54 protein-coding genes (1 of these 54 only partly in view) are annotated in these 55,941 nt (G+C 66.8%); 26 read left to right on the plus strand and 28 right to left on the minus strand.

Annotated elements, in window-relative coordinates; genetic code table 11:
- A partial coding sequence (locus ASF34_RS22940; RefSeq protein WP_244479066.1) for an IS630 transposase-related protein occupies positions 1-116 on the minus strand: 116 nt, incomplete at its 3' end.
- A 657-nt stretch (positions 117-773) separates the two neighbouring features.
- Here ASF34_RS22940 and ASF34_RS20260 point away from each other — a divergent pair.
- Entirely contained in the window at positions 774-1,694 is a 921-nt protein-coding gene (locus ASF34_RS20260) for a hypothetical protein (protein ID WP_156465793.1), read from the plus strand.
- 596 nt (positions 1,695-2,290) lie between these two features.
- Here the strand turns inward: ASF34_RS20260 and ASF34_RS20265 are convergent.
- Positions 2,291-3,490, minus strand: a complete 1,200-nt coding sequence (locus ASF34_RS20265; RefSeq protein ID WP_056164032.1) for a serine hydrolase domain-containing protein — start codon at positions 3,488-3,490, stop codon at positions 2,291-2,293.
- 6 nt (positions 3,491-3,496) lie between these two features.
- A complete protein-coding gene (locus tag ASF34_RS20270; RefSeq protein ID WP_056164035.1) occupies positions 3,497-3,826 on the minus strand; it encodes a DMT family transporter in 330 nt (109 codons plus the stop codon).
- Between the two features lie 460 nt (positions 3,827-4,286).
- On the opposite strand from ASF34_RS20270, the gene ASF34_RS20275 reads away from it, so the two are divergent.
- Complete coding sequence (locus tag ASF34_RS20275) at positions 4,287-4,538, plus strand: hypothetical protein (RefSeq protein ID WP_018045615.1); 252 nt, start codon at positions 4,287-4,289, stop codon at positions 4,536-4,538.
- Between the two features lie 21 nt (positions 4,539-4,559).
- Here the strand turns inward: ASF34_RS20275 and ASF34_RS20280 are convergent, their stop codons facing one another.
- On the minus strand, positions 4,560-5,918 hold the full coding sequence (locus tag ASF34_RS20280; protein WP_018045614.1) for a sigma-54-dependent transcriptional regulator: 1,359 nt from the start codon (positions 5,916-5,918) through the stop codon (positions 4,560-4,562).
- Positions 5,915-7,792 (minus strand): sensor histidine kinase, encoded by a 1,878-nt coding sequence (locus tag ASF34_RS20285; RefSeq protein WP_056164038.1) that lies wholly within the window; start codon positions 7,790-7,792, stop codon positions 5,915-5,917. Before ASF34_RS20285 ends, ASF34_RS20280 begins: the two co-directional genes overlap by 4 nt.
- Before the next feature lie 309 nt (positions 7,793-8,101).
- Here ASF34_RS20285 and ASF34_RS20290 point away from each other — a divergent pair, with 309 nt between their 5' ends.
- Positions 8,102-9,445: a dicarboxylate/amino acid:cation symporter gene (locus tag ASF34_RS20290; protein ID WP_018045612.1), complete on the plus strand. Its 1,344-nt coding sequence runs from the start codon at positions 8,102-8,104 to the stop codon at positions 9,443-9,445.
- A 129-nt stretch (positions 9,446-9,574) separates the two neighbouring features.
- On the opposite strand, the gene ASF34_RS20295 is transcribed toward ASF34_RS20290, so the two are convergent.
- The gene (locus ASF34_RS20295; RefSeq protein ID WP_018045611.1) at positions 9,575-10,297 is read right to left on the minus strand and encodes a sulfite exporter TauE/SafE family protein; all 723 of its coding nucleotides are present in this window, start codon (positions 10,295-10,297) and stop codon (positions 9,575-9,577) included.
- A gap of 132 nt (positions 10,298-10,429) precedes the next feature.
- On the opposite strand from ASF34_RS20295, the gene ASF34_RS20300 reads away from it, so the two are divergent.
- The 3 genes from ASF34_RS20300 (at position 10,430) to ASF34_RS20310 (ending at position 12,672) form a co-directional block, all read left to right on the plus strand.
- Positions 10,430-11,344, plus strand: coding sequence for a LysR family transcriptional regulator (locus ASF34_RS20300; RefSeq protein WP_018045610.1), 915 nt, complete (start codon positions 10,430-10,432; stop codon positions 11,342-11,344).
- 140 nt (positions 11,345-11,484) lie between these two features.
- Positions 11,485-12,240 carry a glucose 1-dehydrogenase gene (locus tag ASF34_RS20305; RefSeq protein WP_018045609.1) on the plus strand — a complete coding sequence of 252 codons (756 nt, stop codon included), beginning with the start codon at positions 11,485-11,487 and terminating at the stop codon, positions 12,238-12,240.
- Between the two features lie 33 nt (positions 12,241-12,273).
- Positions 12,274-12,672, plus strand: coding sequence for a (R)-mandelonitrile lyase (locus ASF34_RS20310; protein ID WP_056164042.1), 399 nt, complete (start codon positions 12,274-12,276; stop codon positions 12,670-12,672).
- A 60-nt stretch (positions 12,673-12,732) separates the two neighbouring features.
- Here the strand turns inward: ASF34_RS20310 and ASF34_RS20315 are convergent, their stop codons facing one another.
- The 4 genes from ASF34_RS20315 to ASF34_RS20330 form a co-directional block, all read right to left on the minus strand.
- The gene (locus tag ASF34_RS20315; RefSeq protein ID WP_056164045.1) at positions 12,733-14,844 is read right to left on the minus strand and encodes a peptidase domain-containing ABC transporter; all 2,112 of its coding nucleotides are present in this window, start codon (positions 14,842-14,844) and stop codon (positions 12,733-12,735) included.
- A gap of 4 nt (positions 14,845-14,848) precedes the next feature.
- On the minus strand, positions 14,849-16,126 hold the full coding sequence (locus tag ASF34_RS20320) for an HlyD family secretion protein (protein ID WP_056164048.1): 1,278 nt from the start codon (positions 16,124-16,126) through the stop codon (positions 14,849-14,851).
- A gap of 129 nt (positions 16,127-16,255) precedes the next feature.
- Positions 16,256-16,459, minus strand: coding sequence for a hypothetical protein (locus ASF34_RS20325; protein ID WP_018045605.1), 204 nt, complete (start codon positions 16,457-16,459; stop codon positions 16,256-16,258).
- 69 nt (positions 16,460-16,528) lie between these two features.
- On the minus strand, positions 16,529-16,732 hold the full coding sequence (locus tag ASF34_RS20330; RefSeq protein WP_018045604.1) for a hypothetical protein: 204 nt from the start codon (positions 16,730-16,732) through the stop codon (positions 16,529-16,531).
- A gap of 799 nt (positions 16,733-17,531) precedes the next feature.
- On the opposite strand from ASF34_RS20330, the gene ASF34_RS20335 reads away from it, so the two are divergent.
- Both ASF34_RS20335 and ASF34_RS20340 read left to right on the plus strand, forming a co-directional pair.
- A complete protein-coding gene (locus tag ASF34_RS20335) occupies positions 17,532-18,428 on the plus strand; it encodes a helix-turn-helix domain-containing protein (RefSeq protein WP_056164051.1) in 897 nt (298 codons plus the stop codon).
- A 103-nt stretch (positions 18,429-18,531) separates the two neighbouring features.
- Positions 18,532-18,768 carry a hypothetical protein gene (locus ASF34_RS20340; RefSeq protein ID WP_056164055.1) on the plus strand — a complete coding sequence of 79 codons (237 nt, stop codon included), beginning with the start codon at positions 18,532-18,534 and terminating at the stop codon, positions 18,766-18,768.
- Between the two features lie 122 nt (positions 18,769-18,890).
- Here the strand turns inward: ASF34_RS20340 and mepA are convergent, their stop codons facing one another.
- The 6 genes from mepA to ASF34_RS20370 all read right to left on the minus strand — a co-directional run bounded on the left by mepA (position 18,891) and on the right by ASF34_RS20370 (position 22,503).
- Positions 18,891-19,820, minus strand: a complete 930-nt coding sequence (mepA, locus tag ASF34_RS20345; RefSeq protein WP_018045601.1) for a penicillin-insensitive murein endopeptidase — start codon at positions 19,818-19,820, stop codon at positions 18,891-18,893.
- 46 nt (positions 19,821-19,866) lie between these two features.
- The gene (locus ASF34_RS20350) at positions 19,867-20,400 is read right to left on the minus strand and encodes a hypothetical protein (RefSeq protein ID WP_244479062.1); all 534 of its coding nucleotides are present in this window, start codon (positions 20,398-20,400) and stop codon (positions 19,867-19,869) included.
- A gap of 109 nt (positions 20,401-20,509) precedes the next feature.
- Entirely contained in the window at positions 20,510-20,824 is a 315-nt protein-coding gene (locus tag ASF34_RS20355; protein WP_018045599.1) for a DUF2293 domain-containing protein, read from the minus strand.
- Positions 20,825-20,834: 10 nt separating this feature from the next.
- Positions 20,835-21,338: a TIGR00645 family protein gene (locus tag ASF34_RS20360; protein WP_018045598.1), complete on the minus strand. Its 504-nt coding sequence runs from the start codon at positions 21,336-21,338 to the stop codon at positions 20,835-20,837.
- Between the two features lie 85 nt (positions 21,339-21,423).
- Positions 21,424-22,083 (minus strand): peptide-methionine (S)-S-oxide reductase MsrA, encoded by a 660-nt coding sequence (gene msrA / locus ASF34_RS20365; RefSeq protein ID WP_056164061.1) that lies wholly within the window; start codon positions 22,081-22,083, stop codon positions 21,424-21,426.
- A gap of 99 nt (positions 22,084-22,182) precedes the next feature.
- Positions 22,183-22,503: a hypothetical protein gene (locus ASF34_RS20370; protein ID WP_056164064.1), complete on the minus strand. Its 321-nt coding sequence runs from the start codon at positions 22,501-22,503 to the stop codon at positions 22,183-22,185.
- Positions 22,504-22,682: 179 nt separating this feature from the next.
- Between ASF34_RS20370 and ASF34_RS20375 the strand changes: the two genes are divergently transcribed.
- Together ASF34_RS20375 and ASF34_RS22510 are read left to right on the plus strand one after the other, a co-directional pair.
- Positions 22,683-23,375, plus strand: coding sequence for an HAD family hydrolase (locus tag ASF34_RS20375; protein WP_056164067.1), 693 nt, complete (start codon positions 22,683-22,685; stop codon positions 23,373-23,375).
- A 380-nt stretch (positions 23,376-23,755) separates the two neighbouring features.
- Positions 23,756-24,130 carry a hypothetical protein gene (locus ASF34_RS22510; protein ID WP_443136552.1) on the plus strand — a complete coding sequence of 125 codons (375 nt, stop codon included), beginning with the start codon at positions 23,756-23,758 and terminating at the stop codon, positions 24,128-24,130.
- Positions 24,131-24,192: 62 nt separating this feature from the next.
- Here the strand turns inward: ASF34_RS22510 and ASF34_RS20380 are convergent, their stop codons facing one another.
- Entirely contained in the window at positions 24,193-25,212 is a 1,020-nt protein-coding gene (locus tag ASF34_RS20380; RefSeq protein ID WP_056164070.1) for a GlxA family transcriptional regulator, read from the minus strand.
- Between the two features lie 108 nt (positions 25,213-25,320).
- Here ASF34_RS20380 and ASF34_RS20385 point away from each other — a divergent pair, with 108 nt between their 5' ends.
- From ASF34_RS20385 to ASF34_RS20400, 4 genes are read left to right on the plus strand one after another with little or no spacing between them, the layout of a single operon-like run.
- The gene (locus ASF34_RS20385) at positions 25,321-26,571 is read left to right on the plus strand and encodes a sarcosine oxidase subunit beta family protein (protein ID WP_018045591.1); all 1,251 of its coding nucleotides are present in this window, start codon (positions 25,321-25,323) and stop codon (positions 26,569-26,571) included.
- A 30-nt stretch (positions 26,572-26,601) separates the two neighbouring features.
- Entirely contained in the window at positions 26,602-26,889 is a 288-nt protein-coding gene (locus ASF34_RS20390) for a sarcosine oxidase subunit delta (RefSeq protein ID WP_056164073.1), read from the plus strand.
- Positions 26,886-29,924, plus strand: a complete 3,039-nt coding sequence (locus tag ASF34_RS20395; RefSeq protein ID WP_056164076.1) for a sarcosine oxidase subunit alpha family protein — start codon at positions 26,886-26,888, stop codon at positions 29,922-29,924. Before ASF34_RS20390 ends, ASF34_RS20395 begins: the two co-directional genes overlap by 4 nt.
- Entirely contained in the window at positions 29,917-30,534 is a 618-nt protein-coding gene (locus ASF34_RS20400) for a sarcosine oxidase subunit gamma (RefSeq protein ID WP_056164079.1), read from the plus strand. The genes ASF34_RS20395 and ASF34_RS20400 overlap by 8 nt, the downstream gene beginning before the upstream one ends.
- Before the next feature lie 14 nt (positions 30,535-30,548).
- Here the strand turns inward: ASF34_RS20400 and ASF34_RS20405 are convergent, their stop codons facing one another.
- A complete protein-coding gene (locus ASF34_RS20405) occupies positions 30,549-31,154 on the minus strand; it encodes a helix-turn-helix domain-containing protein (protein WP_056141207.1) in 606 nt (201 codons plus the stop codon).
- Positions 31,155-31,589: 435 nt separating this feature from the next.
- On the opposite strand from ASF34_RS20405, the gene ASF34_RS20410 reads away from it, so the two are divergent.
- The 5 genes from ASF34_RS20410 to ASF34_RS20430 all read left to right on the plus strand — a co-directional run bounded on the left by ASF34_RS20410 (position 31,590) and on the right by ASF34_RS20430 (position 38,897).
- Positions 31,590-32,483 carry a class II glutamine amidotransferase gene (locus ASF34_RS20410; protein WP_056164082.1) on the plus strand — a complete coding sequence of 298 codons (894 nt, stop codon included), beginning with the start codon at positions 31,590-31,592 and terminating at the stop codon, positions 32,481-32,483.
- Positions 32,483-33,172, plus strand: coding sequence for a protein glxC (locus tag ASF34_RS20415; protein WP_018045584.1), 690 nt, complete (start codon positions 32,483-32,485; stop codon positions 33,170-33,172). The genes ASF34_RS20410 and ASF34_RS20415 overlap by 1 nt, the downstream gene beginning before the upstream one ends.
- Positions 33,172-34,533 (plus strand): FMN-binding glutamate synthase family protein, encoded by a 1,362-nt coding sequence (locus tag ASF34_RS20420; RefSeq protein WP_018045583.1) that lies wholly within the window; start codon positions 33,172-33,174, stop codon positions 34,531-34,533. The genes ASF34_RS20415 and ASF34_RS20420 overlap by 1 nt, the downstream gene beginning before the upstream one ends.
- A gap of 87 nt (positions 34,534-34,620) precedes the next feature.
- A complete protein-coding gene (gene glnT, locus ASF34_RS20425; protein WP_056164085.1) occupies positions 34,621-35,919 on the plus strand; it encodes a type III glutamate--ammonia ligase in 1,299 nt (432 codons plus the stop codon).
- Between the two features lie 224 nt (positions 35,920-36,143).
- Positions 36,144-38,897 carry a PAS domain-containing protein gene (locus ASF34_RS20430; protein WP_056164088.1) on the plus strand — a complete coding sequence of 918 codons (2,754 nt, stop codon included), beginning with the start codon at positions 36,144-36,146 and terminating at the stop codon, positions 38,895-38,897.
- Between the two features lie 60 nt (positions 38,898-38,957).
- On the opposite strand, the gene ASF34_RS20435 is transcribed toward ASF34_RS20430, so the two are convergent.
- Both ASF34_RS20435 and ASF34_RS20440 read right to left on the minus strand, forming a co-directional pair.
- Positions 38,958-39,416 (minus strand): response regulator, encoded by a 459-nt coding sequence (locus ASF34_RS20435; protein ID WP_056164091.1) that lies wholly within the window; start codon positions 39,414-39,416, stop codon positions 38,958-38,960.
- Positions 39,413-40,480 (minus strand): sensor histidine kinase, encoded by a 1,068-nt coding sequence (locus tag ASF34_RS20440; protein WP_018045579.1) that lies wholly within the window; start codon positions 40,478-40,480, stop codon positions 39,413-39,415. The genes ASF34_RS20435 and ASF34_RS20440 overlap by 4 nt, the downstream gene beginning before the upstream one ends.
- 449 nt (positions 40,481-40,929) lie before the next feature.
- On the opposite strand from ASF34_RS20440, the gene ASF34_RS20445 reads away from it, so the two are divergent.
- The 3 genes from ASF34_RS20445 (at position 40,930) to ASF34_RS20455 (ending at position 44,303) form a co-directional block, all read left to right on the plus strand.
- The gene (locus ASF34_RS20445) at positions 40,930-42,378 is read left to right on the plus strand and encodes an alpha/beta hydrolase (protein WP_056164094.1); all 1,449 of its coding nucleotides are present in this window, start codon (positions 40,930-40,932) and stop codon (positions 42,376-42,378) included.
- Complete coding sequence (locus tag ASF34_RS20450; RefSeq protein WP_082494247.1) at positions 42,375-43,925, plus strand: GMC family oxidoreductase; 1,551 nt, start codon at positions 42,375-42,377, stop codon at positions 43,923-43,925. The genes ASF34_RS20445 and ASF34_RS20450 overlap by 4 nt, the downstream gene beginning before the upstream one ends.
- A gap of 69 nt (positions 43,926-43,994) precedes the next feature.
- Positions 43,995-44,303 carry a cupin domain-containing protein gene (locus ASF34_RS20455; RefSeq protein ID WP_018045576.1) on the plus strand — a complete coding sequence of 103 codons (309 nt, stop codon included), beginning with the start codon at positions 43,995-43,997 and terminating at the stop codon, positions 44,301-44,303.
- A 110-nt stretch (positions 44,304-44,413) separates the two neighbouring features.
- Here the strand turns inward: ASF34_RS20455 and ASF34_RS20460 are convergent, their stop codons facing one another.
- The 5 genes from ASF34_RS20460 to ASF34_RS20480 all read right to left on the minus strand — a co-directional run bounded on the left by ASF34_RS20460 (position 44,414) and on the right by ASF34_RS20480 (position 49,609).
- On the minus strand, positions 44,414-45,184 hold the full coding sequence (locus tag ASF34_RS20460) for an SDR family NAD(P)-dependent oxidoreductase (protein ID WP_056164097.1): 771 nt from the start codon (positions 45,182-45,184) through the stop codon (positions 44,414-44,416).
- 137 nt (positions 45,185-45,321) lie between these two features.
- The gene (locus tag ASF34_RS20465) at positions 45,322-46,953 is read right to left on the minus strand and encodes an alpha-D-glucose phosphate-specific phosphoglucomutase (protein ID WP_056164100.1); all 1,632 of its coding nucleotides are present in this window, start codon (positions 46,951-46,953) and stop codon (positions 45,322-45,324) included.
- 276 nt (positions 46,954-47,229) lie between these two features.
- A complete protein-coding gene (locus ASF34_RS20470; protein ID WP_018045573.1) occupies positions 47,230-47,484 on the minus strand; it encodes a DUF6894 family protein in 255 nt (84 codons plus the stop codon).
- Between the two features lie 34 nt (positions 47,485-47,518).
- On the minus strand, positions 47,519-48,250 hold the full coding sequence (locus ASF34_RS20475) for a Crp/Fnr family transcriptional regulator (protein WP_018045572.1): 732 nt from the start codon (positions 48,248-48,250) through the stop codon (positions 47,519-47,521).
- A 633-nt stretch (positions 48,251-48,883) separates the two neighbouring features.
- On the minus strand, positions 48,884-49,609 hold the full coding sequence (locus ASF34_RS20480) for a Crp/Fnr family transcriptional regulator (RefSeq protein WP_018045571.1): 726 nt from the start codon (positions 49,607-49,609) through the stop codon (positions 48,884-48,886).
- Positions 49,610-50,286: 677 nt separating this feature from the next.
- On the opposite strand from ASF34_RS20480, the gene ASF34_RS20485 reads away from it, so the two are divergent.
- The 3 genes from ASF34_RS20485 (at position 50,287) to ASF34_RS20495 (ending at position 51,916) form a co-directional block, all read left to right on the plus strand.
- Positions 50,287-50,550 (plus strand): hypothetical protein, encoded by a 264-nt coding sequence (locus ASF34_RS20485; RefSeq protein WP_056164102.1) that lies wholly within the window; start codon positions 50,287-50,289, stop codon positions 50,548-50,550.
- Between the two features lie 94 nt (positions 50,551-50,644).
- A complete protein-coding gene (locus ASF34_RS20490; RefSeq protein ID WP_056141172.1) occupies positions 50,645-51,325 on the plus strand; it encodes a response regulator in 681 nt (226 codons plus the stop codon).
- Positions 51,326-51,541: 216 nt separating this feature from the next.
- Complete coding sequence (locus ASF34_RS20495; protein WP_056141169.1) at positions 51,542-51,916, plus strand: PsiF family protein; 375 nt, start codon at positions 51,542-51,544, stop codon at positions 51,914-51,916.
- On the opposite strand, the gene ASF34_RS20500 is transcribed toward ASF34_RS20495, so the two are convergent.
- Positions 51,906-52,574: a class I SAM-dependent methyltransferase gene (locus ASF34_RS20500; RefSeq protein ID WP_056141167.1), complete on the minus strand. Its 669-nt coding sequence runs from the start codon at positions 52,572-52,574 to the stop codon at positions 51,906-51,908. The genes ASF34_RS20495 and ASF34_RS20500 overlap by 11 nt on opposite strands.
- Positions 52,571-53,728: a glycosyltransferase family 4 protein gene (locus ASF34_RS20505; RefSeq protein ID WP_056164105.1), complete on the minus strand. Its 1,158-nt coding sequence runs from the start codon at positions 53,726-53,728 to the stop codon at positions 52,571-52,573. Before ASF34_RS20505 ends, ASF34_RS20500 begins: the two co-directional genes overlap by 4 nt.
- Before the next feature lie 138 nt (positions 53,729-53,866).
- Here ASF34_RS20505 and ASF34_RS20510 point away from each other — a divergent pair, with 138 nt between their 5' ends.
- The gene (locus ASF34_RS20510) at positions 53,867-55,051 is read left to right on the plus strand and encodes a DNA topoisomerase IB (protein ID WP_056164108.1); all 1,185 of its coding nucleotides are present in this window, start codon (positions 53,867-53,869) and stop codon (positions 55,049-55,051) included.
- Positions 55,052-55,361: 310 nt separating this feature from the next.
- Here the strand turns inward: ASF34_RS20510 and ASF34_RS20515 are convergent, their stop codons facing one another.
- On the minus strand, positions 55,362-55,941 hold the 3' portion of the coding sequence (locus ASF34_RS20515) for a response regulator transcription factor (protein ID WP_056164111.1). Its footprint extends 104 nt past the window's final position; only the last 580 of its 684 coding nucleotides appear in the window; its start codon lies off the right edge, out of view; it ends in the stop codon at positions 55,362-55,364.

The following is a 55,941-nucleotide window of genomic DNA, read 5'->3' on the forward strand; positions in this document are numbered from 1 at the left end:
CGGATCGCGCTGGCCGCTCCGACACCGAAGCGTTTGGCTGCCTGACGCCGCGATGTGCCCGCTTCAATCGCGGCGACCACACGCTCGCGCAGATCGACAGAGAGAGCTGAAGGCATGGTGATCCTCCCTCATAAGCCCGTCCAGTGAATCACAACCGGTCCAAATCGCCTACCCCCAACGATTCAAACCGCCAGGGCACGGCTCTAGACGGCGCTCCTGCGTGTTTTTGGGATGTCGTTGATCGCGTGGTCGCCATCTGACGGATGGTCCCCGCGCCTTGAGCGTCCGAAATGGGTGCAGGCTGTGTAAAAACGTCGGCGCTTCGCCATGCCGAAGTGCAGTCTTCCATGATAGACTGAGAAACATCAGCTCAGATGGCTGCGAAGGCGACCTTCGAGTGTTTTCGCAGGAAATTCTTCTGCCTGCGTCAGCCCGAGACGCGTTTCCACACAACCTCGGTGGGGAGCGGGTTCTCGCCTTTAGCACCGATGCGGACGTCCCGCCTCCCGCCCAACCTGGACGCTCGTCTGAATGCGATAAAATTTCGCAAGCAGGCAATTTTTTGCTGCGAACGACCATTCGCGTAAGTTTATCTCATAGAGTGCAAAAAGGATGTTGGGGTTGCCGGTGCCAGGACTGTGCGCAAGCGGAAATAGATGATCGCCATATCGTTATGGGCATCCCATTGCGGAAAAATCAGCATAACGAGACCTTAGAAGGCCTAGTTGTGACTGTTTCCGGGTTTACGTCAGGCTCGCTTGGCGGGAGATACGATGAGCGGAAACGAGGTGGATGGACAGCGCGTTCCAGGAGTCAGTGACCGCGGCGTCCGGCGCCACCGCATCTTCAATTTCGACTTCGACTCACGGCCGAGTCATCTCGTGGCAACGCCGGGCGAAAACTGGAGCGAGGAAGCGCGGGCGCAATGGGATGCTCAGTACAATCAAATCATCGCAAGTCTTAATGCGGAGTTTGGCAGCCTAAACATTGATCGTAAAGTTGATGATTTTGCTGCTTTCGGCGTCAAGCCTTTTTCGATTGTTGCCCACCACAATTCAATGTTCAACCATGTCCGTACTGCGTTTGTCAGCGGCGCCTACTATGCGGCGTTAACTGGGGCCTGCGCATTGGGTGAGCGCATTCTCAATCACCTCATCCTTGACCTGCGAGAGAAATTTAAATCAACACCGCAATACAAGATCGTATACCGAAAGAAATCTTTTGATTGCTGGTCGATTGCCATTGATACGCTTAAAGCGTGGCAGGTGCTGCTCCCCGAGGTAATCGTTTCGTTTCGCGATCTGGAGAAGCTTCGAAACCGGTCGATCCACTTCAATCTGGAAACTGCTTCTCAACTTCGAGAAGATGCCCTGACGGCAGCAAAATTGCTGAGTCGGATTATCGAGCAGCAATTCTGTGCCTTTGGGCAACAGCCCTGGTTTATTGAGGGCACGTTGGGAGCCGGCTTCATCAAGCGCGAATGGGAGAGCAATCCTTTCGTGGCTCACTACTACTGCGCCAAGAACTTCTGCTTAGGGCCGTTTCACTCCGTTGACTTTAGTGACGCTCTAGGTTGGCGCCTCGTCGATCATCCCGATTATGGCGAGTTCGGCATCGACAGCCTAAGTGACGAGCAGTTTAAGGATCTATTTAACAACCATGATCCAGCGCTTTCTGCGCGGGCCAACGATTAGATTGACGACATATAATATAAAATGCTCTGCTTTGCAGCATTTTATATATACTAGCTAACTTTATGCGATTTAGGCGTCATTATTGAGGTCTCTGCCATATAGCCACAAAAATCCTACATCCGTTTTTCGATGGCCCAATCGAGAGCAGATGGTCCGAAATACACCCATTCCAGTTTAATTTTCTGTTCAAACCAGCCGCTTGAAAGCGGCCCTTCCCAGAGCCTGCTGAGGGTCTAAAGCAGCCCCGGCAGCGGGTACCAAACGTCAGATTTTCACTACTATATAGACGGAGGCCTGTTTACGTTGTTTTCCAAGGCTTTACCTCATCCTGAGGCGCCCGCGTCAGCGGGCCTCGAAGGAGCCCTCCAGACACCAAAGCGATCCCTGGATGCCTCCTTCGAGGCCGCTACGCGGCACCTCAGGATGAGGTAAGACCTTGGACTAGCAAATGAAAATAGGCCCTCGGCACATGCATCGAGGCTGAAGATGCCTATGTGCAACTTCAGACGGAACGGCTGAGATTGCGCATCATCGGCCTATACTCTTGGCTCCGATGACGGAGAGAGCCGTGTGGTCCCGCCGCCCGGTCCTTCGCCTCAACGCGCCGGGCGCGCCGCTGCCAGTGCCCGAGAGATCGCCAGCATCACCGCCAACGTGTCCTCCTCGTCCTGCTCGGCGCCGTGATCGCTGAGCTTGACGATGACCGTGCCGGTGTCGCGGTTGATGTAGATGTACTGGCCGTAGACGCCGATGGCGGAGATGTCGTCGTCCCCTTCCGGCACGTGCCACCATTGCGCCGAGTAGGGCCAGCCGTCGACATCCCGGCGCGCCGGGGTCTCGATCCGCTCGATCCAGCGTGCCGGGACGATGTGCGTGCCGCCGACGCGGCCATGGTCGGCCACCATCAGCCCCAGGCGGGCGAAATCCCGCGCCACGGCGTTGATGCAGCAGAAGGCCTTCTCCGTCCCCCCCGGCCGGTCGAGATTCCAGGTCGCCTTCGCCTCGGCGCCCATGGGCTTCCAGATCGCCTCCGAGAGGAGGTCGGCCAGGGGCTTCTTCTGGACCTCCGCGAGGATCAGGCCGAGGATCTCGGTGTCGATGCTGCGGTATTGCCCCGTGCTGCCGGGCTTCGACGACAGGGTGGCGTGGTCGCGCACGAAGTCGCGGATGTCGCGGGTGAGGTACATGCCGGCGGTGCCCGTGAGCGGGTCCCACGGGTCGTAATTCTCCGGCACCGCGAGTCCGCTCGTCATGTCGAGGAGGTCGCGGACGGTGATGCGGCCGAAGGCCGGCTCGTCCCGCAGATACGGCAGCAGAGCCGCCACGTGGTCGGTCTCGGCGAGCTTGCCCTCGGCGATCGTCTGTCCGACCAGCAGCGAAACCACCGATTTCGCCACCGACCAGGACGGGAACAGCGTCGCCGGCCCCGAACCGGGGCGATACCATTCGTGGACGAGGACGCCGTCCTGGGTCACCAGCAGGGCGTTGGTATGGGTCGCCCGCAGCATCTCCGCCAGGGGAACGCTCCGTCCCTTCCAGGGAACCCGGTCGGGAATCGCGTGGAGCCGGACGGGCAGGGGGCGGGACGAGGGCGCCGCCGCCACCACCCGGCTCGCGAACCAAGTGCCCACGGAGGAGGGCTCGACGATGGCGAGGGCGGCGAGCGTGATCGGGTTCGGCACGCCGAGCAGCGGCCCGATGGCGGCCGCCAGCCCGCCCAGCGCCAGGGCGCAGATCAGCGCCCCGGCGAGCCGGGGGCGGCGAAAGCGGGGCCGGAGGCGGGCAAATCGCGACATCACCCCTCAGTGATGCGCGGTCTGGCCCGAGGCGAGGATCGTCACGCCGACGGCGATCACCGCGATCCCGATCATCATCGGCAGGGTGATCGGCTCCTGAAACAACAGCGCGCCGCCGACCGCCGCGCCGACCATGCCGACCCCGGCCCAGATCGCGTAGACGATCCCGATCGGCAGCATGTTCATGCTGTTCGACATCAGCCAGAACGCCGTGCCGTAGCCCAGCACCACGACGATCGTCGGCACCGGCTTGGTGAGACCGTCGGCCGCTTTGAGGGCGAGGGTCGCCGTCACTTCGGCGCCGATGGCCAGGGCGAGGAGGAGATAGGGGTTCATCCGTGGGTCGTCCGTGCGGTCGGCGGGCTGAAGGCGGGTCGGGCGGCCATCCGCATGGCGATGGCCGCGTCATGGCCGATACCGGGGGGAAATCCACCGGTACGGCTCCGGATTTCCAAGAGCACGCCGGCCGTTAATGTCCCGTGTGGATGGCGCATGAAAGGCCGCCCGATGGCGGTCGAAACCGGGTGCGCGTGGCGGTGGCGGTGGCGGTGGCGGTGGCGGTGGGGGTGGCGATGCGGCTCGGGCGGCGCGCACCGGATTCGAAGTCCGCCCGTCGATGGCGTCTTGCCCCGGTCGGGGTCTCACGGCACAGATCGGGGATGGACCGCGCGAGATTCTCTTTCGTCTTGCCAGAGCCGGCGAGTCCGCAGGGGGAGGGGGCTCCCGGCACGATCCTCGTCACCACCGAGACCCTTCCCCTCCCTATGTCCCTCTCCCCGCGACGGAATTCGACACCATGCGCACGACTCTGACCGCCTTTCTCCTCATCGCTCTCACGGGGGCCGCCCTCGCGCAGCAGGTGAACGAGCCGCCGATCCAGAGCCCGCAGGACGCCGCCTGTCGCGAACAGGCCAGGGCGCAGGTGTTCAGCGCCGCCAACCCGAACAACCTCAGCCTCTACGACCTCGGCTCGCAGATCTATCATGCCTGCATGGCCAGCTATCACACCACCGGCCCGAACCCGGACCGCAAGGATCGCCGCTTCTGAGGAGAGCCAAGCCCTTCCGTCTCAACGATAATCGGTGGGCGTCAGGCCGTGCCGGGCGATCTTGTCGTAGAGGGTCTTGCGCGGTGTGCCGAGGGATTCGGCGGCGATGCGGACGTCCCCGCCGGCCATGATCAACTCCTCGCGGATCAGGCCGCGCTCGAACCGGTCGACCTGTTCGGCCAGGGTTCCGGCGGTGGCGGCCTCGGGCGGCGACACCTCGTTCTGCCCGAGGCCCAGGGCGTGACGCTCGGCGAAATGGCCGAGTTCGCGCACGTTGCCGGGCCAGTCGTGCCGGCGCAGGTGCTCCCGCACGGCCGGCGTGATCGGCGCGGGCTCGCGGCCGAAGCGCGTCGCCGCCCGGGTCAGGAACTCCTGGAACAGCAGCATCACGTCCTCGCGCCGGTCGCGCAGGGGCGGGATCGCGATCGTGATGACGTTGAGCCGGTGGTAGAGGTCGTCGCGGAAGGTGCCCTGCGCCGCCGCCTGGCCGAGATCGACCTTGGTCGCCGCCACCACGCGCATGTCGATGGGGCGGATCTCGTTGGTGCCCAGCGGCTCCACCGCCCGTTCCTGCAGCACGCGCAAGAGCTTGACCTGGAGACCGAGCGGCATGCTCTCGATCTCGTCGAGGAACAGCGTGCCCCCCTGCGCGTGCTCGATCCGGCCGACGCGGCGCTTGAGGGCGCCGGTGAAGGCGCCCGCTTCGTGGCCGAAGAGCTCGCTCTCGACGACGCTGTCGGGCAGCGCCCCGCAATTCATGGCGACGAAGTTCCGGCCGGCCCGCCGGCTCCAGCGATGCAGGGCGCTCGCCACCACCTCCTTGCCCGATCCGGTCTCTCCGAAGACGAGCACGTCCACATCGGCCTGGGCGACCTCGCGCACGAGGCGGCGCAGGCGCACCATCTCGGGTGAGATGCCGAGGAAGGCCGGGTCCTCCTCCACCGCCGCGTCCAGCCGGGCGCGCAGGGTGCGGTTCTCGAGGACGAGCCGGCGCCGCTCCAGCGCGCGGCGCGCCGAGGCGACGAGGGATTCGGCCGGATAAGGCTTGGCCAGGAAATCGTAGGCCCCGTCGCGCATGGCGCCCACCGCCATGCGGATGTCGCCATGCCCGGTGATCAGGATGACCGGCAACTCCGGATCGATCGCCTTGATCCGCCCGAACAGGGCGATGCCGTCGAGATCGGGCAGGCGCACGTCGGTGACCACGAGGCCGGGCGGATCGGCGAGGATGGCGGCCAGCGCCGGCCCGGCGGCCCCGAAGGTCTCCACCGTGAACCCGTCGAGCTCCAGGCTCTGGCGGTTGGCGCGGCAGACATCCGCCTCGTCGTCGATGAAGACGACCCGTTCGGCCGACCCGCCCGCACCCTCTTCAACGCTCACGGTGTCGTCTCCACGGGGGCTTTGGCCAGTTCCATCCGAAACACCGCGCCGCCCGCCGGATCGTCCATGGCGTTCAGGCTGCCGCCGCAATCCTCGACGATTCCGCGCGCGATGGCGAGCCCGAGACCGAGCCCATCGGATTTGGTGGTGAAGAAGGCATCGAAGACCTGCGCCCGGATGGTCTCGGGGAGGCCCGGCCCGGTATCGCGGACCTCGATGGCCACGCGATTATCGGGCACGTCCCGCACCAGGAGGGAGACCCGTGGATCGGTGCTCCCCGCCGCCGCGTCGAGGGCGTTCTGGAGCAGGTTGACCACGACCTGTTCGAGGCGCGGCCCGTCGCCGAGGACGGAGAGGCCGGGAGCCGGCTTCTCCGCCGAGACCGCAATCCGGGCCGCCTGCGCCCGTGCTTCCACCAGTTCCAGGCTGTTGGCGAGGATATCGGCGAGCGCCACGGGCTCGCGACGGGGCGACGAGCGCCGGGCGAACCCCTTGAGCTGCCGCGTCAGCCCGCCGATGCGGTCGGTGAGGCGGCCGATGGCGAAGGCGTTCTCCGCCGCCTCCTCGCCCCGGCCCCGCCGCACCAGGATCGCCGCATTGTCGGCGTAGGAGCGGATGGCGGCCAGCGGCTGGTTGATCTCATGCGCCATGCTGGCGGCGAACTGCCCCAACGCTGCGAGCCGTCCGGCCTGGGCGAGTTCGCGGCCCAGGCGCTCCCGCTCGGCTTCCGCCTGCCGTCGTTCCTCCTCCGCCCTCCGCCGCTCCTCGATCTCCAGCCGGAGCATCCTGTTGGCGTCGGTGAGCTCCAGCGTCCGCTCGCGGACGCTCCTCTCCAATTCTTCTCGGCGCGCCGCGGCCTGAGCGAGGTGCTGGCGGGTCCGCCGCCGACGGCCCGCCAGGGTCGCGATCCCGATACAGGCCAGGCCGGTGCCGAGAGCGGCGATGATCCAGGCCTGCACCCGCTCGCGGTCCACGGCAGGGCCCACGGGCGTCAGGGTATGGAGCCGCCAGTCGGTGCCCGGAATGGGGGCGTCCAGGGCGAGGGCCGTCCGCGCCGGCCGTGAGCCCCGGCCGACGCGGACGAGATCCTGCATCCCCCCGACCGGATGGAGCGGGAGCGCCGAGAGCGGCGCTTCGCCGAATTCCAGCGCCGCGCGGATGCGCTTCCGCTCGTCGTCGCCGACCTCGCGCAGGGTGGCGAAGCTCCAGGCGGGATCGCTCGCCACGAGGACGATGCCCCGCGCATCGGCCACGAACACCCCGTCTCCCGATTGCCGCCACGCGGCCTCGACCCCATCGAACTCGATCTTCACCACGACGACGCCGCCAGCCTCGCCGATCCGCCGCGACAGGTAGAGCCCCGCCCGGCCGCTCACCGTGCCCAAGGCGAATTGCGACCCGGCGCCATCGGCCATGGCCTGCCGGAAGTAGGGTCTGAACGCGTAGTCCCGGCCGACGAAGCTGCGCTCGGCCTCCGCGTTGCTCGCGGCCACGGTGATGCCGTCGGGGCGAATGACGTAGATCACCGCCGAGCCCGTGGCGGCCGCCACCTGGGCAAGGCGCTTGCTCACCTGCTCGACCATGGCCGGCGTCGGATCCGGCCCCGCCACGGCGGCGATTTCCGGGTCCGCCGCGAGGGCGAGGGGGAGCGAGGCCTGCTTCTGCATCTCGGCCCGCAAGGCGCCGACCTGCAGCGCCAGGGTCGACTGTGCCGTGCGGCGCAGGTCGGACAGCGCCCAGCGTTCGGCGGCCTGCCCGGCCAGCCACGCCGCGACCCATACGAGGACGAGGCTGGCGGCGAGGGCGAGGCTCCGGCGTGATCGTTTCAGAAGTCCGCGATCGGTTCCCTCGCGAGGCGGGACATTCGAATTCAACGGGCTCGCTCCAGTGCGAAATCCCGGACGGAATTTCGGGACGGGGTGCGGATAACCGCATTCGACGTGAGGAGGAGATTGGCGACCATCTGAAAAATATGTCTCAAATCAATGTTTTAACGAATTATTTCAGGAGTTCCCGACTTGGCACGGCGGTTGCCATTCTCAGACCGAAACGCAGCCCTGCGTTCATCGCAGGGCTGCGCGCCGAAGGGGGCCAGCCCCGGACGCCAAGACCAAAAGACGACGAGCCCCGGACACCCCGGCGCTTCGATCCGAACCGATCTATTCCCAAGGGAGAAGCCCGCCATGGCCACCATACCGTCACCGCTCACCGCGCCGCACGCGGCGGCAAAGCCCAAGCCCCTCTATCGCACGCTGTATTTCCAAGTGCTCCTCGCCGTGGCGATCGGCATCACCCTCGGCCACTTCTACCCGCAGGTCGGCGCGGACATGAAGCCGCTCGGCGACGCCTTCATCAAGCTCGTCAAGATGATCATCGCGCCGGTGATCTTCCTCACGGTCGTTTCCGGCATCGCCGGCATGACCAATCTCGAGAAGGTCGGGCGCGTCGGCGGCAAGGCGCTCATCTACTTCATCACCTTCTCGACGCTGGCCCTCATCGTCGGCCTGATCGTGGCGAACCTCGTCCAGCCGGGCGCGGGCATGCACATCGATCCGAAGTCCCTCGATCCGAAGTCGATCGCGATGTACGCCGACAAGGCGAAGACGCAGTCGATCACCGACTTCCTCATGAACATCATCCCGACCACGGCGGTGGGTGCGTTCTCGGGCGGCGAGATCCTTCAGGTCCTGTTCTTCTCCGTGCTGTTCGGCTTCGGCCTCGCCTTCCTGGGCGATCGCGGCAAGCCGGTTCTCGACATCATCAAGGTGCTGTCGGAAGCCATCTTCGGCGTCGTCAACATCATCATGAAGGTCGCCCCCATCGGCGCCTTCGGCGCCATGGCCTTCACCATCGGCAAGTACGGCATCGCCTCGCTCGCCAACCTCGCCTACCTCGTCGGCGCCTTCTACCTGACCTCGGCGATCTTCGTGCTCGGCGTGCTCGGCCTCGTCGCCCGCTACAACGGCTTCTCGATCATCAAGCTCATCCGCTACATCAAGGAGGAGCTCATGCTCGTCCTCGGTACCTCGTCCTCCGAGTCGGCCCTGCCTTCGCTGCTCGAGAAGATGGAGCGCGCCGGCTGCTCGAAGCCCGTCGTCGGCCTCGTGGTCCCCACCGGCTACTCGTTCAACCTCGACGGCACCAACATCTACATGACCATGGCGGCGCTCTTCATCGCGCAGGCCACGGACACGCCGCTCACCTACGGCGAGCAGGGCCTCCTGCTCCTCGTGGCCATGCTCTCCTCCAAGGGCGCGGCCGGCGTCACCGGTTCGGGCTTCATCACTCTGGCGGCGACCCTCGCGGTGGTCCCCTCCGTGCCCGTCGTCGGCATGGCGCTGATCCTCGGCGTGGATCGCTTCATGTCCGAGTGCCGCGCGCTCACCAACTTCATTGGCAACGCCGTGGCCTGCATCGTGGTCGCCCGCTGGGAAGGTGAAGTGGACGAGGTCAGACTCGCGGCGGCACTGGGCGGCAACCCGATGCCTCTGGCAGCCGAGATGCCGGTTCTCCAGGCTGCGGAGTAACGCCCGTCCCACTTCTAGCCGGGTGGCGATCCAGCTGGCTCGAAGACGATCCGAAAGGGGCTGCCGGACCGCAATGGCCCGGTAGCCCCTTTCGCGTTCAGCACGGCCTCGGCTCCTCGACGCGATGGGTCACCCGAGGCCATTCCAGACGAGACACGTGCCCGAGATCGCCAGAAGCCCGTCCATCATGAACCGGAACGTCTCCGGGGCGAGGCGAAGCACGAAGGGCTTTGCCACGAACGCCCCCACCATGAGCGCCGCGCCCACGGCGAGGCCTCTGACCAAATCCTCGGCCGGCAATGCGCCGGTTCCCTGAAAGGTCAGGGTCTTGGTCAGGTAGATTGCCAGCGACGCAGCCGCCTCCGTGCCGATGAACGCACCCTTGGTGAGGCCGTAGCCGATGAAGACCGGAACCGAGGCCGGGCCGGTCGAGGCGACGATGCCCGTCAGGAAGCCGATTGCCGCTCCGGCAACCGCCAGATGGGGGACCCGCACTCTGACGAGGCTGTTGGCCAGCCAGCGGCGTCCAGGGATCATCGCCAGAAGGAACGCGCCGATCGCCAGATCGACAGCACGCGGCGGCAGGACCAGCATCGTGCGAGCGCTGAGCATTGCTGCCGGAATTCCGGTCGCCGCATAGGCGGCGACGGCCCGCCAGTCGACCTCTCGCCACCATGCCAGGATGCGCGAGAGGTTCGCCATCACGGCCGCGACCGCCATGATCGGGATGGCCTCCTTGGGCCCGTAGACATAAGCGAGAACCGGCACCAGCATGATCGAGGAGCCGGTGCCGATGATGCCGCTGACGACGCCCGCCACGAGGCCGATGGAGAGGATGAGAAGCAGGCCCATCGGCCGATTGTGCCCGGTCGAACCGGAAGTCCCTAGGGACAATGCCTGACGTTGGATAACCTCGGCCTGCGAGCCTGTGCTGACGGAGGCCGGCTCGGATCACTTTCCCGCCAGCGGACGTTCCCCTGCCTCATGCTGACCAGTCGGACCGATCTTGCCGATCTCGGCACCTTCCTCGCCATCGCTCGCCACCTGAGTTTCCGGCGTGCGGGGCTGGAACTCGGTGTCAGTGCCTCCGCGCTGAGCCATGCCCTCAAGGCGATGGAGGCTCGCCTCGGCGTGCGGCTGATCAATCGCACCAGCCGGAGCGTCACCCTGACCGCAACGGGCGAAGAGCTTCTGGCGTCGCTCGATGCGCCCTTCGCGGCGATCGGTTCGGCGCTCGATGGGCTCAACCGCCACCGGGAGCCAGGGAACGCCGCGGGGCGCATTCGTCTCAATGTGCTCGAACATGCCAGCACGCTGCTGCTCGCGCCAGTGCTGCCCGCCTTCAGCGAGCGCCATCCGCAGATTGAGATCGACGTCCGGGTCTCCAACGAGTTGCTCGACATCGTGGATGCCGGGGCCGATGCGGGCATCCGATATGGCGGCACCGTCGCTCAGGACATGATCGCCCAGCGCCTGTCGGCCGACCTTCGCTGGGTGGTTGTCGGCGCACCCTGTTATCTCGATCGGCATGGAACGCCGGCGCATCCACACGACCTGTTGGCGCATCGGTGCCTGCGCATCCGCCTCGGCGACGAACGGCTCTACGGTTGGGAGTTCGAACGGGCCGGTGAGTCGCTCGCGCTCGACGTGCCCGGCGCCGTGACGATCGACAACACGCACTTCGCACTGTCCCTCGCGATGGCAGGCGGGGGGCTGGCCTACCTCCCCGAACCATGCGTCAGGTCGCCGGTCGGTCGCGGTGAACTGCGCGTCGTTCTGACGGATTGGGCACCCGAGGGAGCCGGCTTTCACATCTACTATCCGGGACGCCGCCAGTTGCCCACAGGCCTGCGGCTCCTCATCGATCTGGTTCGCGAGCTTCGCCCGCTCGGTCTGTAGGCGCGATGTCGCCAAGCGATGAGCCATGCTCATCGGTCCGTTGAAGCAATGGCGGGTCATCGGAGTGACGCCGTGAGCCTACTTGTCGCTGATCGGTGAGCGGTAAGGCTCGCCATCACGGCCAGCCGGAGGCTTCCGACATGCTCACCACGCACCGTTTCACCGAAAAGGTCGTTTTCGTCACAGGTGCCGCCAGCGGCATCGGACGTGCCGCCGCCCTCGCTTTCGCGGCCGAGGGGGCTCGCGTGGCGATTGCCGATCGGACTGAGGCGACCCTGGAACACTTGCGGGCCGAGATCGAAGCGGCCGGCGGAGAAGTCCTGGCGATCCGTTGCGACGTGTCTCTGCCGGAAGAGGTGGAAGCGGCGATTGCCGGAACCGTCGAACGCTTCGGACGCCTCGACTGTGCCTTCAACAATGCCGGAGTCGAGAACAGGGCCACGCCGGTCCACGAGATCGAACTCGACGAATGGGACCGCATCCTCGACATCAACCTGAGGGGGACCTTCCTCTGCATGAAGTATGAGTTGGCGCAGATGGTGCGCCAGGGTGGCGGCGTGGTGGTCAACACCTCCTCCGGTGCCGGCATCCGCGGTGTTGCGGGTGGCGCGGCTTATGCCGCGTCCAAACATGCCATCATCGGTCTGACCCGCTCGGCGGCGCTGGACTATGCCAGGAAGAACATTCGGGTGAACGCCATCCTGCCCGGCAATATCGAAACACCGATGATGGACCGTTTCACGGGAGGCGACGTTCAAAAGGCGATCGACCTCGAACCGGTAGGGCGCCTCGGCAAGCCGGAGGAGATCGCAGAAGCGGTGCTCTGGATGTGCTCGGACGTCGGTGGGTTCGTGACCGGAGCCGCCACGGTGATCGATGGTGGCTGGTCGCTTTGACGGTCGATCCGGCGAAAACGGAGGAGCAGGCGAATGGACATCACACGCAGCGGGTCGCGACCGTCCGGCAGGGGACCGTCCGAATGGTTCACCGGGACCGTGCGGATCGACCCTCTTTTCTCCGCGCCCGAGCCGGCGCGGGTCGCCGGAGCGAGCGTGACGTTCGAGCCGGGTGCCCGCACCGCGTGGCATACGCATCCGCTCGGCCAGACGCTCATCGTCACCTTCGGGGCCGGCTGGGTTCAGCGGGAGGGCGGCCCGATGGAGGCTATCGCGCCGGGCGACGTCGTTTGGTTCGAGCCGGGTGAAAAACACTGGCACGGGGCAACGGCAACGACGGCCCTGACGCATATCGCGATCCAGGAGCAGCTCGAAGGCCGGGCGGTGACGTGGTTGGAACAGGTCACCGACGAACACTATCGCGGCGTCTGACGCTCGCGCAAAGGTGGCCCCTCGACGGGCGGGCGCGAAGACCCCCGTCCCGACGGGGCCTCATGTGGAGGGCGTCAGGGTGAAGACGTGGTCCGCTCCGGCAATGGTGGCCGGGCGGTGGGCGACGATGATCCGGGTCATGCGCAGATCGCGCAAAGCCTCGGCGATGACCGCTTCCGTCGCTTCGTCGAGATGGCTCGTCGCCTCGTCGAGGAACAGGATCTCCGGTTTGCGGTAGAGGGCGCGGGCAAGGATGACCCGCTGCTTCTGGCCGCCCGAGAGCGTCGAACCCATATCGCCCACGAGGGTCTCGAACCCCATCGGGGTGCGCTTGATGTCGGCGAGAATCGCGGCGCGCGCGGCGCATTCCTCGATCCAGCCGGCATCCGGCCGTTCGTCGAAACTGGCGATGTTCTCGGCGATGGAGCCGGCGAAGAGGCCGTCATTCTGCATCACGCCCGCGATCCGGCGGCGATAGCTGGCCGCCCCGAGGGTGCGGATCTCCTGCCCGTCGACGAGGACGCGCCCCTCGCTCGCCGGCAGCAGGCCCATCATGATCTTCATCAGTGAGGTCTTGCCCGAGCCCGAGGGGCCGGTGATGGCGAAGCTCGTCCCCGCCGGCACGTCGAGGCTGAGGTCGCGGAAGATCCAGGGCTCGTCCGCGCCGTAGCGCAGGGCGAGCTCCTTCACGGCGACACTCCCCGTCCCCTCCGTCGCCCGGATCACCGCCGGGGCGGCCGGTTCCAGGGTGGAGCCGGAACCCTCCTCGGGCTCGCTCATGACGATGTCCGACAGCCGGTCGGTCTGGACGTTGAGCATGCGCAGTTGGAAGCCCGACTGGATCAGGTTGCCGATCCGCTGCGAGAACTGGTCGCGATAGGCGAGGAAGGCCACCAGCATGCCGAGCGTCATCGACTGGTCGATGACCGCCCGCGCGCCGAGCACGAGCAGGAGCAGCCTGTCGACGCCGAACAGCAGCTCATTGGCCCGGCCGAAGACGAGGTCGAGGCGCTGGAGCCGCAGCCGGGCGTTCAGCGAGGTGACGAAGTGGTTCATCCAGGTGCCGCGCCGGCGCTCGCGCAGGTCGAGGAGCTTCACGCTCGCCATGCCGCGCACGGTCTCGATGAAATGGCTCTGCTGGCGCGCCTCGGCGACGATCGCCTCCTCGGTGCCCTCGCGGTAGGAGGCGTAGGCGGCGATCCGCAGCGCCGCGGCGAGCGCCGTCGAGGCGACGACGACGAGGGATAGCCAGCCGCCATAGACCACCAGCATGGCGAGCATGCCGATGGACATGATCCCGTCAAGCACGGCTTGGACGAGATCGGTGGTGAGCCCCTTCTGGATCGTCGCCAGGGAGCCGAAGCGCGAGATCACGTCGCCGACGTGCCGCTTCTCGAAATAGTCCAGTGGCAGGCGCGAGAGGTGGTCGAACAAGCTCCCCGACCATTGGTAGTTCAGCTTGGTCCCGGTGAGCATGATCGCCCAGGTCCGCGCCACCGAGAGGACGAGCTGGACGACGAGCAGAAGGGCGAGCCCCACCGCCACCACCAGCAACAGGTCGAGATCGGCGTTGACGATGACCTCGTCGATGACGATCTGCGATGCGATCGGCATCAGGATCGCGACGAGCTCGATGCCGAGGGACAGGGCCAGGATCTGGGCGAGCGCCGGGCGGATGCCGCCGATCGTCCGGAACAGGTCGCCCAGCGCCAGTCCGCGCTGCCGCTTCTCGCGCACGAAGCTGGTGGTCGGGCTCGCTTCCAGGGCGACGCCCGTGAACTCGCGCGACGCCTCCGCGAAGGTGAGCTTGCGCCGCCCCCGGGCGGGATCGTGGATGACGATCCCCCTGCCGTTCACGGCGGTGAGCACGACGAAGTGGTTGAGCCCCCAATGCAGGATGCAGGGCGTCTTGAGCTTGGGCAAGTCCTTCAGTTCCGCCCGCAAGGCCCGGGTTGCGAGGCCCATCGAGCCCGCGAGATCGACGAGATTGCGCAGGGTCATGCCCTTGAGCGACAGAGCGTGCCGGCGGCGCAGGGCGCCGAGATCGACATGGCGGCCGTGATAGCCGAGCACCATGCCGAGGCAGGCCATGCCGCATTCGGCGGCCTCCGCCTGAAGCAGGACGGGCACGCGCCGGCCGAAGCCGAACTGAAGGGTGCTGAGCAGGCTCACGCTTTCATCCGCCGCGGGTCACGAGATCGACGCTGCGCTTGACCCGATAGAGCGGGTCGAGAAGCCAGCGGTAGAGGGGGCGCTTCTCCAGTGCGATGTCGGCCTCGACCCGCATCCCGGCTTCCAGACGGCGGCTCTCGCCATAGGCGACCACACTGCTCTCGTCCGGCCGCACGATGATGCGGTAGATGCCGTCGCCATTCTTCGCCTTGGCGCCGGCGGCTTCCGGCAGGTCGGCGGCCTCCAGGGGCGCGCGGGTGACCTCCGTGACGGTGCCGCGGTAGAGGCCGAAGCGCTGGAAGGGAAAGGCCGCGTAGCGCAGCATCACGGCCTCCCCCGTATCGATGAAGCCGATGGCGGAGGATTCCACGAACAGGTTCGCTTGGAGCCGGCCCTCGCTCGGTAGCAGGGTGAGCAGCGTGGCGCCCGCCGCCACGCCTTGGCCGGCCTGGACCCGGATGGAGGTGAGGATGCCCTTCTCCGGCGCCCGCACCTCGATGGCCCTGCGGGCCTCGCTCTCGGCCCGCTGCTGCTCCAACTGGGCGGCGGTGCGGTCCATCTCGGCGAGGTCGCGGGCGAGCTTGTCGTCGAAGGTGGCGAGCGTCGCCTGCAACTCGCCGACCTTGCCCATGAGCTGCAGGCGCGAATTGCGGAACTGGGCAAGCTGGGAACTCGCCTGCAGGTAGAGGTAATTCTGGTTCTGGAGGTCGGCCGAGCGGGCAAAGCCGTCGCTCACCGCCTTGGCGAGGACATCGACCCGCTCTTTCAGCGGGGGCACCAGCTTCTCCTGCAGCTGGACCTGCTCCTCCAATTGCAGCGACTGGGATTGGAGGTTGTCGATCTGCTCGGCGAGCGAGCGCTTCTCGGTGGCCGCCATGGCCGACCGCAACCGAGATTGAGCCTCGATCGTCTCCTTCTGCCGGGCCAGCTGATCGATGATGCGCTGCTGGGTCGGGCCGTTGGCTGAGACGGCGTCGAGGTCGAGCGTGTAGAGAAGCTGGCCCTGCACGACCCGGTCCCCCTCCTTCACCCCCGAGGCGCTGACGCGTCCGGCCACCGGGCTCGCCACAGTGATGAGACCCACATCCGGTGTGAGCATGCCGAAGGCGTGGATACGGCGGGTGTAGGTGCCGAAGACCACGTACAGGATTGCCGCGATGGTGATCAGGATCGTGATCGCGGTCATCAGCCGGATTGAGAGCGGCTGCACGATCTGGGCTTCGCCCAACCAGGAATCCTGGCGCGCTCGGGCGACCTCTGCGCGAAAAAGCGGCGACGTCATCGGGTTCGGCGGTCCTCCTAGCCCAAGGGCGGCGTAGTTCGATGTTGAGGCGTGTTATGCACGAGAAGCGCGGCGGGCCTACCGGCCCGCCGCGCTTATTCACCGATCAGGATTGATGCGGATCAGTGCTCAGTGGCCGCCGAGGAGGCCACCGACCGCGCCGAGAAGACCGCCGACGAGGCCACTCACCAAGCCACCCACCTGACCGACCACCCCGGAAACGGCGCCGAGTTCGCTGGACAGGTCGAGGTCCAGACCGAGGGACAGGCCGCCGCCGACGGCGTCGAGTTCGGTGGCATCGAGTTCGCGGATGGTGTCGAGGTTCTGGGTCATGTCACATCTCCGGAATTAGGCGGCGCGTTCGCTTCGCGCCACGCCGAGAAATCGGGTTGGCGGGCCGGGCTACTTGCCGCCCAGGAGGCCACCAACGGCGCCGAGCAGGCCACCGACGAGACCCCCGACCAAACCGCCGACTTGGTCGATCGTGCCCGAAACGGCACCGAGTTCACTCGAAAGGTCGAGGTCGAGACCCAGGGAGAGGCCGCCGCCGACCGCATCGAGCTCGGATGCATCGAGGGTGCGGATGGTGTCATTCGTCTTAGACATTCATTCTCTCCAGAGTGTATTCGGTATGTCGATCTTTTTCTCTAGTCTATGTTTGAAAGCATTCGGTCTTGCTTTCTGTTATCCAGACTACACGCTCAGAATCGTCCATCAACCCTCAATTTCGACCTTCATGCCTGAGGTCGCCCCTCGGTGAGCTTTGTTGTCGATTGATGACGGCGTGGCTGTTCCTTCGGCTACGGTCGGCGAAGGTCTGATTTTCCTCACCAAGTTTGCTGGAATTTGGCGATTCTTGCTGAGGATGAGGCAAGGATTGGAATTCTGTATTTTCCTAATCAAAGCACTGATAAACATCATGTTTTTTGAATTATTTGACAATTTGTCGCAGGTAAGTCAATCGACAAAGTGAGGCTTGACTGTGTGGAATTTGCTTCCCCTCCTATCGGCTTAGGCGACAACAATGATTTGCGCCCCCCGCAGTGAGGCGGTCCGAGGGCGGCAAGTTTTATTATAGATTTGACAAAGGGCAGTCGCATTGCCCGAGGAGGCCGTGGCAGTCACCGTCAGCGGGCTAGGCTGAGCGACAAAGGCAAGACATCTCACAATAGGCCTTGTCGCGTCGGATGCAGGTTCATTGGATCTCACCCTTGCGTGCTGCATCGCTTTGCAAGAAAGTGCAGAACGAACGGATTGCGGTGGCGGTTGTTCGTCAAGGCGGCTCATTGCCGATCGAATGCCCAAACTGGGCGCTCGAGGACGGGGCCTTTCGAGACGAGTTTCTTGCGACCGTCCGGGAGACGGGCCGCCAATGGGAGTTTTCGCATGCATCATGATCGCGTGAATGCGGATTGATCAGAGCGAATGCGGTTGCACGATCGAACTCCACGGTGAGATCGAGGCTGTGCTCCAGACCAGCGCGGGCCTCGGGTGGTCCGGCATCGGCTTCAGCGACATCATGCTCGGCAGCCAGGGGACGGTGTCCATCGTCCAGCAAGGCATCCACTTCGCCCTGTCGCTGGCGCCGCCGAGTCAGCGCTTTCTCTGGTCGGGCCAGACTTACGATTTCTCGGAGGACAACATCATCGTCCTCGAGCCGGGGGCTGCCGTGGTCGAGAGTTGGACCGGGCCGTTCCGTACGCTGACACTGAGACTGGCCCCGGAGGCCGTCGAGCGCATCACCGACGCCTCCCTCACCAAGACACAGATCCGGACCCAGTTCGTTCCGTCGCGCTCGCAGATCGCGGTGAGCCATCTGCTGCAAGCCGTGTCGGCCGACCTGGAGACGGGATGCTCCACCGGGCCATTGTTGGTGGAAAGCGTATCGGCGACGCTGCTGCAGTTGTTCTCAGGCGGTAAAACGATGCCCCGCCGCACCGGCCCCACGCTGACGTCGCCACAGGCCGCGACCCTTCGCGAACTGATCCTCTCCCGCCTCGCTGAACCGCTGAGCCTGCAACACTTGGCGGACGCCGTCGGCACCAGCGTCGGCCATCTCGTTCGCGCCTTCAAGACATCCTTCGGCGTGACACCCTATCAGTTCATCCTGCGGGAGCGGGTGAACCGGGCGCAGGACCTGATTGCCAGCGGGACGTTGAGCCTGAGCGAGATCGTGCCCCTGGCGGGGTTCAACGATGCGAGCCAGATGTCGAAGACCTTCCGCCGTCTCACGGGACAGCCGCCACGCGCCTTCCTGCGCCGGGCGCGCGAGACTCGGCCCCTCGGCCCATCGAACGGTTAAGTCCCCCCGCGAGGAGTTCCGGCTGTGCCCCCGATTCTTCAGCGGTCGGGGCGATCAGCATCGCTCTTGAATGCCTCCGACCCCCAGGCCGTCATTACCGGGTGTGATCGTTATCGACGAGGCGACGAGTTCCCGCGACGGCGAAACCGATGCGGCGGAGATGGCGGCCCTGTCCGGCACGCGCACGCTCATGCTGACCGCGCGCCGGCTGACGAATCTGAACGGAACGGATGTTGTCCATGCCCTGGACGAAGTCCGGCCGATCGCTTCGGGACCACCCGATATTGTCCTGCCGACGACCACAGTGGAACCAGTCCGTTCGATTGTGGGACTCCGATAAGGGATGGTGCGGTCGCAATGCAGGACCGCATGGCCTATCCGGCCTGCCGTTCCGGATCCCCGCCCGTCAGCACTGCGTCGCGGTACATCGGTCCATGCTCCTGGCCCGCAGAACCGTAGCGCTCACCGGGCCTTCAGCACCACCCGGCAGGCGGCAGGAAGGGCCGCCATGGTCATCGGCGGCTTGGGCCTCACCGGCTTCGTCGATTTCGGCGGGTTCAGCACCGCGTCGCTGAACCAATAGGCGAGTTCCTCGCCACAGCCGTCGCCGGGGGGCGGCGGGGCCTGGTCCCCGCACTGATCGTCGCCGGCCGGGCAAGAGAGGCGAATATGGTAGTGGTAATTGTGCCCGTACATCGGGCGAACCTTGTTGAGCCAGGAGCGGTCGCCACCCGCTCCCCGACACAGGGCCTTCTTGATCGCCGGGTTGACGAAGAGGCGCGCGACTTCTGGCTGCTGTGCCGTGAGGCGGATCAGCTTGAGATGTTCCGGTGTCCAGACCTGCGGATCGATGTCGAGGCGGTCCGTGCGCACCACGTTGGTGGCCGAGGTCTCCTCGCGCTCCGCGCGTGTCATGCGGTGGTTTGGCATCGGTGTCAGCCAGATATCCGCGTCGAGGCCGAGCTGGTGGGAGGCATGGCCGGTGAGCATCGGTCCGCCGCGAGGCTGGGACATGTCGCCGACGAGAAGGCCGTTCCAACCGACGCTGGGCGCCTTGGCCGCCAGTCGCTCGATGAAATCCACGAGATTCGGCGTGCCCCACATCCGGTTGCGTGAGAGGCGCATCACCTGCCAGTTCTGTCCGTCCTGGGCCAGCGCCTCGCCGCCGGAGAAGCATCCCTTGGCATAGGATCCGTAGGGTCTTGCAGGGCCGGGAGCCGGCGTCGTTGCCCGCCCGAAGAGGGCTTTGGCCGGTGTCGAGGGCGCGTCGGGATTGTCCAGTGGCGGTAGGGGCTTGGGGTTCACACTGCCCCTGTCCTGGGCCTGTGCGGCCCCTCCGCAGGCGAGGAAGGCGAGGGCCGCGAGGCGGAACGAGCGTAAGGTCAGGTGCATGGCGCCAACCTAGTCCATCGGCCGTCGGGCCGTCGAGAGCTCTCGGCTATTCCGCTGGCGAGACCGAGATCTTGATCGAGTCCGATTTCGCGCCGCTGACGACGATGAGAATGGGCGTGGTGCCGAACTGGAACCGGACGCTCTTCGAAACGCCCGGACATCCGGGCCGCATCGTGCTCGCCACAGGTTTGCGCGTCGTCGTGCCGTCCTGGCTCACGTCGATCCAGGCATTGTCCGACAGGGTCACCTGATACAGGCCGGGCATAACGACGGGCGGTATTCGCAAGCTGCCGCCGAATGTGCCGGGATTCGGTTCCCGCGAGGGCACGAAGGGGAGATCGGCCTCGGCGATCGGCTTGAGTGCCAGGACGGCGCCCGGCATCTCTGCAGAGAGGGTCGCGCCGGAATCGAGCCGGGGGAGAGAAGGAGCTTCGAACCAGGCCTGCTCACGCAGGAGCGGCCAGTCGAACGAGGTGCAGGCGGCCGGATCGGCGACCTGTTGCGCCGACGCCCTATCGGCGTCGAGACCCGCGCCGGATGCGAGCACCAGGCCGGCGATGATCGGGAGCATTCTGCGCATGGCCACTGTCCTATGAACGGTCGCGGCCCCCTCGACGGTGAGAACGGTGCCGTGACCGGAAAGGTTTCCCGCGGTTGTCCGCTTCGGGGGGGCAGTGCGGACCCGGTGATCACTCGTCGTCCGGTTGCTCGACGTCCTCGGACACGGTTCGGCGTACGCCCCAGCCGCGCAACGTCTCGTTGAGCTCGTCGAGGACGAAATGGCGGGCACTGTCGCGGTCGTAGCCTTCGTCGAGATAGGAATCGTATTCGGTGAAGACGTGGCGGGCAAAGGCGACGAGGGCGAGCCAAGCCGCGTTCTCGGGGCTCGCATTCCGCAGCCCCGGACTTGTCAGCGCCCGGGAGAGGACGGAGTCCGTCTCGAAAGCGGGCAGGCGCGGAGCGAGGATACGAAGCGCTTCGCCGACGGCGTCCGCGCGGGTCATCGCGGCGTCTTTACTTGTCGTGGTGGCCGGCGGCGATCCGATCCGTGAGGGCCATGAGGATTCCGGACACGACGAAGACCATGTGGAGACCGACGAGCCAGTACAATTCGCGGTCCGGCGTCGCCTTGATGTCCATGAAGGCTTTCAGCAGCGAGATCGCCGAAATGGCGACGATCGACGACATCAGCTTCAGCTTCAGCCCGGTGAAGTCGATCGTCCCCATCCATTCGGGCCAGTCCTTGTGGTCCGTATGATCGATCTTCGAGACGAAGTTCTCGTAGCCCGAGAACATCACGATGATGAGCAGCGACGCGGTGAAGGACAGATCCACCAGGGTCAGCACGCCGAGAATGATCTGCGACTCGGTGGCGCTCCACATGTGCAGGACGAAATGAGCGAGTTCCTGCAATAGCTTGACCAGAAGCACGACGATGCCGATGCCGAGCGCCGCGTAGAACGGCGCCAGTAGCCAGCGGCACGCGAAGAGTACGCGTTCGAAAACCTGTTCGATCATCCGTCTCGAATCCCCCGCCCGACCGGGCGGGGTTTGGCATGTGCGGCAAAGCTCGACAAGCGGTGAGCTCGGCGGGCGAGGCGCCTCAGGCGGCGACGCCGGTACCGATCGGACAGGTCACGCCGGTGCCACCGACACCGCAATAACCCGCAGGGTTCTTGGCGAGATATTGCTGATGGTAACCCTCGGCGAAGTAGAACGTATCGAGGGGGACGATCTCCGTGGTGATCTCGCCGAACCCGCGTGCCTTCAAAGCTTCCCCGTAGGCCTCCCGTACGCGTCGGGCGGTCTCGGCCTGCGCCTCGTTCGCCGTGTAGATGCCCGAACGGTACTGCGTGCCGACATCGTTGCCCTGGCGCATGCCCTGGGTCGGGTCATGGTTCTCGAAGAACGTCTTGAGTACCGCCTCCAGGGGGCGAACGGCCGGATCGTAGACGACGAGAACCACCTCGTTATGCCCGGTCATGCCCGAGCAGACCTCTTCGTAGGTCGGGTTGGGCGTGAAGCCGCCGGCATAGCCCACCGCCGTCACGACGATTCCGTCCGGCAATTGCCAGAACTTGCGTTCGGTGCCCCAGAAGCAGCCGAGCCCGAGGACGATCTGCTCGCTTCCCTCCGGATAGGGGCCCTTCAGCGGATGGCCGTTGACGAAATGGGTCTCGGTGGTGGGGGTCGGCGTCGACCGGCCGGGCAGCGCGTCGGCGGCGCTCGGCATTTCGGGACGTTTGCGGAAGAACTGGAGCATCGGGGCCTCCGTGAGAGGGCGGGATATTCCCTATATGGGGTGCCGGACCCTCTTCCTGAATGCCCCGTGTCGAAACGGCCATGCCTTACGGTCGAGGCGTCAGGGCCGGCTGAGAAAGCCGATCGGCTCTCGGGGCGGCTGGCCGAGCCAGAGCAGGAAGGCCCCGAGACCGAGGCCGAGGAGGCAGGCGGGGGCCAGAGTGAGCGGCAGGACGAGGGCCTGCCACAGCCATGGGGCCACGCTCTCCACCGAGCCCTGGAGCGCACTCCCGCGCTCCTTGAACAGCGTCATCAGAAGGTCGCTCAGGCTGGTGAAGCGAACGCCGTTATTGGCGATCGAGCGCGCGCCATCGTAGACGAGGCCGACGAAGCCCGCCGCGAGGACGACATATCCGATGAGGCGGCTTAGGAAGCGGAGCATCGCGGCTTGCACACACGCCGGCTCCCATGCCGGCCCTGCGGGATTAGGGGGCGCCGTCGCGAGGCGCAAGGTCTCCGAGGCACACGCCGTCCCGGCAGCGAGCGCGCATCGGCCGCCATTGCGCGCCGTGACGGCTCCGTGGCACAGCCCGTCCCAGCCATTTCTAGCGGACCATCGCCTTGCCGACCGAACCCGAAACTTCCACCGGACTGGTGATCTTCGATTGCGACGGCGTGCTGGTCGACAGCGAGCCGCTGAGCCTCGGGACACTGACGGCGGGGCTCAACCGGATAGGCGTCGCCATCGATGTGGATACGGTGAGGGAGCGCTTCGCCGGCACGTCGATGACGTCGATCATGGGACATATCGAGCGCGATTACGGGATCGCCGCACCCGACGGCTTCGTCGAGACGGTGAAGGCCGAAACCCTTCGTGCCTTCGACCGCGACCTGCGTGCCATGGAGGGAATCGCCCTGGCGGTGCGGGCGCTGGAGCTTCCGAGCTGCGTTGCATCGAGCAGCGATCCGGCGCGGCTCGCCCATTCGCTCGGCCTCACCGGCCTTCTGCCCCTGTTCGAGGGCCGCATCTTCTCGGCGACCATGGTCTCTCGCGGCAAGCCGGCGCCCGATCTTTTCCTCCTGGCCGCCGCCGAGATGGGATTCGCCCCCGGCCACTGCCTCGTTGTCGAGGACAGCGTGCCCGGCGTCACGGCGGCGCGCGCCGCCGGAATGCGCGTCCTCGGCTTCATCGGCGGGGGCCATTGGGAGCACGATCCCACGGGGGCGGACCTGATCTCGGCCGGGGCCGAACGGGTCTATGCGCATCATCGCGACCTTGCCGGCCTGATCGGGCGCGCCGCCGCATCCGTCTGACCTCGGTTCTTCCCGAAGAAATCGCCTGTGCTTCGTCGGTCTGCGCGTCATTCATGCCATGAGGGCGCATGCATTCGGAAGATGCATCCGTTGACGAAGCGGAGGACTGCTATCATTCTATAGGTGCGGTTGTGGTCCGTATGGGCCGATCCGCCGCGGTGATTTGAAGTGTGTAGCTTGCGCCGCGTCATCAAACGCTAAAGCACTGCGGAGCGCTCGCGCCTCGTGGTCCTTCATCGAAAGGATGACTTGCCGTGATTGATCGAACCTCCTTCCAAGCTCTTCTGCATGCCTGCTCCGGCTGTCGATGCTGACCGACCCGTCAGATCGAGCCGCTTTCAGCAGATGGCCCTCGGGCCGCGTCAGGAGTTCACGACACCATGCCCCATCTCCACCAGGACGACGCTCATCGGGCGTTGAATCGATTGCACACGCCTGATGCCCGGGCGGATCATCTCCAGGCCCGTGCCCGCAACCGCCTTCATGCCGCCCCGCCGCCGCGGGTGATCGAAATTGGCGAAGTGACGGCCGGAATCGCCGTGCCCGAACGGGGCGGCGTGCGGTTCTTCTCGTCAGAACGCGATTTCGACCCCCTCGACGGGCTCGTCTTCCGCAGCGTCGAGCAGGCGGCAAAGGCGGCGCGGGACCGTTTCGCGGCCCGTCGTGCGCCGCGCCGGCACGCCGTCCCAACCCGGCTCGATCTCGTGCGTCCCGAGGCGGATCTCGACCTTCATCGGACGGCGTACGGGCGCTGAGCGTTCGTTACCCTTCGACAGTGGGCGTTCCGACAGGGACGCCCACTGCGGGGACAGGCCCTTTACGCTTCGACGACGGTGCTCGACGGACGCGTGGCCCTCAGGCTTCGCCGGCGCTCGGCTCGGGCGAGTTCGGCCGCATTGGCAAATCCCGTCGCCATGGCGATATCGGCCGAACTCAGCGCGCTTTCGCGACGAAGCTGATGGGCCCGGTCGAGACGCAGGGCGAGATAATGCTGGTGAAGACTGATACCGATCCGGTTTCTGAAGAGTAGCTCGAGCTGGCGGATCGACACGCGGGCGAGATCGGCCAGTCCCTGCCGCGAGAGCGGCGTTTCCAGATTGGTTTCCATTGCGGCTAGGACCCGCAGAAGGCGCGGGTCACGCACTCCGATCCGCAGGCGCAGGTCCATCCTCTGCGGGCTCAGGCCCTCTCGGATCTGGTTGTGCAGGAACCAGTCGCTGACGCCGTTGGCGAGGCCCGGACCGTGGTCGCGCTCGATCAGGTTGAGCATCAGGTCGAGGGCGGCGATGCCGCCCGAGCAGGTGATCCGATCGTCCTGGATCTCGAACAGGGAGCGCACGACCTCGATATCCGGGTAGCGTTCCTCGAAGGCGGGAACATGCTCCCAGTGGAGCGTGCAACGGCGCCCCGTCAGCAGACCCGCGCGGGCGAGCAGGTAAGGCCCTCCGGAAATGCCGCCGAGGGTGATCCCACGCCGGGCGAGATGGCGAAGCCAGGCGGTCAGGGCCGGGTCGTCGAAGGCAGCAGGATTTCCGCCCGCACAGACGAAGACCCGATCGGCGTCGAGTTTGGTGTCTCCGACATCGACATCCGGCAGGATCGCGATTCCGTTCGAAGCCTGTACGGCGCCTCCCCCCGGTGCCGCATGCCACCAGCGGTAGACTTCGCTGTCCAAGAGGGTATTGGCCGCCCGCATGGGTTCGACCGCGGCCGCGTAGGACATGAGCGGAAAGCCGGGCAGCAGGATGAAGCCGACGGTCAGCGGCTTCGGCTTTTCTGGCGCGGCGGTGTTCCGATCCAAACGTGAAGGAGTGGGAGCTGGGGGGCGGATGCTCATTTCTGCGCGAATTGTCCGAATGACGTCGCAAAATGCAAGGGGTGCTGGCTGGCGATAAGCTACCGATGAGGCTCACACGCCGCATTCAGCCCCGGAGCATGTCCCGCCATGCGCTATTCCCTTCTCAGCGTCCTGGGTCAGGCCCTGCGTGGCCAACGCGATTGGAAGCCCCAATGGCGCGATGCTGCGCCCAAGGCCGAGTATGACGCCGTCATCGTCGGCGGCGGCGGCCACGGTCTCGCGACCGCCTATTACCTCGCCAAGGAGCACGGCATCACCAACGTGGCCGTGCTGGAGAAGAGCCATGTCGGCTCCGGCAACGTCGGGCGCAACACCACCATCGTCCGCTCGAATTACGGGCTCGCCGGCAACATCCCGTTCTACGAACGGTCGATGAAGCTCTGGGAGGGGCTGGAGCAGGACATCAACTACAACGCCATGGTGAGCCAGCGCGGCGTGCTGAATCTCTACCATTCGGATGCGCAACGCGATGCCTATGCCCGGCGCGGCAACGCCATGCGGATGGCGGGCATCGATGCCGAACTTCTCGACCGAGAGGGGGTTCGGGGAATGGTGCCGTTCATCGATTTCGACAATGCGCGCTTTCCCGTGAAGGGCGGTCTCCTCCAGCGCCGGGGCGGCACCGTGCGCCACGACGCGGTGGCCTGGGGCTACGCCCGCGCAGCCAGCGACCGGGGCGTCGATATCGTCCAGAACTGCGCCGTCACCGGCATCCGCCGCGAGAATGGGCGGGTGGTCGGGGTCGAGACGAGCCGTGGCTTCATCCGGGCGAAGAAGGTCGCGCTCTCGGTGGCGGGCTCGACATCGCTGCTGGCCTCCATGGCCGATCTTCGCCTGCCCATCGAGAGCCACGTGCTCCAGGCCTTCGTCAGCGAGGGCGTGAAGCCTCTCATCGACACGGTGATGACCTTCGGGGCCGGCCATTTCTACGTCAGCCAGTCGGACAAGGGCGGCCTCGTCTTCGGGGGCGATATCGACGGCTACAATTCCTACGCCCAGCGCGGCAACCTCGCGACGATCGAGGACGTGATGGAGGGCGGCATGGCCCTGTGGCCGGGCCTCGGGCGCCTGCGGCTGCTGCGGCACTGGGGCGGGATCATGGACATGTCCATGGATGGCAGCCCGATCATCGACCGCACTCCGGTCGACGGTCTCTATCTCAATGCGGGCTGGTGTTACGGCGGCTTCAAGGCGACCCCGGCGGCGGGCTTCTGCTTTGCCCATCTCATCGCCCGCGACACGTCCCATGAGGACGCCGCCGCCTACCGACTCGACCGCTTCGCCACCGGCCATCTCATCGACGAGAAGGGCATGGGCGCCCAGCCGAACCTGCATTGAGCGCGGATCTGGATTGAGGGAACGACGATCATGCGTATCCGATGCCCCCATTGCGGGCCCCGTGACAACGGTGAGTTCAGCTATCTCGGCGACGCCGCGCCGATCCGGCCCGACGGCATGGAAGCGCAGCCCGTCGCCATGCACGACTACGTCTACCTGCGCGACAACCCGGCCGGCCCCCATCGCGAGCTCTGGTATCACGGCGCCGGCTGCCGCTCCTGGCTCGTGGTCGACCGGGATACGCGAACCCATGAGATCACCGGGGTGTCCTCCGCCCGCGACGTCGCGCTGAGCCGCCGGACAGGAGAGGTCGCATGACCACGATCACCCTTCGGGACACCGCTCTCCCGGGCGTTGCCGCGCCAGCAACTTTCACCGGCCAGGACTTTCGCACCGCGACCGGCGGGATGATCGACCGCCGCCGCCCCCTGGACTTCACCTTCGACGGCCGCCGCTACAGTGGGTTCCAGGGCGATACCCTGGCCTCGGCGCTGTTGGCCAATGGCGTGAGGCTCGTGGGCCGGTCGTTCAAGTACCACCGCCCGCGCGGCATCCTCACCGCCGGTTCGGAGGAGCCGAACGCCCTCGTCGAGCTGCGTTCGGGCGCGCGCCGGGAGCCGAACACCCGCGCCACCGTGGCCGAACTCTACGAGGGGCTGGAGGCGTCGAGCCAGAATCGCTGGCCGTCGCTGAAATACGACGCCCTCTCGGTCAACGCCCTAGCGGCGCCGGTCTTCGCGGCGGGGTTCTACTACAAGACCTTCATGTGGCCGGCCGCTCTGTGGGAGAAGCTCTACGAGCCGATGATCCGCCGCGCCGCCGGCCTCGGCCGGGCTGCTCATGCGCCGGATCCCGACACCTACGACAAGGCCTTCGCGTTCTGCGACGTGCTGGTCATTGGGGCCGGACCGGCCGGGCTCGCGGCGGCCCTGGCCGCCGGACGCTCGGGTGCGCGCGTCATCCTCGTCGACGAGGATCACCGGATGGGGGGGCGCCTGCTCGCCGACCGGCGCGAGATCGCCGGGCGATCCGGTGCGGATTGGGTGGCGGATGCCCTCGCCGAACTGGAATCCATGCCGGAGGTGCGCATCCTTCCCCGGACTACCCTGTTCGGGGTCTACGATCACGGTGCCTACGGGGCGGTCGAGCGCGTCGGCGATCATCTGGCCGTGCCCCCCGCCCATGCGCCGCGCCAGCGCATGTGGCGGATCACGGCAAGGCAGGCCATCCTCGGTGCCGGAGCCATCGAGCGCCCGCACGTCTTCGGCGGCAACGATCGGCCCGGCGTGATGCTGGCCGGCGCGGTGCGGACCTACCTCAACCGATACGGCGTGCTGCCGGGGCGGAACGTGGCCGTCTTCACCTCTGGTGACGACGGCTGGCGCACCGTGGCCGATGTCGTCGCGGCCGGCGGGCAAGTCGCGGCGGTGATCGATTCCCGCGCATCGGTACCGACCGAGCTGCGTCGGGCGGCCGAGGCAGCCGGCGCGCAGGTGATCTGCGACGGCTACGTCACCGGCACGAAGGGGCATCTCGGCCTGGAGGCGATCGAGGTGGTGGACACCTATGGCAGCCGCCAGACCATCGCCTGCGACTGCCTCGCCATGGCCAATGGCTGGAACCCGATCGTGCATCTCGATTCGCATCTGTCGCGGCGCCCGGTCTGGGACGAGGCGATCCATGCCTTCGTGCCGGGTGCGCTTCCCTCCGGCATGGTGGCCGTCGGGGCGGCGGGCGGAGCCTTCACCCTCGCTTCCTGCCTGGAGACCGGCGGCCGGGCCGGTGCGGAGGCCGCCTCAGCCTGCGGGTTCGCCGGCGCCGCGCCCGAGACTCCGAAGACCGACCCCGAGAGCATCGCCCATACGCCGCTCTGGCGCGTGCCGGTCTCGAAGGGCAAGGCCTTCGTCGATTTCCAGAACGACGTGGCCGCTTCGGATGTGGAACTCGCCCATCGGGAGGGCTTCCGCGCGGTGGAGTTGCTGAAGCGCTACACGACCCTCGGCATGGCCACCGACCAGGGCAAGACCTCGAACCTCGCCGGGCTCGGCATCATGGCGGAGCTCACCGGCCAGCCGGTCGCGAGCGTCGGCACCACGATGTTCCGGCCGCCCTTCACCCCCGTCGCCATCGGCGCCTTCGCCGGGCATCACCGGGGCAAGGATTTCCGGGCGACCCGGCACGTCCCCTCCCATGCCTGGTGCGAGGAGCAGGAGGCGGTCTTCGTCGAGACCGGCCTGTGGCTCCGCCCGGCCTATTTCCCAAAATCCGGCGAGAACGACTGGCTGGAAACGGTCAATCGCGAGGTGAACACGGTGCGCGCCCATGTCGGCATCTGCGACGTGACGACGTTGGGCAAGATCGACATCCAGGGCCGGGACGCCCTCACCCTCATCGAGCGGGTCTGCGCCAATCCCTTCGGCACGCTGCCCGTGGGCAAGGCGCGCTACGCCGTACTCCTGCGCGAGGACGGTTTCGTCCTGGACGACGGCACCATCGCGCGGCTGGGCGAGAGCCATTTCGTGATGACGGCCTCTACGGCCAACGCTGGAAAGGTCATGCAGCACCTCGAATTCTGCCACCAATGGCTGTGGCCTGAACTCGATGTGCAGATGGTTTCGGTGAGCGAGCAATGGGCGCAATACGCCGTAGCCGGCCCGCGCGCCCGCGACACGTTGCTGGGCATCGTCGATCCCGGTTTCGACCTGTCGAACGAGGCCTTCCCCTTTCTGGCCTGTGCCGACGTCACGGTGGGCGGGGGCATCCCCGCGCGGCTGTTCCGCATCTCGTTCTCGGGCGAGCTGGCCTATGAACTCGCCGTCCCGGCGGCGTATGGCGATGCCGCCTGGCGGGCGGTCATGGCGGCGGGCTCGGCCCACGGCATCACGGCCTACGGCTCGGAGGCGCTCTCGGCGATGCGCATCGAGAAGGGCCACGCGGCCGGTGCCGAGATCAACGGCCAGACGACGGCGCGGGACATCGGCCTCGGCGGCATGCTGGCCAAGAAGAAGGACTATATCGGCCGCCTGATGAAGGAACGCCCGGCCCTCGTCGATCCCGAGCGGCCGATCCTCGTGGGTTTCCGCCCGGTCGATCGCAGCCAGCGCCTACGCGCGGGGGCACGTTTCCTCGCCGTCGGCGCCGCCCCGAGCCTCGCGGCCGATGAGGGCACCATGACCTCCGTCGCCTATTCACCGAGCCTCGGCCACTGGATCGGGCTCGGCCTGATCCGCCGCGGCCCCGAGCGTCATGGGACACGGGTGCGCGCCTACGATCCGGTGCGCGACGAGGATATCGAAGTCGAGATCTGCTCACCGGTCTTCGTCGACCCGAAAGAGGAGAAGCTGCGTGTCTGATGCTATCGAGACGACATGGCGGCCGAGAAGTGCCTGGGCGGGAATCGCACCGGTTGGTCGGCACGGACGTCCGGGCGGAGAGCCCGGCCTCCGTCTGACCCTGCGCGAGGAATTCGGCCTCGCGACGCTGATCGCGGTGAAGGGCCGGACCGACGCCCTGCGGCAGGTCTTGGACGAGCGCTTCGGCTGGTCGCTGCCCGATACCGGTACCGCTAGCCTGACGGGAGAGCGGGGATTGGTCTGGTCCGGACCGGATCAATGGCTCGCGCTGTTCGAGACGCGGAGGGAGATGGCCGGCCTCGTCCAGGCCTTGCAGGGGCTCGCTGCGGTCACGGACCAGAGCGACGCCCGCGCGATCGTCCGCGTGTCCGGGCCGGACGCCCGCGCGTTCCTCGCCAAGGGCCTTGCCATCGACCTTCATCCCCGTGCCTTCCAGCCGGGGCAGGTCGCCGTCACCGCCCTTGCGCATATGAGCGCGCAGGTCTGGCAGCGGGACACTTCCCCCACCTATGATCTCGCCGTGGCACGCAGCTTCGCCGGCAGCGTCTGGTCGTGGCTGAGCCATGCCGCGGACGAGTTCGGCTACGACGTGCGCAACTCGACGCCTTGAGCCGAGGCAGTGGTTCAGCCGCGGGGGTAGACGATGATGGACAGGTAGGTCATCGGCGTCTTGATCAGTTTGGCCGGCCCGTGGGACGCCGCCGAATCGAACAGCAGCGAGTCTCCCGGCTGAAGCGTGTAATCGTGCTTGTCGTGACGATAGACGACTTCGCCGGTCAGCATATAGATGAACTCGGTCCCCGCATGCCGAAACCCGGTATAGGATTCGGCATCGTTTTCCAGTGTGATCAGGTAGGGCTCGACGACGATTTCACCGCGCAGGCCCGCCCCGAGAAGCTCGTAGAGATGGCCGGCTTTCGTCCCGCGCCGCTCGATGACGACACCCTGTCCGCGCTTGACGAAGGAGCAGTCGCGGCTCTCCTCGAAAGCCGAGAACAGAACGGTGATGGGCACGTTCAAGGCCTTCGCGACGGCATTGATCGACGACAGGGACGGTGAGATCTGCCCGTTCTCCATCTTGGAGATCATGCCTGGCGAGATCCCGGCAGCTGTTCCAAGATCGACCACCGAGAGGTCCCGCTCACGACGCAGGTGCCGGATCTGGTGGCCCAATGCCCGCTCGAGGCTTCGTTCCTGATCGGTCGGTGCATTGGAGGCAGTGTTCAGCATCGTTTCCAAGCAATCTCATCGCAACGTCGGTCGTTCGAAAGCACGTCTCGTTCCTCGGCACCGCCGATTCCATCACGACAGGTCGTCGATCGCCAGCGAGGAGCGATCGCCGCGGACCTGTCGCAGGCGCGTCGGCTCTCGCCGAAGGGGGCGCTAGGGCGTGCGGTTGGCGGCCATGTCTCCGTCGAGGAAGTGTAAGTCCTCAGGCCGTGCATGACTATGTGGCATCACGAGCGGTCATCGCGATGCGTGGAGCATGCTGCCGGTGCGCCGGAACCCCGATCCGTTGCACTCTCTACCTCCATGCGCTCCCGAACCCAGCGACCGCCCGCCTACCGTGTTTCTTTTGAAGAAATAATTGTTCCCGAGATTGACCCCTGCGGGTGATCCATGCGACCAGTCCTTTCAAGGGACGGTTCGGCGTGGAGACCAAGTATGTGCGGTATTGTCGGGTTGTTTCTGAAGAATCCTGATCTGGAGCCTCGTCTGGGGGCTCTGCTTTCGACGATGCTCGAGACGATGACGGGGCGTGGTCCGGACAGTGCGGGCTTTGCCGTCTACGGGGCCGACGGGGCCGGGGTGAAGCTGACCCTGCGTGGAGCCGACAAGGCATCGCTCGCCGACGCGGTAGCCCGCCTCGAGAGCCGGCTGGGGCGCGGCGTCGAGGCGGTGGCGCGCGACACCCATACGGTGATCGACGTTCCGGCGGCTCTCGAGGGCGACGTGCGTGGCTTTCTCGGTGCCGAGGCGCCCGGCATCGACGTGGTCAGTGCCGGCCGGCGGATGGAAATCTACAAGGAGGTCGGGCTGCCGGCCGCCGTCGCCGCGCGGTTCGATCTCGCCGGCATGACCGGCACCCACGGCATCGGCCATACCCGCATGGCCACCGAAAGCGCGGTCACCACCAACGGCGCTCATCCGTTCTCCACCGGCATCGACGAATGCCTGGTCCATAACGGCTCGCTGTCGAACCACAACGACATGCGCCGCCGCCTCAAGCGCGAGGGGCTCACCTTCGCCACCAAGAACGACACCGAGGTCGCGGCCGGCTACCTGAGCTGGCGCATGCGAGAGGGCGCGTCTCTCAAGCAGGCCTTGGAGTCGAGCCTGTCGGATCTCGACGGCTTCTTCACCTTCGTGGTCGGCACCGAGACGGGCTTCGCCGTCGTGCGCGATCCGATCGCCTGCAAGCCGGCGGTGATGGCCGAGACCGACGACTACGTGGCGTTCGGCTCCGAGTACCGGGCCCTCGTGGGTCTACCCGGGATCGCCTCCGCCCGCGTCTTCGAACCCGAACCCGCCAAGGTCTACGCCTGGGAGCGTCACTGATGTCGTCCTACGATCTCAACCAGGCGCCCCTGCGCGACCTCAACCGGGCATTGCATGCCCTGCGCCCCGATACCAACGAGACCCACTGGACCATCACCGGTCCGGATGGCCGCCACGCCATCGCGGTGGGCCTGGATGCGCCGATCTCCGTCGAGATCGAGGGGAATGTCGGCTATTACTGTGCCGGCATGAACAAGCTCGCGAGTGTCGTGATCAACGGCAATGCGGGCGTGGGTGTCGCCGAGAACATGATGTCGGGCTTCGTCCATGTGCGCGGCGACGTCAGCCAGTCGGCCGGCGCCACGGCGCATGGCGGCCTCCTCGTGGTCGACGGCAATGCGGGCGCGCGCTGCGGCATCTCGATGAAGGGCATCGACATCGTCGTGAAGGGCTCGATCGGCCACATGTCGGCCTTCATGGCCCAGGCCGGAACTCTCACCGTGCTCGGCGATGCCGGCGAGGCTTTGGGCGATTCCCTCTATGAGGCGCGGCTCTACGTGCGCGGCTCGGTCAAGAGCCTGGGCGCCGATTGCATCGAGAAGGAGATGCGCGACGAGCACCGCGAGCAGCTCTACGCCAAGCTCCAGGCCGCCGGCCTCGCCGGCGAGGTCAGCCCGTCGGAGTTCCGGCGCTACGGCTCCGCCCGCCGCCTCTATCATTTCAACGTCGACAACGCCGGAGCCTACTGATGGCCGAGACTCCCAAGGACCCGACCCTCAAGGATGCGCGTCCCCTGCCGCGCACCAAGCCCCGCTTCTCGGCGACCTTCACCCCCGACGTGATGTCTGAGATCCGCCGCGCCGCCGCCACCGGCATCTACGATATCCGTGGCGCGGGTGCGAAGCGCAAGCTGCCGCATTTCGACGACCTCCTCTTCCTGGGCGCCTCGATCAGCCGCTACCCGCTGGAGGGCTACCGTGAGCGCTGCGGCACCGAGGTTGTGCTGGGCGCACGCTTCGCCTCGAAGCCGATCCACCTCAAGACCCCGATCACCATCGCGGGGATGAGCTTCGGCTCGCTCTCGGCCCAGGCCAAGGAAGCGCTCGGGCGCGGAGCGACGCTGGCCGGCACCTCGACCACGACCGGCGACGGCGGCATGACGCAGGAGGAGCGCGGGCATTCGCAGACGCTGGTCTACCAGTACCTGCCCTCGCGCTACGGCATGAACCCGGACGACCTGCGCAAGGCGGACGCGATCGAGATCGTCATCGGCCAGGGCGCCAAACCCGGCGGCGGCGGCATGCTGCTCGGCCAGAAGATCACCGAGCGTGTCGCCGGCATGCGCTGCCTGCCCCCGGGCGTCGACCAGCGCTCGGCCTGCCGCCATCCTGACTGGACCGGGCCGGACGACCTCGAGATCAAGATCGAGGAACTGCGCGAGATCACCGATGGCGAGAAGCCGATCTACGTGAAGGTCGGCGCCTCGCGGCCCTATTACGACACCGCGCTCGCCGCCAAGTCCGGCGCCGACGTGGTCGTGCTGGACGGCATGCAGGGCGGCACGGCAGCGACGCAGGACGTGTTCATCGAGCATGTCGGCATCCCGATCCTGGCGGCGATCCGCCCCGCGGTGCAGGCGCTGCAGGACCTCGGTCTGCACCGGAAGGTGCAGCTCGTGGTCTCGGGCGGCATCCGCTCGGGAGCCGATGTGGCCAAGGCCCTGGCGCTCGGCGCCGACGCCGTCGCCATCGGCACGGCGGCGCTCATCGCGCTGGGCGACAACGATCCGCGCTGGGAGGCCGACTATCAGGCCCTCGGCACCACCGCCGGAGCCTACGACGATTGGCACGAGGGCAAGGATCCCGCCGGCATCACCACGCAGGACCCGGAACTGGCCAAGCGCCTCGACCCCGTCCTCGCCGGCCGGCGGCTGGCCAACTACCTCGCCGTGATGACCCTGGAGGCGCAGACCATCGCGCGCGCCTGCGGCAAGAGCCACCTGCACAACCTCGAACCCGAGGACCTCGTGGCGCTCACCATCGAGGCCGCCGCCATGGCGCAGGTGCCGATGGCCGGCACGGGCTGGATTCCGGGCAAGACCGGCTTCTGAGCACAACGAAGGGCCGTCCCACGGGGGCGGCCTTTCCCTTCGACAGCACGGCCGAGCGGGCCGCCCGATTCAACGCAGGGTGACGCCATGAACACGGATCTCGAAACCGTCGCGAAAGAGCGCGGCATCAAGTACTTCCTCGTCTCCTACACGGACCTGTTCGGCACGCAGCGCGCCAAGCTCGTCCCGGCCGCCGCCATCGCCAGCACCTGTAGGAACGGCGCCGGGTTCGCAGGCTTCGCCACCTGGCTCGACATGAGCCCGGCCGATGCCGACCTCCTCGCCGTGCCCGATGCCGCCGGCCTGATCCAGCTGCCCTGGAAGCCGGAGGTCGGCTGGCTGCCCGCCGACCTCGTCATGGGCGGCAAGCCGGTGGAGCAGGGGCCGCGCAACATCCTCAAGCGCCTGATCGCTGAGGCGGCCCGTGACGGTTTGCAGATGAAGACCGGCGTCGAGTGTGAATTCTTCCTGATCACGCCGGACGGTTCCGAGCCGGCGGACATGGCCGACCGGCAGATGAAGCCCTGCTACGACCAGTCGGCCCTGATGCGCCGCTACGACGTGATCACCGAGATCTGCGACGCCATGCTGGAACTCGGCTGGAAGCCGTACCAGAACGACCACGAGGACGCGAACGGGCAGTTCGAGATGAACTGGGACTACGACGACGCCCTGGTCACCGCCGATCGGCACGCCTTCTTCAAGTATATGACCCGGTCGATCGCCGAGAAGCACGGCCTGCGCGCGACCTTCATGCCAAAGCCCTTCATGGACCTGACCGGCTCCGGCTGCCACGCCCACGTTTCGCTCTGGAGGGGCGACCGCAACGTCTTCGCCGATGCGTCGGACGAGATCGGAATGTCGCGGGAGGGCTACCACTTCATCGGCGGGCTCATCCACTCCGCCGATGCGCTCGCCGCCATCACCAACCCGTGCGTGAATTCCTACAAGCGCATCAATGCCCCGCGCACCACCTCCGGCGCGACCTGGGCTCCCAACACCGTGACCTATACGGGCAACAACCGCACCCACATGATCCGCATCCCCGATGGCGGGCGCTTCGAGTTCCGCCTCGCCGACGGTGCGGCCAATCCCTACCTGCTCCAGGCGGGCCTCCTCGCCGCCGGCCTCGACGGCCTGCGCAACCGGCGCGATCCGGGCCAGCGCCTCGACATCAACATGTACACGGACGGCCATACGGTTGAGGGCGTCAAGTGTCTGCCGCTCAACATGCTCGACGCCATGCGGGCCCTCGAGAAATGCGACGTGCTCAACGAGGCCTTGGGCTCGTTCGTGCCGAGCTATCTCAAGCTCAAGACCGAGGAATGGAACGCCTATTCGCGCCACCTCACCCAGTGGGAGCGCGACACCACGCTCGACTGCTGAAGCCCGGACCACCCGCCGGTCCCGACGGGGAAAGTCGCGCGAGTTGCCCCCGCCCTCGCGCGGAAAGGGTTCCCGGCCGAAGGGATTCCGGCGGGATCATGCTTGATTAGAACCAGACTGAAGGACATATCGCTTCCGGTTGCCGGTCCCGAGATTTGGGTGCATGAACCGGCTGATCTCGGCTTTTCGGTCCGAAACAGACGACGACGGGCGGGAAGAGCTCTGTGGACCACGACGACAGCAGCGCAGGAATCGAGGCCGACCGTCGTGCGGCCCTCGTGCGCTACGGCATCCTCGATACGGAGGCCGAGGCGGATTTCGACGATATCGTGAAGGCCGCGTCGGCGGCCTGCGATATGCCGATTTCCCTGATCTCCCTGCTCGACGGGGACCGCCAATGGTTCAAGGCCGAGACGGGATTCGGTCAGCGGGAGACCCCGATCTCCTCTTCGATCTGCCGCCATGCCGTCCAGGAGCAGGACGCGGTGTTCGTGATCCCCGACACGACCCGCGACGAACGAACCTCCGCGAACCCGTTGGTCACCGGCGACTCGCATGTGCGCTTCTATGCCGGTGTGCCTCTGCAGACGTCGAAAGGCGTCACCCTCGGCACGCTCTGCGTCCTCGACACCAAACCGAACAGCCTGACCGCGGCGCAGAAGCTGATCCTGCAGACGCTGGCCAAGCAGGTGATGGCCCTGCTCGAACTGCGCCGTGCCCTGCAGGACCGGCGCGAGAGCGACCGGCTCAACAAGGCGATCCTGGAGAGCGCCGTCGATTACGGCATCATCTCCATGGATCTGTCCGGCCGGGTGACGAGCTGGAACACCGGCGCGGAACGCGTCATCGGCTGGAGCGAGGCCGAGATGCTCGGCGAGCCCGCCCATGTCTTCTTCACCCCCGAGGATGTCGAGACCGGCGCTCCCGAGCAGGAGATGGGTACCGCACTGCTGCACGGGCGGGCTAGCGACGAGCGCTGGCACCGGCGCAAGGACGGGACCCTGTTCTGGGGCCTCGGCGAGATGATGCCGCTCAGGAACGAGGACGGACATCCGGAGGGATTCATCAAGATCCTGCGCGACCGCACGGAACAGCGCCTCGCGAACCAGAAGCAGCGCGACGACGCGGAATTCATGCGCAGCGTCCTCGCCTCGTCGGCCGATTGCATCAAGGTGATCGACCTCGACAACCGCCTGACCTTCATGAGTGAGGGCGGGATGCGGGTGATGGAGGTGAGCGACTTCAACGCGATCCAGAACTGTCCCTGGCCGGATTTCTGGCAGAACCAGGGCAATGCCGACGCCTATGCGGCCCTTGCTGCCGCCAAGGCCGGGGGAACGGGCCATTTCCAGGGTCAGGCCAACACCATGGCGGGTAATCCCCGCTGGTGGGACGTGCAAGTCACCCCGATCCTCGATGCCGAAGGACGCCCCGAGCGGCTGCTCTCGGTCTCCCGCGACATCACCGTCCAGAAGACCGCCGAGCAGCGGATCAGCGCCAGCGAGGCGCGCTGGCGGGGCCTGTTCACCAGCATGCAGGAAGGGTTCTTCCTCGGCGAACTCGTTCGCGACCGGGCCGGGCGGGCCTGCGATTACCGCTTCCTGGAGATCAACCCGGCCTTCGCTCGGCAATCGGGCCTGTCGGAGCAAAGCGTCGGCCGTACCGTTCGAGAGCTCGTTCCCGAGATCGACCAAGGGCTGATCGACCGGTATGCGAGCGTGGTCGATACCGGCGAACCGAGCCTGTTCGAGATCACCGTGCCCGGCCTCGGCCGGACCTTCGAGGTCCGCGCCGGACACGAAAGCGGCCAGCGGTTCAGCTGCCTCTTCCTCGACGTCACCGAACGCAAGCAGGGCGAGACCCGTCGGCTCGCCATCGCGGAGCTCGGCGACCGCCTGCGCGACCTGAGCGACCCGGAAGCGATCGCGTTCGTCGCGGCAGAGATCACGGGCCGGACCCTGGGACTGTCCCATTCCGGTTACGGAGCCGTGGACCAGGAGCGCGAGACCATCGTCGTCGGTCGAGGGTGGTCGGCGCCCGGCCTCCCCGGCATCGACGGAGCCCGCGAGTTTCGGGAATACGGCTCGTGTATCGACGCGCTGAAGGCTGGAACGGCGGTTCTGATCGAGGATGCCGCCGCGGATCCGCGCACCGCATTGGATGCGGTTTCGCTGAACGACATCCGCATCCGTTCGTTCGTCGACCTGCCGGTCATGGAGCACGGACGATTCGTCGCCGTATTCTACGCAGCCAAGGACGTCCCGCACGCCTGGAACACCGAAGAGATCGGTTTCATCCGCAACATCGCCGACCGGACACGTGCCGCCATCGCGCGGATCGAGGCGGAGGCGCAGCAGCGCGTCCTGAATCTCGAACTCAGCCACCGCATGAAGAACATGTTGGCGATGGTGCAATCCATCGCCACTCAGACCATGCGGAACGCCACCGATGTAGTGAGCGCCAAGGAGGTGCTGGCGGGGCGTCTGATCGCGCTGGGCAAGTCGCACGACCTGCTACTGGGCGGGTCGCTCGGCGATACGCCCCTGAAGACGCTGATCGAAAGTGCCCTGGAGCCTCACAAGGACAAGCCAGACCGTTTCTCCCTTCGCGGGCCGGCCCTGAATGTGGGTGCCAAGGCCGCGATGTCACTGGCCCTCATCCTCCATGAGCTCGCGACCAATGCCGCCAAGTACGGCGCCCTCTCCACTGCCAAAGGCAGCGTCTCCATCGTCTGGGAGATCTGTCGGAGCAAGGGCGAGGGCGGCGATCAGGTGCTGCTGCGCTGGATCGAGGCCGGAGGGCCGCCGGTCAGTCCGCCCACCCGCACGGGGTTCGGCACGCGCTTGATCGGGCGGGGACTTGCCGGCAATTTCGGCGGCGAGGTCTCCCTCGATTACCGCACGGCCGGTGTGGTCTGTACACTCGAAGCGTCGCTGAAAGGTCTGCAGGCCGTGGATACGCCGCCCGACTTCCGTTGAGGCGATAGCAGGGAAGCGGATGCCGCTCTCCCGAAAAGGGGATGCCGGGCAGGGCCGGCCTCAGTCCGCGCGGATCTGGGCCGCGCCGGGATCCTTGGAATTGAGCGCGCAGCCGCAGGCGAACACCCTGGCGCCGCTGTCGGCTCCCCGCGAGACCGCCTCGCAGGTGAGAAGATGCCGGAGCTGCGCCTCCAGCTGATCCTTCTGATACGGCTTCTGCATCACGGGTACAGCCTGATAGGCCGGCTCCAGTCCGGCCGAGCCGTAACCTGTGGCGAACAGGAACGGGATGCAGCGCTCGAACAGCTGATCGGCTACGGGATAGCTGCGCGTCTCGCCGAGATTCACATCGAGGACGGCCGCATCGAAGTCGCCGGCCTGAAGCCGCCGCAGCGCCTGGTCGAGGCGCATGGCGACAACGACCTCGCAGCCGAGATCGAGAAGCATGTCCTCGGCGAGCATCGCGACGAGGCTTTCGTCTTCCACCAGCAGGACCCGGCGTCCCTCCAGGATACTCATGAGACCGGACGCCCCGTCACGACATCCTGTCCATGCCATCCCAGCGCGGTCAGTGGGATGTCGAGGCGGCACACGAGTCCGGCCGGTGCGAAATCGATCTCGGCGCTGCCGTCGAATTCCAGCGGCAATTGCCGCTCGATCAGCCTCGAGCCGAAACCCCTGCGGGTCGGAGGGACCACTTCCGGGCCGCCCGTCTCCGTCCAAGTGAGGGACAGGCGTTCGCGCCCGCCATCGGACGTCAGCGTCCATGTCACTGCGACGCGGCCTTCGGGAACTGAGAGGGCGCCGTATTTGGCGGCGTTGGTCATCAATTCGTGCAACGCCATCGCCAGCGTCACGGCGACCTTGGGGTGGAGGCGGGTATCCGGGCCGGTGATGTTGAACCGCGTCCCGTCGGTCTCCGCGACCGCATGGGGTGCGATCGCCCGCTCGACGACACCGATGAGGCTGGCGCTCTCCCAATTGGATTCCGTCAGGACGTTGTGGGCGTCCGAGAGCGCCGCGACGCGGGCATCGAAGACGGCGCGGGCCGGCTGGTCGGCGACGTTGCGGAAGGTCTGCGCCGCGATGGACTGGACGGTGGCCAGGGTGTTCTTCACCCGGTGGTTCAACTCGTTCGTCAGCAATTTCTGCCGCTCGGCCGCCGCCTTCTCCTCCGTGATGTCGCGGACTTCGATGATCGTGCCGATGATCTTGGCCGCATCGTCGCGGATCGGGCTCGCGGTGAAGCCGACTGGGTAGAAATGCCCGTCCTTGTGGACGAACACCTCTTCGCCGCGTTCCTGGTTGTTCTCGGGGAAGGCACGGTCGATGGCGCATTCCTCTAACGGGAACGGACGGCCATCGGGGTAGGTGTGGTGGACGATGTCGTGCAGCGGACAGTCGCGCGCGAGCACCTCTCCGACGCTGAATCCGGTGAGCAATTCGGCAGCGCGGTTCATGTAGACGCAGTGCTGCCGGTCATCCATCAGGAAGATCGCCACCGACGCGTTGTTGAGCACGGCGTTCAGCCGGCGCTCGGTCTCGTGGAGCTGCGACCCGCGGCGCAGGGTCGGCAGGGACATCGAGGCTTCGGCGGAGGAAACGAGTGGCGGCCGGGTCGGCACGAGGCAGGCTCTCTGCAAGGTTGGGTGGGCACCCGATGGCGCACCGCAATATCCTAACGGCTTCGATAGGGTTCGGCGAGGAAAGATCGGCCGATCCCCGATATCCCCGCGCACCGACATGCGAAAGCGTGAGGGGCGGCGGTTTGTTCCGCGCCACGGGCTTCGGCAAGCGATCCGGTGTCGAAACGCAGGCGGCAGCGAGAATTCTCTGGGATGGCACACCGCCGTCGTGCCGGACGATCGCATCGCGTCGGTCCTACTCTCCTGACTGAGGAGGGGGGATGAATGGAGCGGCCCCGTAAGGCAGGTCGGGTGGGGATCGTATGAGAACGGTTGGACGCCATGCCGCAAGCCGGGATCGGGATTAGACTCTTGATCGGCATGGGATCCGCCCGAGTTCCCGGCGCATGCCAAACTCTCCCGTCCCCCACACCACCATCCCCGGCCCATGCACGGTGGTCTGCCTGCATTTCCTTGGGGGAAGCGCGCGGGAATGGGAGCCGGTCGCGGCTCTTCTCGATGGCGTCGCTCGCGTTGTGGCGCTTGATCTGCCCGGTTTCGGCGATGCCGCCGCCATGTCCGGCTACTCGGTGGCGGCGATGGCGGATCATGTGGCGGCGGGGATCGCCACCGCTGATCCCGGTGGTCGATGGTATCTCGCTGGCCATAGCATGGGCGCGAAGGTCGCCCTGGCCCTCGCCCGGCGCGCCGAGGATGGTGCACCGGATCTGGCGGGGCTCGCCGGGCTGGTGCTGCTGGGCGGTTCACCGCCGAGCCCCGAGCCGATGTCCGACGACAAGCGGCGGGAGATGATGGAATGGATCTCCGCGGATGCGGAGACCCGTCGCCGTAAGGCCGGAGAGTTCGTCGATCAGAACACCGGCGCTCCCCTCGGCGAGCCGCTTCGGACCCGCGCGGTCGAGGACGTTCTGCGCGCCTCTCCCGCCGCCTGGACGGCGTGGCTGCACGACGGCTCCCGCGAGGATTGGAACCGCCGGATCGGCATCCTGCGCATGCCGGCCGTGGTCGTCGGCGGAACCGAGGACGCCGATCTCGGCGCCGCCGCGCAGAAGGCCCTGACCCTTCCCCACTTGGTCCATGGTCGGCTGGTGGCCCTCGATGGCGCAGGACACCTGCTGCCGCTGGAGCGGCCGGAGGCCGTGGCCGACCTCATCGCGGGTCTCGTCTCCGAGGAGCCGCTTACGAAGTCCGACGCACCGACCGTGCCGGAGCCCTATCGCGCACTGATCGAAACCGACCGGGTGAACACGCGCCTGCGTACGGCGCTCCTCGCCCGCGCCGAGCCCGACGACCCGGCCTACCAGCCCGGATGCCTCGACCCGGTCGAACTCGCGCAGCTTCGTGCCGTAGTGGACAGGGTGTTGCCGCAGGACGGCATGGGCCGGATCGACATCGGGGCACGGATCGAGGCCCGGCTCGCCGCTGGAACCGGGGATGGATGGCGTTTTGCCAAGCTGCCGGCGGACGGAGCGGCCTACCGCGCTGCCCTGCGAACCCTGGATGCCGCGGCGCGATCCGTTTACGCGATGGGCTTCCTGTCCCTCGAAGGCGGTGAGCAGGACGCCTTCCTGCGGGCCGCCGCCGCCGGCGAGCCGCTGTCGCATGATGTGCCGGAGGATGGGCTCGATGCCGAAGAGATGACCTTGTGGTTCGAGGATCTGCGCAGCGACGCGGTGCGGATCTATCTCGCCCACCCCGCCAGCCTCGCCCGGATCGGCTTTTCCGGGATTGGCGCGGGCGGCGACGATGCGGAAACCCTGCCGGGCTTCGTGCGCGTCGGCATCGGTGACCCGGAACCCTGGGAATCCGCCATCCTCGGGGAGGCCGGACGATGAAGCTCGATGCGATGCGTCGCTACGCAACCACCGACATCGTCGATGTCGTCGTTATCGGTACGGGCGCGGGGGGCGCGCCGGTGCTCGCCCGCCTCGCGGCGGCCGGGCTCAAGGTCGTCGCCCTGGAAGCGGGGCCGAACTTCGACCCCGCGCGCTTTGCCTTCGACGAGACACTCGCCGACGAGATCTACTGGACCGAGGAGCGCCTCAGCGGCGGTTCGACGCCGGAGGCCTTCGGCGCCAACAACAGCGGCACCGGGGTGGGCGGCTCCACCCTGCATTGGGGCGCCTTCACCCCCCGCGCCGACGAGCGCGACCTGCGCCTCTACTCCGAGACCGGGATGGGGGTGGATTGGCCCCTCGGTTACGACGACCTGCGGCCGTTCTACGAGCGTGTCGAGGCGTTTATCGGCGTGTCCGGCCCCTCCCGGTACCCCTGGGATCCCGGCCGGCGCTATCCTCTCTCGCCGGTCCCGCGCAACGCGCCGGCGCAGGTTATGGGCCAAGCCTGCGACCAGCTCGGCATTCGAACCGCCGACTCGCCTGCAGCCGTTGTCTCGGGTGATTTCCCCCAGGAGGGCGGTGCCCTGCGCCGGGGCTGCATCAATTGCGGATATTGCCACCAGGGTTGCCGCAATGGCGCCAAGACCAGCATGGACGTCACCTACCTGCCGCATGCCGTCTCCAACGGCGCGGAAATCCGTCCCGATTGTCGCGTGCACGGACTCGAGCGCGACCGCGAGGGCCGGATAACGTCGGTGATCTACCGGCACGACGGCATCGATCACCGGCAGCGTTGCGCGGCGGTCTATCTCTGCGCCGGCGCCGTGGAGACGCCCCGGCTCCTCCTGCATCTCGGGCTCGCCAACGGCAGCGGCCAAGTCGGGCGCAACTATATGGGCCATGTGGCGACCCAGGTCTGGGGCACGTTCGAGGCCGAGATGCGGATGAACCGGGGCTATCCCTCCTCGCTCATCAGCGAGGACATGGTCCGCCCCGCTGATGCGGATTTCGCCGGCGGCTACCTGATGCAGAGCCTCGGCGTCCTGCCCGTCACCTGGGGCAACTCGGTGGCGCGGGGGCGCGGCCTGTGGGGGCGGGAGCTGACCGAACATCTCAATCGTTACAACCACATGGCGGGCATCGGGATCAACGGCGAGACCCTGCCCTGCGACGCCAACGTGCTGGTGCTCGCCGACGAGGTGGACGCGTTCGGGATGCGCAAGGCGCAGATCGATTTCGGCTATTCCTCGAACGAGGACCGGCTGAACGCCCATGCGACGCGGACCATGAAGGCGATCTGGGAAGCTGCCGGCGCCACCGACATCTGGGTGCTGGAGCGCGTCGCGCACACGATCGGGACGTGCCGGATGGGCCGGAGCGGCGACAGCGCCGTGGTCGATCCCCAGGGCCGGAGTTTCGAAATCCCGAACCTCTGGATCAGCGACGGATCGACCTTCCCGAGTTCGCTGGCCGCCAACCCGGCGCTGACCATCATGGCCCTGGCCCTGCGCTCGGCCGAGGCGTTCCTGGGCCATCCCTCCTGACGATTCCTGAGGAACGCCACCGCCATTCCCCGGTTGGATTCACCGCAACGCGACGAGGTTTCAAGCGCCATGACCACGAAGATTTCCACGACGAATGCCCGCGCGGGTGCGCATGGCGAAATCGGCCTCGCCAAGGGTGAGCGGGTCGCCATGCGGATGTGGCGCCACGAGCCGCCGACAGACGACAAGCCGAGCGCCAGCCGACCCTACGAGACGGTGGGCTACGTCATTTCCGGCCGGGCCGAACTCACGGTCGGCGGCGAGACCGTGACCCTGGAGCCCGGCGATTCCTGGCTCGTCCCGGCCGGGGCCGAGCACACCTACACGATCCTCGAAGAGTTCACGGCCGTCGAGGCCACCGCCCCGCCGGCCGCGTAGCCTTTCATACCTGCCGCACCCAAGGCGGCGGCGTGAGACCAGACATGAGAAGGGCCGGATCGATCACGATCCGGCCCTTTTCGCTATCCGTTCCCGAAGGAAGACCCGTCCTACGCGCCGCCCCATTGCATGGTCAGGCCACCATCCACCACGAGGGTATGGCCGGTGACGTAATCGGCATCGTCCGAGGCGAGGTAGAGGATCGCCTTGGCGATCTCGTCGGGCTGGCCGGCGCGGTGCCACGGGATGCGTTCCAGGGAAGCTTCGAGCTTCTCGGGATTCTCGAACCGGTCGCTGGTCATCGGCGTCTCGATCAGGCCGGGGGCGACGTTGTTGACGTTGATCTTGTCCTCGGCGAGCTCACGCGACAGGCTCCGGCAGAGGGAGCCGACACCGGCCTTCGACATGCCGTAGGGTGCGCTTTCCGGCGTCGGCAGGTGCTGGGCCACCGAGGAGACGATGACGATCTTCCCCCGCCCGCCATGGGCCCGCCGGACCTTGATGAAGGAGCGGGCGCAGAAGACCGGCCCCATCAGATTGACCCGCAGGATCTGTTCGAGCTTGCCGTCGTCCATCTCGGCCACCGGCATGCCGCTCATGGCCTGACCGGCATTGTTGACGAGGATGTCGAGGACGCCGAACTCGGCGGCCACCTTGGCGAAGGTCGCCTCGACGGAGGCCGGGTCGCCGACATCGTCCTGGATCACCAGGCATGTGCGCCCGGCGGCCTCGACCCGGCGCGCGGTCTCCCGCGCGCCGTCCGCGTCGGTGTTGTAGGTGATCGCCACGTCCGCGCCTTCGCGCGCGAACAGCTCGGCCGCAGCCTGTCCGATACCGGAATCCGCCCCGGTGATCAGAGCGCGTTTGCCCTGCAACTTCATGTCTGTCCCATCCGTGCGAGAAGGGGTGCGCGGGCATCACGTGGCCGGCGATCACCCGTGATCTTCAGGACAATGGGCACGGTAAAACCCGGTTCCCGGGGTGCGGCATCGTCGGGGAGGGGCGTCCCTCCCCGGGCTCAGGTGATGACGCTCGGCTCGCTGCGCCCTGTGATGCCGGCGATGTCGGCGATGTCGCGCGCCGCCTGGACGACAGGGGCGAGGACGGAATCCGGCGCCAGGTCGAGCCGGTCCGGCGCGTTCTCGTAGCGCTCGATATAGACCCTCAGCGTCGCCCCCGCCGTGCCGGTGCCGGAGAGCCGGTAGACCACACGGGCATCCTCGGCGAAGCTGATGCGGATGCCCTGCTGCGCCGTCACGGAGCCGTCGACCGGGTCGACATAGCGGAAATCGTCCGCTGTGGAGACGGTGAGGTCGCCGAACCGGCGGCCGGGCAGGCTCGCGACCTGCGCGCGCAACCCCTCCATGAGGCGGTTGGCGCTCTCGGACTCGATCTCCTCGTAATCGTGGCGGGTGTAGTAATCGCGGCCGAACGAGGCCCAATGCTCGCGTACGATGGCATCGGCGCGCTTGCCCGTCGCCGCCAGGATGTTCAGCCACAGCAGCACGGCCCAGAGCCCGTCCTTCTCGCGGACGTGGTTCGAGCCGGTGCCGGCGCTCTCCTCGCCGCAGAGGGTGATGAGGCCGGCATCGAGGAGCGTGCCGAAGAACTTCCAGCCCGTCGGCGTCTCGTAGGCGGGGATGCCGAGCGAGGCGGCGACCCGGTCGGCGGCGCGGCTGGTCGGCATCGAACGGGCGATGCCCGAAAGGCCGGAGGCGTAGCCCGGCGCGCGATGGGCATGGGCGGCGAGGATCGCCAGGCTGTCGCTCGGGGTGACGAAGAGGCCGGGCGCCACGATCATGTTGCGGTCGCCGTCCCCGTCCGAGGCCGCGCCGAAATCCGGCGCGTCCGCGCTCAGCATCAGCTCGTAGAGTTCGTGGGCGTGGACCGGGTTGGGGTCGGGATGATGGCCGCCGAAATCCTCCTCCGGCGTGCCGTTCACCACCGTGCCGGAAGGGGCACCCAGCGCCCCTTCCAGGATGGCGGTGGCGTAGGGACCGGTCACCGCGCTCATGGCGTCGAACCGCATCCGGAAGCCGGAGGCGAACAGGCGGCGGATCGCATCGAAATCGACGAGTTCCTGCATCAGGGCCGCGTAATCGGCCACCGGGTCGATGATGGACACGACCATGCCGTCGATCCGAGCCTCGCCCACGGTGTCGAGGTCGAGATCGGCCGCGTCGGCGATACGATACTCGGTGATCGCCTTCGTGCGCTCATAGATGGCGGCGGTGACGGATTCCGGCGCCGGTCCGCCATTGGCGGCGTTGAACTTGATTCCGAAATCCCCGTCCGGTCCGCCGGGATTGTGGCTCGCCGACAGGACGATGCCGCCGATCGCGCCATGCTTGCGGATGACGCAGGAGGCCGCCGGTGTGGAGAGGAGCCCTGCTTTGCCCACGAGAACCCGGCCGAAGCCGTTGGCGGCGGCGAGCTTGAGCGTCGTCTGCACCACCTCGCGGTTGAAGAAGCGGCCATCGCCGCCCACCACCAGGGTCGCACCCTCGCGGTCGGGGATGATGTCGAAGATGGACTGGACGAAATTCTCGACGTAGCGGGGCTGCCGGAAGACGGGGACCTTCTTGCGAAGGCCCGACGTCCCCGGCTTCTGGTCGGAGAATGGCGAAGTCGGCACGTGCCTCGAAGTCATCCGCGAAAGCCCCTCGTTGTCGGCCTGCGATGTTCACACCTCTCGCGGGTACGACGGAGTCCCTCTCCTTCCAAGAGAAGTTGCCTGCCGCGCCTCATATCGATGCCGTCGGCTCGAGAAAGCAGCCGTCGAGGAGATGTGTGAACCCAGTTGCGTTGTCGGCGGGGACAACACAACGGCTGGTGTCCACCGGTCAACCACCCAAAGCACGGTGGCGGCGAAAGATTCTCAGGCGCCGTTCCACCGCGACCCGGCCACGCGTGACCCGTCCCTCCTTCAGGGCGTGGAGCGGGATGCGACGCCTTCGGCGAACGAGATCGTCAGGACGGTCATGCCCGTCTCGTCGACCACCTCGAACGAGCGGTCCAGGGCTTCGCTCAACGTCGCGCCGCTGCCGAGCGCATCGGCGACGATCTGCTTGATGCCGATCACGGCGTCGTTGCGCACCTCGTCCATGGAGTCGAACACGTCCCCGTCGAAGTCGCGATGAAACCCGTCGCGATCGCGCAGGTTCAGAAAGTAACGCGGCATACCGACCTCCTTGCCGTGACGGCCCGACGGGCGCTCAGCTCACGGCTTGCCCTTCCACGCGAAGATAGCCGGCCTTGAACTCGGCGAGGGATTTCAGCCTGGGCCAGTCCAGGATCTTGAGACTCTTGCCCTTGAGTTCGATCAATCCCCTGCGCCGCAGCTCCTGCAGCGACCGGTTCACGTGCACGGTCGTCATCCCCGTCGTATCGGCGAGCTCGTGCTGGGTCATGGGGAGATCGCAGCTGTCTTCCGTGGCGAGGCCCACGGCCCGCAGCCTCACGAGGAGTTCGCAGAAGAGATGCGCGATCCGTTCGAGGGCCGAACGGCAGCCGATATTCACCAGCCATTCGCGCAGCGTCGCCTCGTCGATCAGGGCGGAGATGCGCAGCGCCCGGGCGATCGCCGGATGGTTCTCCATGATCTCCCGGAGGGCCGGGGCGGGAATGCGCGCGACCTTGCAGGCGGAGAGAGTCGCGATCGTATGATCGAGGCGGTTCAACAGGGTGATGTCGAGATTGCAGGTGTCCCCCGGCACGAGGTAGGCCGTGATCTGGCGGGCGCCGTTGGCCCGCTGCTTGAACCGGCACCCGATCCCCTCGGTGATGAGGACGATGTCGTTGTGCGGCTCGCCTTCACGGGCGAGGTTGGTGCGGGCGGGGACGTCGCGGGCGATGGATGTGATCCGATGAAGCACGTCCCTGTCGGCTTCGTCGAGCGCAACGAAGCCTTCGAGCTTCTGGACGAGCGGATTGAACACGCTCTCCATCGTATTCGAGATTCTATTCCTCGACAATGTTCAATATCTCTATCGATAAGCATCGAAATCTGCTCAGAAGTAACATCTTTCTTGATGCGACTTCAACGAGCCATGATGGCATGAACGTGCAAAAGATCATTATCTTAAAGCAATCGACCATGTACCAAAGTCGTAGTCCAGCCTCGGATTCCGTCTTCCGGCTCGGTCGTAATGGTCTGCGAATGTCCCGAGGTATGTATGGACCTGTTCGCGCATCTGCCCGATCCGAACACATAAAGTCGTGTCGACATTTCGCCGCACCTTCGCCCTCGACAGACAACAAGACGAATTTAAGCGTGACCTTGTCGAATGGGTGCGCCCCTGTGGACGCATGAATTCAGTATTCAGCCGGCCGTGCAATCACTCTTGAGAGGGATGGATCGGATTGAATTTTGCGTCGAAGGCGATCTTCCGGCTGTACTGCGTCATGGCAAATAAATAACGGGGTAATGAGGGTCGTTTATTGTCTTGGCGCGGAACATCGCCTTCGCTGCGGACGAACGCGACGCTCTCCGGCGTCTCGCCCTGCCTGGATGAAAGCTCTTATAGAATGGGGATCCGTGCGGTCCGCCATCGGTCGGGCCTCAAGGCGCCCACTATTCATTACCCTAGTGCGACGTCATCCGTGATGAGGCGACGATACTCGGCCTCCGGTATGCCGTAGCTGTCGCCCGCGATGAGTTCGAGTTTCGGCCGATCGACGATCTCGATATGGGACCTGCGCGCCCGAATGGTGCCGGCCCCCTCGAGAATATGGATCGTCGTCGTCACGCCCGGGCGATGGACACCGAGCATGACGGACAGGAATTCGTGGGTGATGGGAAATTCATCCTTCTCGACCCGGTCGTGGCACATCAGCAACCAGCGGGCCAGCCGCTCTTCCAAAGTATAGCTGCCGTGCGACAGGGCCGTCTGTGCCGTGAAGAGCTGAAAGATGTGGGCGTAGCGCATCATCAGTCTGCGGAAAGCGAGTCTTTGTTCGATCAGGCCGATGAATGCGTCCTTGCTCATCCGCAAGGCTTCGCCTTCGATCTGGATGAAGGTTTCGTGGGGCGTGGAATCCACATCGAACAGCAGCGGCAGGCCGGTCGCGCCTTCGGAGCCGATGATGCCGACCTCGATCCGCCGGCGGTCCCGCGTGCCGACGACGACCGAGGCGACCCCGGTCTCCAGGAAATGGACATGGGTCAGCGGTTCGTTCGGCTGGGCAAGGACGTCCTTCCGCTTGAGCTCGACCCGATCGAGAGCAGCCAGGATGGCCGCTCGATCGTCCGCTCGCAGCCGGGAGAGGAGGTTGTTGCGGATCGTGTGCTGGGAGGAAATGGCCATGCATGCGCCCTGAGGAGACGACGTCGCAGTTATGAGCCGCTCATCAACGCCGGAGGTTGATCATGACATAGCAACACAGCTGCAAATTCAACAAATGAAGCATATTCATTTGATGAAATTCGTCGTCCCTGAAACTTTACGTGCGTAATCGTACATCTGACTTGTATGCAGCGCTCCGTCAAGTCCTCCATGCCGGACCGTGCGGGGTCGTTCATATTCTTGCCGGTTCGCTTCAATTTTTCAATTCAACCGGTTCGGCCTGGTTCACCCGATGGCCGAATCCATCGTGCGGCAAGGATGCACGGCCGGCCTGCGAGCGCGGTCGCGGGCCGGCGCGTCGATGACCGCCGCATCGGCGCGGGAATTGCCTGTTCCCGCCGGTGCGGATGGCGGGTGGGCGAACGCCGTCCATCGGGATCCATCGGGCCCGCTGCCGCGCATGGGCGGTCTGTTCGGCAAGGGGTGGTCCCGGCCCTCCCTTCCCTGCAGGAAGCGAGGCACCGGCGGGTCGTCGGGCGGGGAATGTCGTCGCGTCCTGCCTTCTGGGGGAGGGATGCGTCAACTGTCACCGTTCCGGCATAAGTCCCTCGGAGGGAAACCTCCGGGGTCGGATCGACCGAGGAGACTTCGAGCGATCGGACCCTCGGCGTCAGTGGCTTCACGGAACGGAGAGATGCGTGCCTAACTTCCTCAAAGCGATCATCATGTCGGTCATCGCATTCGCCTCGGTCTATTACCTGACGGGTAATCCGACCATGGCGATGGCTTTGTCGCTCATTCCGCTCCTCCTCGGCCTGATGAGGGTGATGCACGGGTTCGCCTACAGCCTCGCCGCACTGTGCCTGATCGGTGCGGTGGTTTGGTCCGTGGCTCCCGTCGAGACGAAGACGATGGTCCGGGCCGAGGTGGAGAAGACCGGCGTCAAGATCACGGCGCCGTGACGGTGCCGGGGCCCTCGGGGTCCGGCCCTCCCACCGCTTTGGCGTGCCCGGCGGGGATCTGATAGGATCGCCGAGGGCGTGCGGGGGATCTGCGATGGAAGAGGGCAGCGGCGGAGCGGCCATGCATCTTTTGATCGTCGACGACCACCCGCTGTTTCGCGACGCGCTGGCGAGCGCGGTCAAGCTCGCCTTTCCCGAAGCGGTCATCGACGAGGCCGAGGGGATCGCCGCCGCCATGGCGGTCCTGGCGGCAGCCGGCACCGTCGATCTCGTCCTGCTCGATCTCTCGATGCAGGGCGTCCTGGGTTTCGAGGGGCTCGTCTCGATCCGCTCCCGCTTCCCGCGGGTGCCGATCCTCGTCGTGTCCGGCCTCGACGACCCGCGCATCATGCGCGAGGCGCTGCAGCACGGCGCGGCCGGGTTCGTACCGAAGGCGGTGGACAAGGCGACGCTGACACGGGCCATCGCCGACGTGCTCGGCGGAGGTCTGTCGATCCCCGCCGCCCTGTCGGATGAAGCGGCCGGCTCGGCCCCTCCGACCCAGCTCGCGGAGCGGATCGCCCGCCTGACGCCCCAGCAGCTGCGCGTCCTTCTGATGATCCGGCAGGGGAAGCTCAACAAGCAGATCGCGCACGAGCTCCAGGTCGGCGATTCCACCGTCAAGGCCCATGTCTCCGAGATCCTGCGCAAGCTCGACGTCATTAGCCGGACGCAGATCGTGATCGAGACGGCCCTGCTCGATTTCGACCAGATTCGTATGCCGCAGGCCGGATGAGCCGAAGGCGCCCCCTCGTCGCGGATCTCCCTCACGGCAATGTGCCCGCGCGGGGGACGGACCGGAGGGGGCTTGGGCGTTGCATCCATGGCGGGCATGGCCGAAGACGGAGCCGCGCCGCGGCGCTTTGAGCGATGACACGAGGCGGGGCGGCCCATCGATCACGGCCTGCCGCTGCCTGGACCCACCCCTCCATCCGATGAAGCGAGTGCGATCATGATGAGTTCGACGTTGAAGTCCGTCCTGGTTGTCGGGGTGCTCGCCGGATTGCCGGTGACGGAAGCCTCCGCCGCCGTCGGCGGCCGCATCGGGGCCTGCAAGCAGGAGATGAAGGCCAAGGGCCTGAAGGGCGACGAAGCCAAGACGTTCATGAAGTCCTGCAAGGTCGATGCGCGCAAGGCGTGCAAGGAGGAGGCGAAATCCGCCGGTTCCGACAAGGCCGACCGGCATGCCTTGATCAAATCCTGCCTGAAGGGCGGCGACGCCCCCGGAGCGACCACCGCCCCGGCCGCGCCGATGGCACCCGGCTCCACCGTACCCCCCGGCCCCGGCATGACACCGGAGGCGACGCCCCCGGCTCCTAAGCCCTGAAGCGCCAGACGCTGCTGCGCTTGATCTCCGCGTCCTCCAGGGAGCGGCTCACCGGCACCTCGTAGGTCGCGAGGATGTCGAGCCGGTCCCTCGGCAGGTAGGAGCGGCCGGGATCTCCGATGAGGATGGTGGCGCCCTGCTCGTGCAGGGCCGCCAGCCAGTCGGTGACGCGGCCGGCAATGTCCCGCTCGTAGAAGATGTCCGCCACCAGGATCGTCGTGACGCCGAGATCGGCGGGCCGCGAACCGATGAGGTCGTCGAGGACGGGCGCGATCCTGTCGCCGACGCCGTTGGCCCCGGCATTGAGGCCGATGGCGGCGATGGCGAAGGCGTCGAGGTCGCTCGCCGTCGCATGGGTGGCGCCGGAGAGCGTCGCCGCGATCGCCACCAGCCCCGAGCCGGAGGCGAAATCGAGGACGCGCTGCCCGGCGACGAGCTCCGGTCGGTCGAGGATATGCCGGGCCAGGGCTTGGCCCCCCGCCCAGGCGAAGGCCCAGAACGGCGGCGGCAGGCCGATGGAGTCGAGCTCGTCCTCGGTCTTCTGCCACAGCTCCGTGGCTTCGTCGGCCACATGCAGCACGATCTCCGGCGCGTGGGGCACGGGCAGGAGCCGCGTATTGGCGCGGATGAAGCGAAGAGGATCGACCGAGGGCGTCATGGGCGCAGCAGATCCGCGTAGAGTCCGGACACCGCCCGCATCACCGCATCCTCGGTGAACCCCCCTTCCACCACGCGTCGCCGCGCGGCCTCGCCCATCCGTGCCACGAGGAGCGGATCGGCGGCGAGCCGGACCAGCGCGGCGGCGAGGCTCCGCGCGTCGTCGGGCGGCACCAGCATGCCCTCGATCCCGTCGCGGACCAGCGTCCGGCAGCCGGGCACGTCGGTGGTGAGGAGGGCGCGTCCGCAGGACGCCGCCTCCAGCAGCGTGCGCGGCAGGCCTTCGCCGCCCCGCGAGGGCAGGCACCCGACATGGTGCTTCGCCCACACCCCGGCCACGTCGCGGGTCGGGCCGTGCCAGGTGACGCCGTCCCGGCTCCACGAATGCAGGGTCTCCTCGGGGATCGCCCTCCGGTTCGAGGCATCCGGCGCCCCGTAGAGGGAGAGCTCCACCGCCGCGCCCTCCGCGCGTGCGAGGCGCGTCGCCTCCACGGCCGTGTCGATGCCCTTCGACCACAGCATCCGCGCCACGATGGCGACGCGCAGGGGCGGGTAGGGCGGTTGCGGCGTCTGCGCGAGCAAAGCGGGATCGATGCCGGCCCCGCCGACGATGGTGACCGCCGTGTCTGCCGGATCGAGGCCGAGGGCAATCGCGTCGTCCGGGTTCTCGAACAGGAACCGGGTCTGTTTCGAGGCGAGGGGGCCACGGATCAGCTGGCGCAGGGCGAGGCGGCCCATGCGTCCCGCCACGTCGCCACGCGCGCCCATCAGGCCGAGCCCGGTCAGGGCGTAGACCCGCGCGGGGATGCCCGCCATCGCCGCCGCCGTCCCGCCCACGAGGATCGAGCGCAGCGCGATGCAATGGACGATATCGGCCTTCAGCGCCTTCAGGATCGCCGCGAGCTGGCCCGCCGCATAGCCTGCCGCCATGGGGTTGAGGCTGGAGCGCTCGGCCTCCAGCTCGACCACGCGCGCGCCCGTCGCCTCGATCACGGCCCGGTGGGCGCGCACGCGGGTCACCACCGCCACGGACAGGCCCATCGCCACGGCGGCCCGCGCCATGGGCAGGAAGTGCGAGGCGAAGAACCAGTCCTCGGTGACGACGAAGACGAGCCGCTTCTTCGGCGCGGAGGAGGGTGAGGGGGACGTGGCCATGACAGGCGCTGTAGCACGCCGCCGCCTCGTGCGAAGCCGGACGGGAGGCCGGGCGAGACATCGCGCCGCCGGCCCGGCTCGGAACGCCGCCCGTGCCCCGCCGGTTGATCGTGCCTGACAACCGACGGGAGGCGGAGGATGGCGGCGGATCGCGAAGAGGACGGTGTCGTTGCCGATCCGCGGGATGCGGCCATCGAGGCGGGCCTGACCTATGTCGACGCCGACCGTCCGGGGCTCACGCGGCGGAAGAGCGGAACGGGGTTCTCCTATCGCGATGCCAAGGGGAAGCCCGTCCGCGACCCGAAGATCCTGAAGCGGATCCGGTCCCTGGCGATCCCGCCGGCCTATACCGACGTCTGGATCTGCCGCCGCGCCAACGGCCATATCCAGGCCACGGGCCGGGACGCCAAGGGGCGCAAGCAGTACCGCTACCACCCCGATTTCCGGCAGGCGCGCGACTCGACGAAGTTCGAGCACATCATGGCCTTCGCCGACGCCCTGCCCGCCATCCGCGCAAGGGTGGACGAGGATATGGGCCGTCGTGGCCTCTCCCGTGAGAAGGTGCTGGCCACGATCGTCCACCTGCTCGAAGCGACCCTGATCCGTGTGGGCAACGACGATTACGCCCGCACCAACAAGAGCTACGGGCTCACCACCCTGCGCGATCCCCATGTGACCGTCGCGGGGGCGGAGCTGACGTTCCGCTTCAAGGGCAAGAGCGGCAAGATGTGGAACCTGTCGGTGAAGGACCGGCGCGTGGCCCGCATCGTGAAATCCTGCCAGGACCTGCCGGGCCAGGAGCTGTTCCAGTATATCGACGATGCCGGCGAGACGCGGGACGTCACCTCGGCCGACGTAAACGCGTATCTGCGCGAGATCACCGGGCAGGAGATCACCGCCAAGGATTTCCGGACCTGGGCCGGCACCGTGCTCGCCGCCCTCGCCTTGCAGGAGTTCGAGGCGTTCGACAGCGAGGCCAAGGCCAAGAAGAACCTGCGCGCCGCCATCGAGAGCGTCGCGTCACGGCTCGGCAACACACCGACCATCTGCCGCAAATGCTACATCCACCCCGAAATCCTCGACGGCTACCTGGAAGGCGCGCTGCTGCTCCAGGTGGCGGATGCGGTGGAGGACGAGTTGCGGACGGACATCGCCCGGCTGAAGCCGGAGGAGGCGGCGGTCCTCGGCTTGCTGCGGGCGCGTCTCGACGCGGCGAAGGGCAGGGTCTCGGTCAAGGCCAAGGTGTCGTCCAAGAAGGGGAAGGGGGCGCCGCGAAAGGCGAGGTCCCGTCCGGCGGAGTCCGGGGCTCGGGCTGCGGCATAGGTCGAGCTTCTCAGCGCCGCGCCGGCGGAAGGAGCGAAGACCTTGCCCTCGGCTCGCCTACTCGGTTCACGCATCTGCCCTTATGGGCAGAGCGCGTTCCTCTCCCCCTTGTGGGGAGAGGTTAGGTGTGGGGGTGGTTCCGCCAGCCTCCGTAAGCTGAGGGGCGCCCAACCACCCCCACCTCCAACTCCTCCTCACAAGGGGGAGAAGGGCAGGGTGTCGCATCCCGCGAACGATCTGGATCCAGATACCCCTCTCATAGGACGTCGCCCTGCCCCTTGTGGCGGCCGGCCCGTCGCCTCGCGTTCCCTCAGTGCCGCGCCATCGTCTCGATGACGGCCTTGTGGCCATGGTGGCCGGATTCGCTCTTGCCCTGGCGTGGCGTCTCGCTCTCCACCACGGGGGCCAGACCCAATTGCCGGGCGAGGCAGACGAGGTCCTTCAGCCGGCCCGTCTGGGTCTTGCGGCGCAGGTTGAGCCGATGCGTCTCCACGGTGCGCACGCTGAGGCTGAGGCGGCGCGCCACCTCCTTGTTGCTGAAGCCGGCGCTGAGGAACCGGAGAATCTCCGCTTCTCGCGGGGTCAGCCCATCGCCGGCTTCCGCCGGGCCGGCGGCCTGCGTGTCCGCGTCGCCCGCATGGGCCAGCCGCACGATCGTCGCGCTGATCTCCCGCGGGGTCGCCGATTGCGCCACCACCGCATCGGCCCCCGCCTCGAGCAGGCTCCGCAGGGTCTCGGCGGGGAGGCTCTGGAAGGCCACCAGCACGCGCAGGTTCGGGTGACGCTTGAGCGCGGCGATCCGGGCGAGGGCGCTCTTCGACGCGGTCTCGGGCAGGAACACCAGGGCGACGACGCTCCCGGTGCCCGGACCGCCCAGCGGCAGATCGGCC

The sequence above is a fragment of the Methylobacterium sp. Leaf106 genome (assembly GCF_001422895.1).
Lineage (GTDB): Bacteria > Pseudomonadota > Alphaproteobacteria > Rhizobiales > Beijerinckiaceae > Methylobacterium > Methylobacterium bullatum.

Coding starts and splice junctions, on each gene's coding strand:
- ASF34_RS20410 (WP_056164082.1), top strand. CDS start 31,590: ATGTGCGGTATTGTCGGGTTGTTTCTGAAGAATCCTGATCTGGAGCCT.
- ASF34_RS20325 (WP_018045605.1), bottom strand. CDS start 16,459: ATGACCCAGAACCTCGACACCATCCGCGAACTCGATGCCACCGAACTC.
- ASF34_RS20505 (WP_056164105.1), bottom strand. CDS start 53,728: ATGGCCACGTCCCCCTCACCCTCCTCCGCGCCGAAGAAGCGGCTCGTC.
- ASF34_RS22510 (WP_443136552.1), top strand. CDS start 23,756: ATGCCCCATCTCCACCAGGACGACGCTCATCGGGCGTTGAATCGATTG.
- ASF34_RS20455 (WP_018045576.1), top strand. CDS start 43,995: ATGACCACGAAGATTTCCACGACGAATGCCCGCGCGGGTGCGCATGGC.
- ASF34_RS20275 (WP_018045615.1), top strand. CDS start 4,287: ATGCGCACGACTCTGACCGCCTTTCTCCTCATCGCTCTCACGGGGGCC.
- ASF34_RS20295 (WP_018045611.1), bottom strand. CDS start 10,297: ATGGGCCTGCTTCTCATCCTCTCCATCGGCCTCGTGGCGGGCGTCGTC.
- ASF34_RS20445 (WP_056164094.1), top strand. CDS start 40,930: ATGCCAAACTCTCCCGTCCCCCACACCACCATCCCCGGCCCATGCACG.
- ASF34_RS20420 (WP_018045583.1), top strand. CDS start 33,172: ATGGCCGAGACTCCCAAGGACCCGACCCTCAAGGATGCGCGTCCCCTG.
- ASF34_RS20470 (WP_018045573.1), bottom strand. CDS start 47,484: ATGCCGCGTTACTTTCTGAACCTGCGCGATCGCGACGGGTTTCATCGC.
- mepA (WP_018045601.1), bottom strand. CDS start 19,820: ATGCACCTGACCTTACGCTCGTTCCGCCTCGCGGCCCTCGCCTTCCTC.
- ASF34_RS20385 (WP_018045591.1), top strand. CDS start 25,321: ATGCGCTATTCCCTTCTCAGCGTCCTGGGTCAGGCCCTGCGTGGCCAA.
- ASF34_RS20370 (WP_056164064.1), bottom strand. CDS start 22,503: ATGCTCCGCTTCCTAAGCCGCCTCATCGGATATGTCGTCCTCGCGGCG.
- ASF34_RS20395 (WP_056164076.1), top strand. CDS start 26,886: ATGACCACGATCACCCTTCGGGACACCGCTCTCCCGGGCGTTGCCGCG.
- ASF34_RS20265 (WP_056164032.1), bottom strand. CDS start 3,490: ATGTCGCGATTTGCCCGCCTCCGGCCCCGCTTTCGCCGCCCCCGGCTC.
- ASF34_RS20360 (WP_018045598.1), bottom strand. CDS start 21,338: ATGATCGAACAGGTTTTCGAACGCGTACTCTTCGCGTGCCGCTGGCTA.
- ASF34_RS20475 (WP_018045572.1), bottom strand. CDS start 48,250: ATGGAGAGCGTGTTCAATCCGCTCGTCCAGAAGCTCGAAGGCTTCGTT.
- ASF34_RS20355 (WP_018045599.1), bottom strand. CDS start 20,824: ATGACCCGCGCGGACGCCGTCGGCGAAGCGCTTCGTATCCTCGCTCCG.
- ASF34_RS20510 (WP_056164108.1), top strand. CDS start 53,867: ATGGCGGCGGATCGCGAAGAGGACGGTGTCGTTGCCGATCCGCGGGAT.
- msrA (WP_056164061.1), bottom strand. CDS start 22,083: ATGCTCCAGTTCTTCCGCAAACGTCCCGAAATGCCGAGCGCCGCCGAC.
- ASF34_RS20300 (WP_018045610.1), top strand. CDS start 10,430: ATGCTGACCAGTCGGACCGATCTTGCCGATCTCGGCACCTTCCTCGCC.
- ASF34_RS20305 (WP_018045609.1), top strand. CDS start 11,485: ATGCTCACCACGCACCGTTTCACCGAAAAGGTCGTTTTCGTCACAGGT.
- ASF34_RS20390 (WP_056164073.1), top strand. CDS start 26,602: ATGCGTATCCGATGCCCCCATTGCGGGCCCCGTGACAACGGTGAGTTC.
- ASF34_RS20320 (WP_056164048.1), bottom strand. CDS start 16,126: ATGACGTCGCCGCTTTTTCGCGCAGAGGTCGCCCGAGCGCGCCAGGAT.
- ASF34_RS20460 (WP_056164097.1), bottom strand. CDS start 45,184: ATGAAGTTGCAGGGCAAACGCGCTCTGATCACCGGGGCGGATTCCGGT.
- ASF34_RS20490 (WP_056141172.1), top strand. CDS start 50,645: ATGGAAGAGGGCAGCGGCGGAGCGGCCATGCATCTTTTGATCGTCGAC.
- ASF34_RS20500 (WP_056141167.1), bottom strand. CDS start 52,574: ATGACGCCCTCGGTCGATCCTCTTCGCTTCATCCGCGCCAATACGCGG.
- ASF34_RS20335 (WP_056164051.1), top strand. CDS start 17,532: ATGCGGATTGATCAGAGCGAATGCGGTTGCACGATCGAACTCCACGGT.
- glnT (WP_056164085.1), top strand. CDS start 34,621: ATGAACACGGATCTCGAAACCGTCGCGAAAGAGCGCGGCATCAAGTAC.
- ASF34_RS20465 (WP_056164100.1), bottom strand. CDS start 46,953: ATGACTTCGAGGCACGTGCCGACTTCGCCATTCTCCGACCAGAAGCCG.
- ASF34_RS20260 (WP_156465793.1), top strand. CDS start 774: ATGAGCGGAAACGAGGTGGATGGACAGCGCGTTCCAGGAGTCAGTGAC.
- ASF34_RS20440 (WP_018045579.1), bottom strand. CDS start 40,480: ATGTCCCTGCCGACCCTGCGCCGCGGGTCGCAGCTCCACGAGACCGAG.
- ASF34_RS20310 (WP_056164042.1), top strand. CDS start 12,274: ATGGACATCACACGCAGCGGGTCGCGACCGTCCGGCAGGGGACCGTCC.
- ASF34_RS20450 (WP_082494247.1), top strand. CDS start 42,375: ATGAAGCTCGATGCGATGCGTCGCTACGCAACCACCGACATCGTCGAT.
- ASF34_RS20495 (WP_056141169.1), top strand. CDS start 51,542: ATGATGAGTTCGACGTTGAAGTCCGTCCTGGTTGTCGGGGTGCTCGCC.
- ASF34_RS20270 (WP_056164035.1), bottom strand. CDS start 3,826: ATGAACCCCTATCTCCTCCTCGCCCTGGCCATCGGCGCCGAAGTGACG.
- ASF34_RS20350 (WP_244479062.1), bottom strand. CDS start 20,400: ATGCGCAGAATGCTCCCGATCATCGCCGGCCTGGTGCTCGCATCCGGC.
- ASF34_RS20480 (WP_018045571.1), bottom strand. CDS start 49,609: ATGGCCATTTCCTCCCAGCACACGATCCGCAACAACCTCCTCTCCCGG.
- ASF34_RS20330 (WP_018045604.1), bottom strand. CDS start 16,732: ATGTCTAAGACGAATGACACCATCCGCACCCTCGATGCATCCGAGCTC.
- ASF34_RS20415 (WP_018045584.1), top strand. CDS start 32,483: ATGTCGTCCTACGATCTCAACCAGGCGCCCCTGCGCGACCTCAACCGG.
- ASF34_RS20380 (WP_056164070.1), bottom strand. CDS start 25,212: ATGAGCATCCGCCCCCCAGCTCCCACTCCTTCACGTTTGGATCGGAAC.
- ASF34_RS20435 (WP_056164091.1), bottom strand. CDS start 39,416: ATGAGTATCCTGGAGGGACGCCGGGTCCTGCTGGTGGAAGACGAAAGC.
- ASF34_RS20290 (WP_018045612.1), top strand. CDS start 8,102: ATGGCCACCATACCGTCACCGCTCACCGCGCCGCACGCGGCGGCAAAG.
- ASF34_RS20405 (WP_056141207.1), bottom strand. CDS start 31,154: ATGCTGAACACTGCCTCCAATGCACCGACCGATCAGGAACGAAGCCTC.